This is a genomic window from Streptomyces sp. NPDC008125 (genome assembly GCF_042957125.1).
GTDB lineage: Bacteria > Actinomycetota > Actinomycetes > Streptomycetales > Streptomycetaceae > Streptomyces.
In genome coordinates this window covers 1-56,682 of sequence record NZ_JBIBHR010000003.1, presented here as the reverse complement: position 1 = coordinate 56,682, position 56,682 = coordinate 1, and the positions used below count along the sequence as shown (strand labels likewise).

The 56,682-nt window shown below is 70.7% G+C and carries 55 protein-coding genes and 1 pseudogene (1 of these 56 only partly in view); 28 read left to right on the top strand and 28 right to left on the bottom strand.

What is annotated here, in order from left to right:
• Positions 1-38: the start of a MoaD/ThiS family protein gene (locus ACFZAX_RS05480; RefSeq protein WP_390959368.1), read on the bottom strand. Its footprint begins 217 nt before the window's first position; only the first 38 of its 255 coding nucleotides appear in the window; the start codon lies at positions 36-38; the stop codon falls past the left edge of the window.
• A 121-nt stretch (positions 39-159) separates the two neighbouring features.
• Positions 160-1,044, bottom strand: a complete 885-nt coding sequence (locus ACFZAX_RS05475) for an alpha/beta fold hydrolase (RefSeq protein ID WP_390959367.1) — start codon at positions 1,042-1,044, stop codon at positions 160-162.
• Positions 1,045-1,344: 300 nt separating this feature from the next.
• Here ACFZAX_RS05475 and ACFZAX_RS05470 point away from each other — a divergent pair, with 300 nt between their 5' ends.
• The 5 genes from ACFZAX_RS05470 (at position 1,345) to ACFZAX_RS05450 (ending at position 6,918) form a co-directional block, all read left to right on the top strand.
• Entirely contained in the window at positions 1,345-2,205 is an 861-nt protein-coding gene (locus ACFZAX_RS05470) for a winged helix-turn-helix domain-containing protein (protein WP_390959365.1), read from the top strand.
• Between the two features lie 70 nt (positions 2,206-2,275).
• Positions 2,276-3,319 (top strand): substrate-binding domain-containing protein, encoded by a 1,044-nt coding sequence (locus ACFZAX_RS05465; protein WP_390959363.1) that lies wholly within the window; start codon positions 2,276-2,278, stop codon positions 3,317-3,319.
• Between the two features lie 97 nt (positions 3,320-3,416).
• A complete protein-coding gene (locus ACFZAX_RS05460) occupies positions 3,417-4,640 on the top strand; it encodes a trypsin-like peptidase domain-containing protein (RefSeq protein WP_390959361.1) in 1,224 nt (407 codons plus the stop codon).
• Between the two features lie 140 nt (positions 4,641-4,780).
• Positions 4,781-5,509, top strand: coding sequence for a response regulator (locus ACFZAX_RS05455; RefSeq protein WP_390959360.1), 729 nt, complete (start codon positions 4,781-4,783; stop codon positions 5,507-5,509).
• Positions 5,506-6,918 (top strand): ATP-binding protein, encoded by a 1,413-nt coding sequence (locus ACFZAX_RS05450; protein WP_390959358.1) that lies wholly within the window; start codon positions 5,506-5,508, stop codon positions 6,916-6,918. Before ACFZAX_RS05455 ends, ACFZAX_RS05450 begins: the two co-directional genes overlap by 4 nt.
• A gap of 31 nt (positions 6,919-6,949) precedes the next feature.
• On the opposite strand, the gene ACFZAX_RS05445 is transcribed toward ACFZAX_RS05450, so the two are convergent.
• From ACFZAX_RS05445 to ACFZAX_RS05430, 4 genes are all read right to left on the bottom strand, one after another.
• Positions 6,950-9,190 carry a tetratricopeptide repeat protein gene (locus ACFZAX_RS05445; RefSeq protein WP_390959356.1) on the bottom strand — a complete coding sequence of 747 codons (2,241 nt, stop codon included), beginning with the start codon at positions 9,188-9,190 and terminating at the stop codon, positions 6,950-6,952.
• 196 nt (positions 9,191-9,386) lie between these two features.
• Positions 9,387-10,010: a DUF6879 family protein gene (locus tag ACFZAX_RS05440; protein WP_390959354.1), complete on the bottom strand. Its 624-nt coding sequence runs from the start codon at positions 10,008-10,010 to the stop codon at positions 9,387-9,389.
• The gene (locus ACFZAX_RS05435) at positions 10,003-10,272 is read right to left on the bottom strand and encodes a hypothetical protein (protein WP_390959352.1); all 270 of its coding nucleotides are present in this window, start codon (positions 10,270-10,272) and stop codon (positions 10,003-10,005) included. Before ACFZAX_RS05435 ends, ACFZAX_RS05440 begins: the two co-directional genes overlap by 8 nt.
• A gap of 975 nt (positions 10,273-11,247) precedes the next feature.
• Entirely contained in the window at positions 11,248-11,832 is a 585-nt protein-coding gene (locus tag ACFZAX_RS05430; protein WP_390960059.1) for a methyltransferase domain-containing protein, read from the bottom strand.
• Positions 11,833-12,095: 263 nt separating this feature from the next.
• Between ACFZAX_RS05430 and ACFZAX_RS05425 the strand changes: the two genes are divergently transcribed.
• Together ACFZAX_RS05425 and ACFZAX_RS05420 are read left to right on the top strand one after the other, a co-directional pair.
• The gene (locus tag ACFZAX_RS05425; RefSeq protein ID WP_390959351.1) at positions 12,096-12,983 is read left to right on the top strand and encodes an SAM-dependent methyltransferase; all 888 of its coding nucleotides are present in this window, start codon (positions 12,096-12,098) and stop codon (positions 12,981-12,983) included.
• 156 nt (positions 12,984-13,139) lie between these two features.
• Positions 13,140-13,511 carry an FKBP-type peptidyl-prolyl cis-trans isomerase gene (locus ACFZAX_RS05420; protein ID WP_390959350.1) on the top strand — a complete coding sequence of 124 codons (372 nt, stop codon included), beginning with the start codon at positions 13,140-13,142 and terminating at the stop codon, positions 13,509-13,511.
• 127 nt (positions 13,512-13,638) lie between these two features.
• Here ACFZAX_RS05420 and ACFZAX_RS05415 read toward each other — a convergent pair whose 3' ends face one another.
• The 9 genes and pseudogenes from ACFZAX_RS05415 to ACFZAX_RS05375 form a co-directional block, all read right to left on the bottom strand.
• A complete protein-coding gene (locus tag ACFZAX_RS05415; protein ID WP_390959348.1) occupies positions 13,639-13,860 on the bottom strand; it encodes a hypothetical protein in 222 nt (73 codons plus the stop codon).
• Between the two features lie 124 nt (positions 13,861-13,984).
• The gene (locus ACFZAX_RS05410; RefSeq protein WP_390959346.1) at positions 13,985-14,155 is read right to left on the bottom strand and encodes a hypothetical protein; all 171 of its coding nucleotides are present in this window, start codon (positions 14,153-14,155) and stop codon (positions 13,985-13,987) included.
• A gap of 50 nt (positions 14,156-14,205) precedes the next feature.
• Positions 14,206-14,613, bottom strand: a complete 408-nt coding sequence (locus tag ACFZAX_RS05405; RefSeq protein WP_390959344.1) for a Rid family hydrolase — start codon at positions 14,611-14,613, stop codon at positions 14,206-14,208.
• A complete protein-coding gene (locus tag ACFZAX_RS05400) occupies positions 14,592-15,080 on the bottom strand; it encodes a hypothetical protein (protein WP_390959342.1) in 489 nt (162 codons plus the stop codon). Before ACFZAX_RS05400 ends, ACFZAX_RS05405 begins: the two co-directional genes overlap by 22 nt.
• Positions 15,081-15,143: 63 nt before the next feature.
• Positions 15,144-15,251: pseudogene (locus ACFZAX_RS05395) on the bottom strand (GntR family transcriptional regulator); the annotation flags it as partial.
• Positions 15,252-15,344: 93 nt separating this feature from the next.
• The gene (locus ACFZAX_RS05390; protein ID WP_390959340.1) at positions 15,345-15,635 is read right to left on the bottom strand and encodes an SHOCT domain-containing protein; all 291 of its coding nucleotides are present in this window, start codon (positions 15,633-15,635) and stop codon (positions 15,345-15,347) included.
• 22 nt (positions 15,636-15,657) lie between these two features.
• Positions 15,658-16,095: a DUF6325 family protein gene (locus ACFZAX_RS05385; protein ID WP_390959339.1), complete on the bottom strand. Its 438-nt coding sequence runs from the start codon at positions 16,093-16,095 to the stop codon at positions 15,658-15,660.
• A gap of 485 nt (positions 16,096-16,580) precedes the next feature.
• Positions 16,581-16,928, bottom strand: a complete 348-nt coding sequence (locus ACFZAX_RS05380) for a hypothetical protein (protein WP_390959337.1) — start codon at positions 16,926-16,928, stop codon at positions 16,581-16,583.
• Between the two features lie 309 nt (positions 16,929-17,237).
• Positions 17,238-19,067 (bottom strand): 5'-nucleotidase C-terminal domain-containing protein, encoded by a 1,830-nt coding sequence (locus tag ACFZAX_RS05375; RefSeq protein ID WP_390959335.1) that lies wholly within the window; start codon positions 19,065-19,067, stop codon positions 17,238-17,240.
• Positions 19,068-19,328: 261 nt separating this feature from the next.
• Between ACFZAX_RS05375 and mshD the strand changes: the two genes are divergently transcribed.
• The 11 genes from mshD (at position 19,329) to pstB (ending at position 31,429) form a co-directional block, all read left to right on the top strand.
• Positions 19,329-20,252, top strand: coding sequence for a mycothiol synthase (gene mshD / locus ACFZAX_RS05370; RefSeq protein WP_390959333.1), 924 nt, complete (start codon positions 19,329-19,331; stop codon positions 20,250-20,252).
• Between the two features lie 154 nt (positions 20,253-20,406).
• Positions 20,407-20,856: a GntR family transcriptional regulator gene (locus ACFZAX_RS05365; RefSeq protein ID WP_390959331.1), complete on the top strand. Its 450-nt coding sequence runs from the start codon at positions 20,407-20,409 to the stop codon at positions 20,854-20,856.
• Positions 20,853-21,770, top strand: coding sequence for an ATP-binding cassette domain-containing protein (locus ACFZAX_RS05360; protein ID WP_390959329.1), 918 nt, complete (start codon positions 20,853-20,855; stop codon positions 21,768-21,770). Before ACFZAX_RS05365 ends, ACFZAX_RS05360 begins: the two co-directional genes overlap by 4 nt.
• Entirely contained in the window at positions 21,767-22,783 is a 1,017-nt protein-coding gene (locus ACFZAX_RS05355) for a hypothetical protein (RefSeq protein WP_390959327.1), read from the top strand. The genes ACFZAX_RS05360 and ACFZAX_RS05355 overlap by 4 nt, the downstream gene beginning before the upstream one ends.
• A gap of 358 nt (positions 22,784-23,141) precedes the next feature.
• Positions 23,142-25,403: an RNA degradosome polyphosphate kinase gene (locus tag ACFZAX_RS05350; RefSeq protein ID WP_390959325.1), complete on the top strand. Its 2,262-nt coding sequence runs from the start codon at positions 23,142-23,144 to the stop codon at positions 25,401-25,403.
• Positions 25,390-26,421 (top strand): CHAD domain-containing protein, encoded by a 1,032-nt coding sequence (locus tag ACFZAX_RS05345; protein WP_390959323.1) that lies wholly within the window; start codon positions 25,390-25,392, stop codon positions 26,419-26,421. The genes ACFZAX_RS05350 and ACFZAX_RS05345 overlap by 14 nt, the downstream gene beginning before the upstream one ends.
• Entirely contained in the window at positions 26,418-26,834 is a 417-nt protein-coding gene (locus ACFZAX_RS05340) for an NUDIX domain-containing protein (RefSeq protein WP_390959321.1), read from the top strand. The genes ACFZAX_RS05345 and ACFZAX_RS05340 overlap by 4 nt, the downstream gene beginning before the upstream one ends.
• 374 nt (positions 26,835-27,208) lie before the next feature.
• The gene (gene pstS, locus ACFZAX_RS05335; protein ID WP_390959319.1) at positions 27,209-28,351 is read left to right on the top strand and encodes a phosphate ABC transporter substrate-binding protein PstS; all 1,143 of its coding nucleotides are present in this window, start codon (positions 27,209-27,211) and stop codon (positions 28,349-28,351) included.
• A gap of 209 nt (positions 28,352-28,560) precedes the next feature.
• Positions 28,561-29,556 carry a phosphate ABC transporter permease subunit PstC gene (pstC, locus tag ACFZAX_RS05330; protein ID WP_390959316.1) on the top strand — a complete coding sequence of 332 codons (996 nt, stop codon included), beginning with the start codon at positions 28,561-28,563 and terminating at the stop codon, positions 29,554-29,556.
• Entirely contained in the window at positions 29,553-30,623 is a 1,071-nt protein-coding gene (gene pstA, locus ACFZAX_RS05325) for a phosphate ABC transporter permease PstA (protein ID WP_390959314.1), read from the top strand. Before pstC ends, pstA begins: the two co-directional genes overlap by 4 nt.
• Positions 30,624-30,652: 29 nt before the next feature.
• Positions 30,653-31,429 (top strand): phosphate ABC transporter ATP-binding protein PstB, encoded by a 777-nt coding sequence (gene pstB / locus ACFZAX_RS05320; RefSeq protein WP_390959311.1) that lies wholly within the window; start codon positions 30,653-30,655, stop codon positions 31,427-31,429.
• Positions 31,430-31,594: 165 nt separating this feature from the next.
• On the opposite strand, the gene ACFZAX_RS05315 is transcribed toward pstB, so the two are convergent.
• Positions 31,595-32,593: an inorganic phosphate transporter gene (locus ACFZAX_RS05315; protein WP_390959309.1), complete on the bottom strand. Its 999-nt coding sequence runs from the start codon at positions 32,591-32,593 to the stop codon at positions 31,595-31,597.
• Between the two features lie 5 nt (positions 32,594-32,598).
• Complete coding sequence (locus ACFZAX_RS05310) at positions 32,599-33,219, bottom strand: DUF47 domain-containing protein (RefSeq protein WP_266706158.1); 621 nt, start codon at positions 33,217-33,219, stop codon at positions 32,599-32,601.
• 276 nt (positions 33,220-33,495) lie between these two features.
• On the opposite strand from ACFZAX_RS05310, the gene ACFZAX_RS05305 reads away from it, so the two are divergent.
• A complete protein-coding gene (locus ACFZAX_RS05305; protein WP_390959306.1) occupies positions 33,496-33,882 on the top strand; it encodes a metal-sensing transcriptional repressor in 387 nt (128 codons plus the stop codon).
• A 74-nt stretch (positions 33,883-33,956) separates the two neighbouring features.
• On the opposite strand, the gene ACFZAX_RS05300 is transcribed toward ACFZAX_RS05305, so the two are convergent.
• Positions 33,957-34,163: a hypothetical protein gene (locus ACFZAX_RS05300; protein ID WP_390959304.1), complete on the bottom strand. Its 207-nt coding sequence runs from the start codon at positions 34,161-34,163 to the stop codon at positions 33,957-33,959.
• 483 nt (positions 34,164-34,646) lie between these two features.
• Entirely contained in the window at positions 34,647-35,489 is an 843-nt protein-coding gene (locus ACFZAX_RS05295) for a hypothetical protein (RefSeq protein WP_390959302.1), read from the bottom strand.
• A gap of 195 nt (positions 35,490-35,684) precedes the next feature.
• Between ACFZAX_RS05295 and ACFZAX_RS05290 the strand changes: the two genes are divergently transcribed.
• Together ACFZAX_RS05290 and ACFZAX_RS05285 are read left to right on the top strand one after the other, a co-directional pair.
• Complete coding sequence (locus tag ACFZAX_RS05290) at positions 35,685-35,876, top strand: hypothetical protein (protein ID WP_390960058.1); 192 nt, start codon at positions 35,685-35,687, stop codon at positions 35,874-35,876.
• A 71-nt stretch (positions 35,877-35,947) separates the two neighbouring features.
• Positions 35,948-37,675 (top strand): FAD-binding protein, encoded by a 1,728-nt coding sequence (locus ACFZAX_RS05285; protein ID WP_390959300.1) that lies wholly within the window; start codon positions 35,948-35,950, stop codon positions 37,673-37,675.
• Between the two features lie 126 nt (positions 37,676-37,801).
• Here ACFZAX_RS05285 and ACFZAX_RS05280 read toward each other — a convergent pair whose 3' ends face one another.
• The 8 genes from ACFZAX_RS05280 to ACFZAX_RS05245 all read right to left on the bottom strand — a co-directional run bounded on the left by ACFZAX_RS05280 (position 37,802) and on the right by ACFZAX_RS05245 (position 47,130).
• On the bottom strand, positions 37,802-38,524 hold the full coding sequence (locus ACFZAX_RS05280; protein ID WP_390959298.1) for a phosphatase PAP2 family protein: 723 nt from the start codon (positions 38,522-38,524) through the stop codon (positions 37,802-37,804).
• 582 nt (positions 38,525-39,106) lie between these two features.
• A complete protein-coding gene (locus ACFZAX_RS05275; protein ID WP_390959296.1) occupies positions 39,107-40,111 on the bottom strand; it encodes an NlpC/P60 family protein in 1,005 nt (334 codons plus the stop codon).
• Positions 40,112-40,201: 90 nt separating this feature from the next.
• Entirely contained in the window at positions 40,202-40,825 is a 624-nt protein-coding gene (locus ACFZAX_RS05270) for a hypothetical protein (protein ID WP_390959293.1), read from the bottom strand.
• Positions 40,822-43,194, bottom strand: coding sequence for an alpha/beta hydrolase (locus ACFZAX_RS05265; protein WP_390959291.1), 2,373 nt, complete (start codon positions 43,192-43,194; stop codon positions 40,822-40,824). The genes ACFZAX_RS05270 and ACFZAX_RS05265 overlap by 4 nt, the downstream gene beginning before the upstream one ends.
• A 280-nt stretch (positions 43,195-43,474) precedes the next feature.
• Positions 43,475-43,945 (bottom strand): hypothetical protein, encoded by a 471-nt coding sequence (locus ACFZAX_RS05260; protein WP_390959289.1) that lies wholly within the window; start codon positions 43,943-43,945, stop codon positions 43,475-43,477.
• Positions 43,946-44,046: 101 nt separating this feature from the next.
• The gene (locus ACFZAX_RS05255; protein WP_390959287.1) at positions 44,047-45,855 is read right to left on the bottom strand and encodes an alpha/beta hydrolase; all 1,809 of its coding nucleotides are present in this window, start codon (positions 45,853-45,855) and stop codon (positions 44,047-44,049) included.
• A complete protein-coding gene (locus ACFZAX_RS05250; protein ID WP_390959285.1) occupies positions 45,852-46,196 on the bottom strand; it encodes a hypothetical protein in 345 nt (114 codons plus the stop codon). The genes ACFZAX_RS05255 and ACFZAX_RS05250 overlap by 4 nt, the downstream gene beginning before the upstream one ends.
• Before the next feature lie 457 nt (positions 46,197-46,653).
• A complete protein-coding gene (locus tag ACFZAX_RS05245) occupies positions 46,654-47,130 on the bottom strand; it encodes an ATP-binding protein (RefSeq protein ID WP_390959283.1) in 477 nt (158 codons plus the stop codon).
• Between the two features lie 190 nt (positions 47,131-47,320).
• On the opposite strand from ACFZAX_RS05245, the gene ACFZAX_RS05240 reads away from it, so the two are divergent.
• From ACFZAX_RS05240 to ACFZAX_RS05210, 7 genes are all read left to right on the top strand, one after another.
• Positions 47,321-48,175, top strand: a complete 855-nt coding sequence (locus ACFZAX_RS05240; protein ID WP_390959281.1) for a Scr1 family TA system antitoxin-like transcriptional regulator — start codon at positions 47,321-47,323, stop codon at positions 48,173-48,175.
• Positions 48,176-48,526: 351 nt separating this feature from the next.
• Positions 48,527-48,835, top strand: coding sequence for a hypothetical protein (locus ACFZAX_RS05235; protein ID WP_266706183.1), 309 nt, complete (start codon positions 48,527-48,529; stop codon positions 48,833-48,835).
• A 184-nt stretch (positions 48,836-49,019) separates the two neighbouring features.
• Positions 49,020-49,916: a hypothetical protein gene (locus ACFZAX_RS05230; RefSeq protein WP_390959279.1), complete on the top strand. Its 897-nt coding sequence runs from the start codon at positions 49,020-49,022 to the stop codon at positions 49,914-49,916.
• Positions 49,906-51,234 carry a hypothetical protein gene (locus ACFZAX_RS05225; protein WP_390959277.1) on the top strand — a complete coding sequence of 443 codons (1,329 nt, stop codon included), beginning with the start codon at positions 49,906-49,908 and terminating at the stop codon, positions 51,232-51,234. Before ACFZAX_RS05230 ends, ACFZAX_RS05225 begins: the two co-directional genes overlap by 11 nt.
• Complete coding sequence (locus ACFZAX_RS05220; RefSeq protein ID WP_390959275.1) at positions 51,231-52,781, top strand: SCO6880 family protein; 1,551 nt, start codon at positions 51,231-51,233, stop codon at positions 52,779-52,781. The genes ACFZAX_RS05225 and ACFZAX_RS05220 overlap by 4 nt, the downstream gene beginning before the upstream one ends.
• Positions 52,782-52,902: 121 nt before the next feature.
• Positions 52,903-54,339: an ATP-binding protein gene (locus tag ACFZAX_RS05215; RefSeq protein ID WP_390959273.1), complete on the top strand. Its 1,437-nt coding sequence runs from the start codon at positions 52,903-52,905 to the stop codon at positions 54,337-54,339.
• Between the two features lie 10 nt (positions 54,340-54,349).
• The gene (locus ACFZAX_RS05210) at positions 54,350-55,885 is read left to right on the top strand and encodes a type VI secretion protein (protein WP_390960057.1); all 1,536 of its coding nucleotides are present in this window, start codon (positions 54,350-54,352) and stop codon (positions 55,883-55,885) included.
• A 50-nt stretch (positions 55,886-55,935) separates the two neighbouring features.
• Here ACFZAX_RS05210 and ACFZAX_RS05205 read toward each other — a convergent pair whose 3' ends face one another.
• Positions 55,936-56,493, bottom strand: coding sequence for a GNAT family N-acetyltransferase (locus ACFZAX_RS05205; RefSeq protein ID WP_390959271.1), 558 nt, complete (start codon positions 56,491-56,493; stop codon positions 55,936-55,938).
• Between the last annotated feature and the right edge of the window lie 189 nt (positions 56,494-56,682).

The window sequence follows — 56,682 nt, the reverse complement described above, 5'->3', positions numbered from 1 at the left end:
TTGGCCGCGGCCCAGTAGCGGATCGTGCCCGCCGCCATGGCGGCACCCCTTTCGTCGTCCGTCCGTCGTTCCGTCACACGCGCCACACACATCGCACGAGCCACATGCGTCACGCGGAACCACACGCCCGGCCGTTCCGCGCGCGCTGTCCATGATGGGTCACGCGCCGACGGCCCAGTCGGCCATCCGGCCCAGCAGCGACTCGTCCGCCGCGTTCTCGGCGTGTCCCATGCCCCGCTCCAGCCAGAGTTCGGCGGCTCCCCCGGCCGCCGCACCGGCCAGCATCCGGGGGTGGTCCAGCGGGAAGTACGGGTCGCGGTCGCCGTGCACCACCAGCAGCGGGGCGGGCGCGATCAACGGCACCGCCGCCACCGGGGAGAGCGGCACCGGGTCCCAGTCCCGGTCGTGGATGCGGGTGCCGAGCCCGTACCGGCCGACCAGCCGTCCGCTGGGGCGGGTGACCATCCAGTGCAGCCGGCGCATCGACGCGGTGCCCCGGTAGTACCAGCGGGCCGGGGAGCTGACGGAGATCACCGCGTCCACGTGCGCGGGGCCGGCGGATTTTGCCACCCCCCGAACGGCCCCCTCATCGCCTACGGATTCCTTCGTATACAAGGCGGCCTGCCGGAGCACCACGGAGCCGCCCATGGAGAACCCGACCGTAACGATTCTGCGGTGTCCCAGAGACCTCGCCCAGGCCACCGCGGCGGCCAGATCGAGGACCTCGCGATCCCCCACGGTGGACTTTCCACCGGACTTTCCGTGGCCCCTAAAGGAGAAGGTCACCACCGCCGCACGCTGCAGGAACACCCCGGCGGCACGCCGGATGGCGGGCCTGTCGAGCGAGCCGGTGAACCCGTGCGCGACCACGATCGCCGACTGCTCCGCGACCCCTCCCGCCCCCTGTCCCGAACCTGCCGTACACGGCTCGTACACCGCCTCCACCGGGACCCCGTCATCGGTGAGCAATGTGGCGTACTGCGGGGTTCGCGTGATCAAGGGAACAGAAGAACTCACGAATCGACCCTCGGAGAGTGAACTCATGTGGGCTATTCTGCTGCGAAGAGGATCCGGGCAGTGAAGCCCCCGGATCCTTTTGTGCTTTCCGCGCGTTGTTACGGAGACGTTTCAACAAGCTCAGCGGTCCCAGGGCGCGGGACCGCACCGTAAAACCTGTATGACGAATGCCGCAGGGCCTGGCCATACAGCAGTACGAAGAAGTGCCGCATACTCCCCCGGGTCCGACCCGGGAGTGCCCCTCTCGCAGGGAACGAGGAGGACCGACGTAATGGGCGAGCGAAACGTGCACCACGATCGACCGACGACCGAGGCAGGTGAGCGGCGATGAGCTCACTGCTGCTCCTGACGAATGCCCTTCAACCGTCGACGGAGGTGCTTCCCGCCCTCGGTCTTCTCCTCCACAGCGTGCGGGTGGCCCCCGCCGAGGGACCCGCTCTCGTCGACACCCCCGGTGCCGACGTCATCCTGGTCGACGGACGGCGGGACCTCCCGCAGGTCCGCTCCCTCTGCCAGCTACTCCGCTCCACCGGCCCCGGCTGTCCGCTGATCCTCGTCGTCACCGAGGGCGGTCTCGCGGCCGTCACCGCCGACTGGGGCATCGACGACGTCCTGCTGGACACGGCGGGACCGGCCGAGGTCGAGGCCCGGCTCCGGCTCGCGACCGGACGCCAGCAGATCACCGCCGACGACTCCCCCATGGAGATCCGCAACGGTGACCTCTCCGTGGACGAGGCGACGTACAGCGCGAAGCTCAAGGGCCGGGTCCTCGACCTGACCTTCAAGGAGTTCGAGCTGCTCAAGTACCTCGCGCAGCACCCGGGCCGGGTCTTCACCCGCGCCCAGCTGCTCCAAGAGGTCTGGGGCTACGACTACTTCGGCGGTACGCGCACGGTCGACGTCCACGTACGACGGCTGCGCGCCAAGCTCGGCCCCGAGCACGAGTCGCTCATCGGCACGGTCCGCAACGTCGGCTACCGCTTCGTCGCACCGGAGAAGGCCGACCGGTCCGGCGAGGGCCGGAAGCAGGCGTCCTCGAATCCGGCGTCCTCGAATCCGGCATCTTCGAACCCGGCGTCCGCGACCACGGCGTCCTCGGACACGGCGTCGGGGAACGGCACGTCTCCGGAGGGAACCGGGGCGGTCGAGGCGGCCGAAGAGCCCGTGGTGGAGCACGTCAAGGGGTGAGTGAGGTGTCCCGCGATCCCCGGTGGACGCGCGGGACACCCCCTGGTTCCATCCGCGTAGACTGCCGCGCGTGGCCAAGGTGACGCGGGACGATGTGGCAAGACTGGCGGGTACGTCGACCGCGGTCGTCAGCTACGTCATCAACAACGGACCCAGGCCGGTCGCCCCGGCCACACGCGAGCGGGTACTCGCCGCCATCAAGGAGCTGGGCTACCGGCCCGACCGGGTCGCCCAGGCGATGGCGTCGCGGCGGACCGACCTCATAGGGATGATCGTGCCGGACGCCCGGCAGGCGTTCTTCGCGGAGATGGCGCACGCCGTCGAACAGGCCGCCGCCGAGCGCGGAAAGATGGTCCTCGTCGGCAACTCCGACTACCGCGACGAGCGCGAGGTCCACTACCTCCGGGCGTTCCTCGGCATGCGGGTCTCCGGGCTGATCCTGGTCAGCCAGGGCCCCAGCGAGCGGGCCGCCGCCGAGATCGAGGCGTGGGACGCCCGGGTGGTGCTGCTGCACGAGCGCCCCGAGGCCATCGACGACGTCGCGGTCGTCACCGACGACGTCGGCGGCGCCCAGCTCGCGACGCGCCACCTGCTGGAACACGGTTACGCGTACGTCGCCTGCCTCGGTGGCATGGAGTCCACCCCGTCCGTCGGCGACCCGGTCGCCGACCACGTCGAGGGCTGGCGCAGGGCGATGCACGAGTCCGGCCGCTCCACCGAGGGCCGCCTCTTCCAGGCCCCGTACAACCGTTACGACGCCTACCAGGTGGCCCTCGGGCTGCTCGCCGGCCCCGACCGGCCGCCGGCCATCTTCTGCTCCACGGACGACCAGGCCATCGGCGTACTGCGGGCCGCCCGCGAGCTGCGCATCGACGTGCCCGGCGAGCTGGCGGTCGCCGGCTTCGACGACGTCAAGGAAGCCGGGCTCACCGACCCGCCGCTGACCACGGTCTTCTCGGACCGCCCGGCGATGGCGCGCGCCGCCGTCGATCTGGTCCTCGACGACTCGCTCCGCGTCTCGGGCTCCCGGCGGGAGCGGCTGAAGCAGTTCCCGTCCGCGCTCGTGGTCCGCAGGTCCTGCGGCTGCGGGGAGCCCTCGGTACTGCGGCCGTAACCGCCGGGCCAGGGGCTTATCCGGCCCCTACGAGGTTCTGCCCGCCTTCTCAGCGGGGGCTCAGGCTCTTCTCATGTTCCGCGGACACGCTTTCCTCATGACTGAGAGCCCCCGCCCGAGCGGCGAGTACCCGACGTATCCCACGTACGGCAGCGACTCGTACGGCACCGAGTCGTACCCCGCGCAGGAGCCGGCCGCCGACGGCGCGTACCCGCCGCCCCCGGCGTACGAGCCGGCCCGGCCGATCGCCTTGGACCCGGGAACCACCGTGTGGCCGGGCGGTGCGGCGGGCGGCGGCAGCGGCGCCGGGTTCCCGGACTTCCCCGAGTACGCCGGTTACCCGGCTCCCGCCCCGCTCCCCGAGAAGCCCGCGCGGAAGGTGAAGCGGCCCTACGCCCTGCTCGCGGCGGTCGCCATCGCGGCAGCGGCGATCGGCGGCGGCACCGCCACCCTGGTCGGCGAGCTCTCGGACAACGGCTCCGGCAGCACCAGCGCGAGCAGCGTCGTCAGCGGCACCACCGTCTCGGCCGGCAGTGCGGGCACCGTCGCCGGGGTCGCGGCGGCCGTCTCCCCCGCGATCGTCGAGATCGGCGCCACCTCCACCGCGGGCGACTCCACCGGCTCCGGCGTGGTCGTCACCTCGGACGGCGAGATCGTCACCAACAACCACGTGATCACCGGTGCCTCCCAGATCAAGGTGACCCTCTCCACCGGCAAGACCTACACCGCGGACGTCGTCGGCACCGACCCGGACAAGGACCTCGCCCTCATCAAGCTGGAGAACGCGAGCGGCCTGAAGACGGCCACCCTCGGCGACTCCGGAGACGTCGCGGTCGGCGACCAGGTCGTGGCGATCGGCTCCCCCGAGGGCCTGACCGGCACCGTCACCAGCGGCATCATCTCCGCGCTCGACCGGGACGTCACGGTCGCGAAGGAAGAGAGCGACTCCGGCTCCTCCGACTCCAGCGGCTCCAGCGGCTCGGACGGTTTCGGCGGCTTCGGGAGCCAGGGCCAGGGCGGCAGCGGCGAGCAGCAGTGGCCGTTCGAGTTCGGCGGCCAGCAGTTCAACGGCGACACCGGCTCCACCACCACCACCTACAAGGCGCTCCAGACCGACGCCTCGCTCAACCCGGGCAACTCCGGCGGCGCGCTGATCAACATGAACGGCCAGATCATCGGCATCAACTCCGCCATGTACTCCCCCAGTTCGTCCAGCAGCACCAGCAGCTCCAGCGCCGGCAGCGTCGGCCTCGGCTTCGCCATCCCCGTCAACACGGTCAAGGCCGACCTGGAGACCCTGCGCTCCGGCGACGGCTCCTGACGGGAACCCGGACGGACGGACCTGGCGATCACTCCGACGTACCCCTGATCGCCCCGCCCGGCGTGCGAGGCTGAGACCACCCGTAGCCGCGACGAGCAGCCGCGGCGCCGTAGCCGAACCGAGAAAGAGGACGCCGAGCGATGAGCCCCGCCGAAGACGATCCCCAGCGCATCCTGATCGTCGACGACGAACCCGCCGTACGCGAGGCGCTGCAGCGCAGTCTCGCGTTCGAGGGGTACGCCACCGAGGTCGCGGTCGACGGCTACGACGCCCTCACCAAGGCCGAGGCGTACCACCCCGACCTCATCGTGCTGGACATCCAGATGCCCCGGATGGACGGCCTCACCGCCGCACGCCGCATCCGGGCCACCGGGACCACCACGCCCATCCTCATGCTCACCGCCCGCGACACCGTGGGCGACAGGGTCACCGGCCTCGACGCGGGCGCCGACGACTACCTGGTCAAGCCCTTCGAGCTCGACGAGCTCTTCGCCCGCATCCGCGCCCTGTTGCGCCGTAGCTCCTACGCGGCGGCGGCGAGCACGGACATCGCCGACGACGACGTGCTCTCCTTCGCCGACCTGCGCATGGACCTCGCCACCCGCGAGGTCACCCGGGGCAACCGCCCCGTCGAGCTGACCCGTACCGAGTTCACCCTGCTGGAGATGTTCCTCGCGCACCCGCGCCAGGTCCTCACCCGCGAACAGATCCTCAAGGCCGTCTGGGGCTTCGACTTCGAGCCCAGCTCCAACTCCCTGGACGTGTACGTGATGTACCTGCGCCGCAAGACCGAGGCCGCCGGCGAGCCCCGCCTCGTGCACACCGTGCGCGGGGTGGGGTACGCGCTGCGTTCCGGCGGTGAGGGGTGAAGCGCCTGCTCAACCGGCTCCGCACCCTGCCACTCCGGTCCCGCCTCGCCCTGCTGGTCGCCCTCGCGGTGGCCGTCGCGGTCGCGGCGGTCGCGGTGGCCTGCTGGTTCGTGACCAAGCAGCAGCTGGAACACCGCATGGACGACTCGCTGCGCAGCTCCCGGCTGGGTGACGACTCGGTCGGCGGCCTGCTCGCCTCCTGCAACAACGACAACCAGCAGCAGACGCCGCCCTTCGTGGGAGGCGTCTCCGTCCAGCTCATCGATTCGAACGGCACCGTCTGCGCCGTCGACGACTCCGCCAAACTCCCCGTCACCAGCGCCGACACGGCGGTCGCCGAAGGCCGGGAACGGTACGCCCTGCACACCGAGACCGCCGAGAACGGCGTACGGATGCGGGTCTACACCTACCACTTGCTCACCCGGCCCCCCACCGACACCGCGGTCACCATCGGCCGCCCCATGAGCGAGGTCGACGACCCGCTCTCCGCGCTCGCCTGGCTGCTGCTCCTCGTCTCCGGCATCGGCGTCGTCGCCGCCGGGGCGGCCGGCATGTGGGTGGCGCGCTCGGGTCTGCGCCCGGTGGACGAACTGACCCTGGCCGTCGAGCACGTCGCCCGTACCGAGGACCTGACCGTCCGCATCCCGGTGGAGGGCGAGGACGAGATCGCCCGGCTGTCGCGCTCCTTCAACTCGATGACCGCCTCCCTCGCGACCTCCCGCGACCGCCAGTCGCAGTTGATCGCCGACGCCGGCCACGAGCTGCGCACCCCGCTGACCTCGCTCCGTACCAACATCGAACTGCTGGCCCGCAGCGAGGAGACCGGCCGGGCCATCCCGCCCGACGACCGCAAGGCCCTGTTGGCCTCGGTCACCGCCCAGATGACGGAGCTGGCCGCGCTCATCGGCGACCTCCAGGAACTCGCCCGCCCGGACGCCGCCCAGCCCGGCCCGCTGGAGGTGGTGGGCCTGCACGACATCACCCGTACCGCCCTGCAGCGCGCCCGGCTCCGCGGCCCCGAGCTGACCATCACCGCCGAGCTGGCCCCCTGGTACGTACGCGGCGAACCGGCCGCCCTCCAGCGGGCGATCGTCAACGTCCTGGACAACGCGGTGAAGTTCAGCCCGCCCCGGGGGACCATCGACGTCACCCTGGACCGGGGCGAGTTGACGGTGCGCGACCACGGCCCCGGCATCCCCGCCGACGACCTCCCGCACGTCTTCGAACGCTTCTGGCGTTCCCCCTCCGCCCGCCAGCTCCCCGGCTCCGGCCTCGGGTTGTCGATCGTCGCCCGCTCCGTCCAGCAGTCCGGCGGCGAGGTCGCACTGCACCCGGCCGAGGGCGGCAACGGCACGGAGGCGGTCATCCGGCTGCCGGGGGCACCCACGCCGCCGCCGGAGATCGTGTGAGGGCGGGCGCCGCGTCCGCTCCGGGCCGCCTTCAACCAGCGGCCCGGTTCACCAGCGTCTCCATGCGTGAGCGGACGGACATTGCCCTGGGGTCGGTATGAGCGCTCAGGCAGGTCAGGGCCTCGGACCAGTGGGAGCGGGCGGCATCCGGGTCGTCCGCCTGGACGACGGTGGCCAGGTGGTCGAGTTCCAGAGCAAGTTGCCAGGTGTCCCCGAGAGAACGGTGGACGGCGGCAGCACGGCGGTGGAAGGCGACGGCCTCACCGTGGCGGCCCGTCACGGCGTACGTCCGGCCCGTGCCGCGCCAGGCGAGGGCTTCGCGACTGCGGTCGCCGAGGCGCCGGTGGAGCAGGGCGGAGCGCTGGTAGGAGGTCAGGGCGTCGTCGTACCGGGCGGTGCTGCGTTGGATGTCGCCGCGGGTGAGGAGCCAGAAGCCTTCGCGGGTGTCGTCGCGGAGGGCGAGGGCGATGTCGAGCGCCTCGTCGATGGACTGCCGTGCGGCCTCCATGTCTCCCTCTTCGAGTCGCAGCTCGGCTTCGACCCTCAGGATGTTGCCTTCACCTCCCCGGTTGCCCAGGGCCCGGTGCGCGGCCAGTGCCTCGTGGACGGCTGAAGCGGCTTCGGGCAGGCGGCCGGCACTCAGGCGCACGCCGGCGATGTTGGACAGTACGGTGGCGGCCCGCCGACCGTCGCCGAGGTCGCGGAACACGGACATGGCCTGTACGAAGTGAGCCTCTGCCAGGTCGAGTTCGCGCCGCCGCAGATGGATCAGCCCGACGAGGTTGAGGGCCCGGGCCTCGTCTCCCCGGCTCTGTGCGCTGCGGGCCAGGGCGACCGCTTGCCCGAGCGCCTCCAAGCCTTCGGAGAAGTTGTTCAGGGCCCTGTGCGCGATGCCGGTGTTGATGAGCAGTCGGCACTGCGCTCCCCAGTCTCCCTGCCTCGCGGCCGCCTCCCCTCCGATGCGACCCATTTCCAGCCACTCGCGCTCCGACGAGGAGGGTGGCCGTGCGAACCACAGGAGAGTCGCCAGCTGCCAGGCGGTCCGGTCCAGCCCGTGCCGGGCGGCGTCACGGACGGCAGGAAGGAAGGTGAGGTGTTCCCGTTCCGACCAGTCGACGGCCGCGTCGTAGTCGGCGAAGACGAGCGGCGTGACCCCTGGCGGGGCCTCCGGCAGCGGCAGGTGCCCCTCGGCCGGATAGAGCCAGGTCCGGGCGGCGTCCGCGGTGTGGAGATACCAGCTCAGGGCGCGGCCTCTCGCCGCCTGTCGCTGGTCGGGGGATTCCTCCGCCCGAACCAGGTCGGTGGCGTAAGCGCGGAGCAGGTCGTGGAAACGGAACCGGTCCGGGGCGGTCTGCTCCAGGAGGTGAGCGCCGACGAGATCGTCGAGCAGCCGACGCGTCCGGCCGGCCGGGAGATCGCCGAGGGCTGCGGCGACCGCGACGCCGAACTCCCCCGTGGGGTGCAGTCCGAGGAGCCGGAAGAGGCGGGCCGAGTGCGCGGGCAACGCACGGTAGGACCAGGTGAAGACCGAACGGATGGCTTCAGCCTCCTCATCGATGCCGGTACTGAGGGCTTCCCAGAGCACGGACTCGTCACGCAGATCGCCGATGAGATCGTCGAGTCGCATGTAGGGCTGGCTGGCGGCCCGCTCGGCGGCGATCCGTAGCGCGAGGGGGAGATGAGCGCAGAGACGGGCCAGTTCCGCGAGTTCGCCCGCGTCGTCCTCGGGCCGGTAGCCCTCGGTGACTGCCCGCAGCAGCATGACCGACTCCGGTCCCGGAAGTGTGCCCAGGGTGATCCTGTGGGCGCCGTCCCGTACCGAGAGGGACGCCAGGCGGCTGCGGCTGGTGACCACGGCGAGGCTGCCCCCACCACCGGGAAGCAGCGGCCGGACCTGGCTGACCGTTGCCGCGTTGTCCAGAAGGACCAGGACCCGGCGGTCGGCGAGAAGTGAACGGTACATCGCTGACGCATCGTCGACGTCCTGGGGAAGCTCGGCCCCAGGTACACCCAGAGCCCGCAGGAATCTCCGCAGCGCCTGCGAGGCGGTGACCGGATCTCCGGGGTCGTACCCGCGAAGGTCGACGAAGAGTTGGCCGTCCGGGAACTGGTCCTTGACCCGGTGCGCCCAGTGCAGGACCAGCGAGGTCTTGCCCGCCCCCGCCGTGCCGGCCACCGTATGAACGGAGCCGACGGAGTGCCCGCCGCATCGGTCGGCGAGCACGGCGTTCAGTTGTCCCAGCTCGGCGGAGCGGTTGACGAACGTGCGCACGCCACCTGGAAGTTGGCGCGGGACGGGCCGCGACGGTTCCGTGACGGCTCCCCGGTGGAAGTGGATGTCACCGGTGACACTCCCGGCCTGTACGACATCGTGGGACGACCCCGAGAGGTCGTTCCGCGCACCTGCGGCCCGTCCGTTCCCTCGGTCGGTCCGCTTCTCCCGGTCGGCATGTCGATCGATGGCCTGGTCAGGCAGCGGGTGGCGGGGGCAGGGCGGCCACGACCCGGTCGAAGTACTCCTGGACGTCCTCGGCAGCCCCGTACAGCTCTCGCAGGTACTCCGTCCAGTTCCGCACCGTGCTGGAGTCGACGAAACGGACCGCGCCGTCCGGTCGGCCGTCATCGCTGTAGAGCACCCGGTAGAGAGTGCTCTCGTCCAGCAGGACCAGCTCCGGCAGCGGCGAGCCCGCCTCGGCCGCCGTGACCGCGGAAGCGGGCAGCACGCGCACGCTGTGCCCGCATTCCGCGGTCAGCCGGAGCCAGTGCAACTCCCACTGCACGTATGGCGTCAAAGGCACCTCGACCACACGGATACGGTGGAAGACCACCCCCCGCGCCGCATCGTTCCGGGCCCTGCGGACCAAGGCGTCACGCTCGGCCTCGAACAGCCTCAGCGCAGACGGCCAGTCCCCCTGCCGGAGCGCCTCCCGGCTGTCGTCGTTCGTCTCCTCGAAATGCTGCAACCGCTCGAGTTTCCAGGCCGCGCCATCACGGAGAGCGGCCCGCCGCTCCCGGAAGCCCCGCTTGTACTCCTCTTGGGCAAGCCGCTCGCCCCGCCCGTCAGGGAGCTCCGGAGCGAGGAGATCAAGCATCGGGGATGTCCTCCTTCGCCGCACTCAGCAGGTTGCCCGGGATGACGACCAATCGCTCGTCCGGCCCCACGGTCACCCCGCTCGGCAGGTGCGACCGGTAGTGGTCGGTGAGGTCGCGACCAATCACGACCACATCGCCACTGCTCAACTGCCAGATGTCCGGGCAGTCATCCTCATCCTTGGAATTTCCCAACTCCGCCGCCGACTTGCCGAGGCGCTTGACGAACAGCGCGGACGGATCGGCTTCCCATCTGCGTGCCACGAACGCTCCAGTATTCAGTGCATCACCGACGGTGCCCCGAACGTACCAGCCGGGCCCCGGACACGTGCACCGGAAAACCAGCCAGCCCGCGACGCACTCCATGGCAGGCCTTGAGGCACCGCGGGCGCATCACGCGCATCCTGAGTGCCGCCCCGACGCGTCGCCTTCCCTGTGGTGGGGGGCTGGAGGGCTCCCGAAGGTGATGTCGGAGCAGAAGTCCCGGCCTTGGACCACGGAACCGTATTGAGTGCCGCCACTGACCGTGTTGGTCACCGACCCCTCGGACAACAGCGGCGTCCGGCGGAGCCACGAGGCCAGTGCGGCGGCGAACTCCGGATCCTCGACGGCTCGCGCCAGGAGGACGCCGCGCAGTACCTCCGCGCGCGCCGGTTCGCCCGGCGCCTCGCCCAGTGCCCGGAGCTCCGCCACGCCGGGGGCCGCGGAGCCCGTTGGGCGGCTGAACGGCCTCCGCACCAGATCACTCAGCGCGGCCCATGTCTGGCGCTCCGACTCGCCTCCGGCCCCGCCGGCCAACGCCGCCAGCTTCCCTGCGGACACAGGATCCACCCCGCCCCCCCGTCTGCCCACTCCCCGGTCCCCTCGCTTCGGCCTACCCACCGCGGGGGAGGGTCCACTCCCACGCGCCGGCATTCGGCCGTCGTTGTCCGGGAGGAGAGGCGACAGGCCCGCACCGGCACCGGCCGGTCCGTGTGGACGAGCAGGGCGGGCAGGGTGACCGCGCGGTACGACGTGACGTGGGTTCACGCACCACACCGTCCCGTGTGGGGTGCCACGCCGAAGCCGTCGCCGGTTCCGCACCGCCGGTCCGCTCCCGGATCCTCACCGGGCCGACAAGAGGAAGATCCAACTCCGGTGGTGTGTGCCCTTGATGCACCTCTGACGGGTTGCGCCCCAACGTTGACGTGTCTCCGACTCTTCGGGCGGTGCGTCTGCCCCACGGCCCACGACGCCGCCCTACCGGAGGGGGAGTCGGGCCAGCAGGTGGGCGTCGAGGAAGCCCCGTTCGGAGGCCGGGTCGTGGAGCAGCCGGGCGACCGTGACGAACCCGGCTCCGGTCACCAGCTCCGCGAGCCGGTCCACCGGCCAGCTGTAGGCAGGCGTGACCTTGTGATCGAAGCGGACCGGCTCCGTTCCCTCGGTCCCGAAGAACGAGACCAGGAGCAGGCCCCCTGGACCCAGTACGCGCGCCTGTTCGGCGAGGAGCGCGGGCAACACCCCGGGCGGGGTGTGGATCATCGAGTAGTGGGCCAGCACGCCCCCGAGCGCACCGTCCTCGACCGGCAGCGCCTCCATGCGCGCTTCGTCGAACCGCAGTCCCGGACGGTCTCTCCGGGCGCGGTCGACCATGCCCGGGGAGAGGTCGAACCCGATCGCGTCCAGGCCGAGTTCGGCCAGCATGGCCGTGATGTGCCCTGGCCCGCATCCGACGTCGGCGACCCGCACGTTCCCCGTAGCGCGCACCAGTTCGGCGAAGGTGCCGATCATGTTCCGCGCGAACGGCCGCGTCTCCAGCCGGTCGGCGAACTGCGAGGCGTACAGCTCGGCGAATCCGTCGTAGGCCGCCCTGGTCTCGTCCTGGTGCTTCGGGTGCTCTGCGTGCTCTGCGTGCTCCGGGTGCTCAGGGCGCTTCGAGCGTTCCGGGTGTTCCTGGTGATCCGCCACGGCAGAGGAAGCTACACCCGCCCGCCTTCGAACGCTTCCGGGTACCGCCGGGTGCGCCTGCGCCGCCGTCGGTGATCGCCCCACACGCCCGGTGGACCCGTCCGGCGATCACCGTACGAACGTGGTATTCACTACCCCTCATGAGTGGCATCGAGCGTACGGCAAGCCGCACCGCGGTCCTGGTGTGCCAGGCCCGGGCGGCGGCGGACGGCAGGCTCGCGGTGGGCCGGTTCGCCGACCCGGTGGCGGCACGGATGCTGCGCCCCGCGGAGCGGGTCCCCGTGGACGAGGTGCGCGCGGGCGCTCCCGCCGAGGCGGAGAGCTGGAAGGACCGTGCGGCGTACGAGAGCGTGCGGGCCTGCGCGGAGATCATGGTGCCGCGTACGGTCGCCATCGACGACGCCTTGCGCGCCCACCCGAGCCCCCAGCTGGTGGTGCTCGGTGCCGGTCTGGACACGCGCGCGTGGCGGCTGGCGGAGCTCGCGGATACGGACGTGTGGGAGGTCGATCACCCCGCGTCCCAGCAGGACAAGCAGGACCGCCTTGCCGACCCGGGCCCCCTGCTCGCCACGGCTCGTTCGGTGCGCTTCACCCCCGTCGACTTCACCGCCGACGACCTGGGCAGCGCGCTCCGGGCCGCCGGTCACGACGCGTCCGTGCCGACGACCTGGCTGTGGGAGGGGGTCGTCCCGTACCTGACACGCGCCGATGTACGCACCACCGTGCGCGCGGTCGTCGGCAGTTCGGCGCCGGGGAGCACACTGGTCCTCAACTACCAGGGCCCGTCGCTGAAGGCTTCCGTGGGCCGGCTGGTGGCGCGCGTACTGAGCAGCTCCGTCACGGCGAAGGAGCCGTGGCGCTCGCTGTGGAAGCCGCAGCAGATGGCCGCCCTCCTCACCGGGAACGGCCTACGGGTCGTCTCCGACGAAGACCTGCTGGCCATCTCGGAGCGCCTGGAATCCGGCGCGCGGGGCCGTGCGTCGCTGCGCTCGGGTCGCGTTGCCGTGGCCCTCACCGGACACCGGTGATCCCTCTCCGGCCCCACACGGCGGTCCGCCCGGCCCCAGGGGCGGAAGTCTCACCCGCCGATCGGGTTCGGTAGCGTGATCACCATGCCGCACGGAGTGACCGTACGGCGCTTGATCGCCCGGCCGGAGACTTCCGGCGGGCAGGAATGAGTGGCAATGAGCCTGGAGAAGCCCGAGATCGACTTCCCGATCGGCGACGCTCCCACCGAGCTGCAGATCGAAGACATCACCGTGGGGGACGGCCCCGAGGCGAAGGCCGGCGCCGTGGTCGAGGTCCACTACGTGGGCGTCACCTTCGAGACCGGAGAGGAGTTCGACGCCTCCTGGAACCGCGGGCAGACGTTCCGGTTCCCCCTGGGCGGCGGCCGGGTCATCAAGGGCTGGGACCAGGGCGTCGAGGGGATGAAGGTCGGCGGCCGTCGCAAGCTCACCATCCCCGCGCACCTCGCGTACGGCAACCAGTCGCCCTCCCCGCTGATCCCGGCGGGCTCGACGCTCATCTTCGTCGTGGACCTGATCGGCGTCTGAGACGGACTGGCTGCCCGGCCTCGCCGACCGGATCGGGTCTGTACGGAGCCAGTCGGAACCGATCGGGGCGGTTCGGGGCCGGGCAGTACCTTCGATGACCGGCCCCTGCCCCACACCGTGTGACCTGTTACGGCTCCTCCGGGCCAGGGGCCCCCGGCAGCGGCGCCCCGATGGTGAGCGGCGCGCGGATGGTCAGCGGCGCCCCGATGGTGAGCGGCGCGCGGATGGTCAGGCCCTCGTCGAGTCTGGCCACCAGCTCCCCGGCGAGAGCCGGAACATGGCGCGCGGCCCACCGCCCGGTGAGCGCGAGGAAGCCCCGCAGCTCCAGTCCTCCAGGCCGCAGCAGCATCCCGGCCCGGCGGTGACATCGGTCCGGGTGTCGTGGATGCGCAGTCCTCCCGGTGCGATGACCGTGCCCGTCTCCAGCAGGCCCCGAATCGCCCGACCGGCGTCGGGCGGGGGGGACGTCGTCGTCATCCGCCCCGCGCGTTGTGGTCGGTCAGCACGGTCAACGCGCTCCCGACTTCGAGCGAGGACATACGACCCGACAGAGCCATGAACCGGTAGGGCGGCAGGTCGGCCACCGGCCAGAGAGAGAAGTCGGCGGTGTCCGAGGTTTCCAGGACGGCTTGCGCGATGAGCACCGGGTCATTCTCTTCGCATACGGTTCGGTCTGCCGAGAGTCTTCCGCGCCTCAGGAGTCCAGCACGGCCGCAACGCCCTCGATCTCGACGAGTTGGTCCTTGTATCCGAGCACGGTGACACCCAGCAAGGTACTGGGAACGTCGTGGTCGGCGAACGTGTCCCGGACCACCTGCCAGGCAGCCACCAGGTCCTCCTGCCTGGTCGACGCGACGAGGACCCGGGTGCTGATGACGTCCTGGAGTGCCGCGCCTGCGGCCGAGAGCGCGGCCTGCATGTTCTCCATGGCCTTCGCCGCCTGGCCCGCGTAGTCCCCGACCGCTGCTGTGGAACCGTCGTCGTTCAGCGGACACGCCCCGGCGAGGAAGATCAGGCGCGCCTCGGCGGGCGCCGTGGCCGCGTAGGCGTATTCGACGTCGGACAAGGAGGCGGAGCGGATCAGAGTGACGGCACGAGCCATGGGGGTCGGGTCCTTTCCCATCGGATGCTGAGCGCGGACATCCTGCCAACGACCAGCCGGCTCCGCCTTCCCTTTTCCTTCGCCGCACCTGGCAGGACGACGAGGGGGGCGGAAGCCTCGGAGACCCAGCGGCGGTCACGCCGGCCGACGTCATCGGGCAGCACCGGCACCACGTCCGGCCCCTCGCAGCGGACACCGGGGCCCACCTCCTCACGGACGAGCCTGTCGGCCGCGCCTCGGGGGGCGTAACGTCCACTCGCTCCAGGTGCCCCGTGCCGCAGGGCGAACCCGCACGCCTCGCCCCGGTGGAGCGCGCCGAGCGCCCCGATACAGCCGCCGCCCTCGTCCCAGCGCCGGGCCTCCACCTCTTCGTCGACCGGGAGTTGGGCGGCGATGGCACGCACCTCGTCCCGGACCCGGCGGATCGCCTCCAGCGCGGTCCCGGTGGTGCAGTGCGCGGCGTCCACGATCTGGTCGGCTTCGACCGTGCGGTAGGTGACCCGTTCGCAGCAGAAGGAACTCGGCGGGGATCAGGCCGGAGCTGGATCGTCGGCCAGCGCCGCAGCTGTCAGGGTGAGGTGCTGAGCCAGGACCGCGGCTGCGGTGTCGGCGTCGCGGGCCAGCGCCGCCTCCTCCAGCGCACCCGGGTCCCGCCGAGCGGCGGCACACCGCACCCACCTGCCATCGGCGAAGGACCCGGCCCCTTGAACCATCCGCGCGAGGCGGCGGGCTCAGGAGTTCAGCACCTTGGCCTTCTCGGTGGCGAACTCCTCGTCCGTCAGCAGCCCCTGCGACTTGAGGTCCGCCAGCGCGGTGAGCTGTGACACCCGATCCGGTGCCGCAGGGGTCGCCGGTGCCGCGGGGGCCGCCGGAGCGGCGTACGCCTGGGGCGGGGCCTGTTGTGCGTACCGTTCGTCGGCGCGTGGCTGCATGTGGTTGGAGACCGACCTCGCGGTACCGGTGATCACAGCCGTGCGGGCCATCGTGCCGAGGAGGCCCGGTCGTCCCATGCGTCGAGGCATGATCATTCCTTCTTCCGTGTCGTCACTCGTCGAGGGCGGCGATGGCGCGTTCGACGTTCTCGCGGGGAATGCGTTCCAGGAAGACCATCTCTCCGTGCGAGCCGCGCAGAGCGGCCGCGAGACGGGAGGCCCAGGTGTTCTCCCACGCCACGACGAGAGCCGAGGAACCGGGCCCGAGATCCCCGGCCACGCCCTGCAGGTCTTCGTCGCTCAGGAGGTCGAACCGACCGTCGATGGTCCGTCCGAAGGCCCCGGCGACCTCGGCGTCCTCGAGTTCGACGATGTCGACCGTCCCTTCCGGGCTCCTCCGGACGAAGGCCAGGTCCAGCAGACGGACGGTGCCGGAGTCGTGGAGATCGCGGAGCGCGGGGGCGATGTCACCGTTGAACCGGTCGCCTTCGAAGACGACGACAGCCACGTCCACAGGACCGACGCTGTCGGCTTTCAGACTGGTGGGCATGTGCATCAACCTCTCAGAGGGTGCGATGAGCCGCGTTTGCGAGTCTAAGGAGTGCCGGCGGAACCGCATCCCGGCACGGGAGCCCGCCGCCCTCCGGGCGGGGCGGCGCGGCACGTCGGGCCGCCGCGACCGCTGACGCGCGCCTCAGGATGCGGGCCGTTCCAGGCCGGCGAGGCCGAGGACGAAACGGTGGCGGACATCGCCACGGGCAAGGCGGTCCAGGCCCTCGGGCTTCCTGGACGCGGGCCGAGGGCGGTACCTCCCTGTCGGCGGTGATGCCGTGCCCGGCGCAGAAGGCCGTCATCCCGGCGCTGTGCCGCCGGCCGCCCGTACCCGAGGAGGCCAGCTTCTTACGGCCCTGGACCAGGTCCATCAGCGCAACCGTGGTCGGCGACGGGTACCGGACGTTCTCCCGGCCCGCCTCGCCCATCGGGCAGGCCCCGCAGGAATCCACGAGGGTGCCGGCCGCAGTGCGCCAGGAGCTTCTACGGGTCGCCCCAGACGTCCCCGCGCGGCGTCCACCACTCCAGGAGTCCCCAGCTCCCGAGGGCGAAGGCGGCCACGGCCACCAGGACGGGCACCCAGGGCCGGTACGTCCGGCGCCGGTACGTCAGACGCCGCGTCAATGCCCAGACCAGCAGCGGGACGACCGCACCGCCGAGCACGACGAGGGGAAGGTCGATCCAGAGCACGCTCAGGTCCCGGGCATGGCCCTCAAGGCCGCCTTCGACATTGATGGCGGCCCGTGGCGCCCAGAGAAGCGGCGCGGCCATCGCACCGAATCCGGCGAGGAGACAGCCGGGAGCGCCACTGGGACGGTCCGAGGCACTCATCCGCGTACCAACGGGTCCCGGCTCGGTACTCCGCCCGGTCTCTCGTTCATGCCGACGACGCTCATGCTCACGACGCTCATGCCCACCACGCACCTGCCCACCACGCACATGTGCACCACGCTCCTGCCCACCACGCTCATGCCCACGACAGACGAGGGAAGCTCGGCGTCCGGTTCCGGACGGCGGACTGGTCCCGGGCGGAAGGCCGGCCCCGGCCGGACGGCAGCAGCAGCAGCAGCGGCGGCGGCGGCGCAAGCGGAAGGGGCGGTGAGCCGTCCTCGGCCCACCGCCCCCTGCACTACGGAACCACTACTGCACGATCGTGATCCGGTCCGTCACCGGCGGGGCCAGCGGGGCGGAGGCCGTGGAGTGGGCCGCCAGGTAGGCGTTGAAGACGTCCAGGTCGGAAGGGCCGACCAGCTTGTTCGTACCGAGGGCGAGGGCCGGGAAGCCGTCACCGCCGCCCGCGAGGAACTCGTTCATCGCGACACGGTAGGTCTTCGCCGGGTCGATCGCCTCACCGTTCAGCTCGATGCTGCTCGCCGGGACGCGGGCGGCGCCGGTCTTCGTCAGGTCGAGCGTGTAGGTGAGCCCCTCGGAGACCTGGAGGATCTTCGGGCTGGCCTCGTTGAGGCCGCTGACCTGCTGCTGGAGCGTGGCGATCAGGTTGGCGCCGGACAGGTCGACGACGTTCATCATGTTGGTGAACGGCTGCACGGTGAAGGACTCGCCGTACGTCACCACTCCGTCGCCCTCACCCGAGGCGCCCGCGTAGACGAGGTCGGCACGGATGCCGCCCGGGTTCATGAACGCGACCTGCGCACCGCCCTGGCCGGCGGGGGACAGGCCCTCCAGCTGCGCGTCGGCGATCAGGTCGCCGAGCGGCTTCTCCAGGGCGGTGGAGCCGCGCCCGTTGATGTCGGCGCTGATGAAGCCCTGCGGGCGGCCCGCGATCGGGGCCGCCAGCGCGTTCCAGCGGGCGATGAGCGCGGTCATGTCCGAGGCCTTGGCCTGGTCACGGGTGACGACGTGGTTCGCCGACTTCACCGACGTCCGCACGATGTCGTCGGTGCGGCGGTCGTAGGTGAGGGTGGTGTCCGTGTAGAGCTTGCCGAAGGACGCGGCCGAGGTGACCATGCGCGGCTTGCCCGCCGGGTCCGGGATGGTGCAGACGTACGCGGTGTGGGTGTGGCCGGTCACCAGCGCGTCGACCTTCGGGGAGATGCCCTTGGCGATGTCCACGATCGGGCCGGAGACACCCGCGCCGGCACCCGGGCTGTCGCAGTCGTAGTTGTACGCGCCGGAGGCCGGGGCCCCGCCCTCGTGGATCAGCGCGACGATCGACTTGACGCCCTGGCGGTCCAGCTCCTTGGCGTACTTGTTGACCGTCTCGATCTCGTCGTGGAACTTCAGGCCCTTGACGCCGTTGGCCGTGACGATGTTCGGCGTGCCCTCCAGGGTCACCCCGATGAAGCCGATCTTGACGCCGTTCTTCTTCCAGACCCAGTACGGCTTGAGGGCCGGCTTGCCGGTCTTCTCGCTGGTGACGTTGGCCGAGAGGTAGGGGAAGTCCGCGCCCTGGAACTTCTTGCCCTTCTCGTAGCAGCCGTCGACCGGGTGGCAGCCGCCGTTCTGGAGGCGGGTCAGCTCGTCGATGCCCTCGTCGAACTCGTGGTTGCCGACGGTCGTGACGTCCAGGTCCAGGCCGTTGAGCGCCTCGATGGTGGGCTCGTCGTGGAAGAGGCCGGAGAGCAGCGGGCTCGCGCCCACCATGTCGCCGCCCGCCGCCGTGACGGAGTACGGGTGCCCCTTGCGCGCGGTGCGCAGCGAGGAGGCGAGGTACTCGACGCCACCGGCGGTCACCGACTTCACGGTGCCGTCGGCCTGCGTTTCGGAGACGGTGCCGGACGATCCGGTCGGCGGCTCCAGGTTGCCGTGCAGGTCGTTGAAGGAGAGCAGCTGCACGTCGACCGTCTTGTCGGCCGGCCGGCCGTGTCCGGAGCTCTTGCCGTGGGCGTGGTCGTCGCCACGGCCGTGGGCGCCGGCCGGCATCACGGCGATCGCGCTCACCGTGGCCACCCCGGCCGCCAGGGCGAGCAGCCGCCGGGCTGCGCGGTTCTTCTTCACAGTCGCTGACATCGGTCCCCTTGTGAGTGTTCAGCGTGAGGTACGTGGTGTTGACATGTCTGTGTCTTTCGTGCCGCAGCCTAAGGTCAACGCGCGTAGCGCGACAGGCTTTCGGAGTTACGAGCTGGTTGCTTTCCCGTCAGAACCCGCGTCGTTCGACCATTTCGCCCAACCCGGGAACCCCTCGCCCGCTGACGGGCCGCCACCTCCCGTGCGGGCCCGCCAAGCGGCCGTACCGCCGTCGCGCGGGCCGTCCGCCGTACGCTCGACAGCATGACGACTGACGTACCCCTCCCCGCCCCCGGCCGCGAGATCCAGACACTGGACGTGCTCGCACCCGTCCAGGCCGACGCCGTACTCGACCTGCTCGCCGAGGCCGCCCGGACCGACGGCCGGCAGGCGGTTTCCGAACAGGGACGGCTCTACCTCCGGGGCGGCCACCGCACCGGCGTACGCCACCTGCTGCTGACCAGTGGCGGCGTCCTGGCCGGGTACGCGCAACTGGAGGACACCGACCCGGTGGAGGCCCCCGCCGCCGAGCTCGTCGTCCTCCCCGAACAGCGCGGTCACGGCCACGGGCGGGCACTGGGCGCCGCTCTCCTCGCCGCCAGCGGCAAGCGGCTGCGGATGTGGGCGCACGGCGGCGGCCCGGCCGCCCGCCACCTCTCCCAGGTCCTCGGGCTCAGCCTCTTCCGCGAGCTGCGCCAGCTCCGCCGCCCGCTGGTCCCGCTCGACATCGCGGAACCGGTGCTGCCGGAGGGTGTCACCGTCCGCACCTTCGTCCCGGGCCAGGACGACGCCGCGTGGCTCGCCGTGAACAGCGCCGCCTTCGCCCACCACCCGGAACAGGGTGGACTCACCCAGCGGGACCTCGACGACCGCAAGGCCGAGCCCTGGTTCGACCCGAAGGGCTTCTTCCTCGCCGAGCGCGACGGCGAGCTCGTCGGCTTCCACTGGACGAAGGTGCACGCCGAGGAGCACCTCGGCGAGGTGTACGTGGTCGGCATCCGGCCCGACGCGCAGGGCGGCGGCCTCGGTAAGGCGCTCACCGCGATCGGCCTGCGCCACCTCGCCGCCGAGGGACTGCCCGACGCGATGCTCTATGTGGACGCGGACAACGTGGCGGCCGTGACGGTGTACGAGCGGATGGGCTTCACCACCCACGAGGTCGACCTGATGTACCGCACGGAGTCGTAAGCCCTTTTTCCCGGCCGACGATTCGTCACCTTTGCTGGTCCACAGCCACATTGGTCCATCCGTAACTCAACTTCTGCAGGGGCGGCGTCACTTGACGCCGCCCCTTCCTTGTTCCACCCTTTCACTACTCAACTAGTGAAAGGGTGTTGACCGCATGCCAGAATCCGCAGCGGTCGAGTTCCGCATCGACCGGCGCAGCGGCGTCTCCACCTATCTGCAGATCGTCCAGCAGACCAAGCAGGCGCTGCGCCTGGGAGTCCTGCGGCCGGGCGACCGACTGCCCACCGCCCGCGAGGTCGTCGAAGCCACCGCGATCAACCCGAACACGGTGCTCAAGGCCTACCGCGAGCTGGAACGCGAAGGACTGGTCGAGGGCCGGCGCGGCCTCGGCACCTTCGTACGCCGCACCCTGGGCGGCGCGGCCCACGATGACGCCCACACACCACTCCGCGCCGAACTCGCCGACTGGATCGGCCGGGCGCGCACCGCCGGACTGGAACGGGACGACATGACCGCGCTCTTCGGCACTCTCCTGGACAGCACGCCAGGGCTGACCGGCGCATTCGAGCCGACCGGCTCATTCGAGGGGGAAACGAACACATGACCACCGCCGCGATCGAGGCCGACGGCCTCGGCACGACGTACCGGCGCGGGAAGGACACCTGGCCCCTGCGCCACTGCTCCTTCCGGCTGCCCACCGGGCGGATATCCGCCCTCGTCGGCCCCAACGGTGCCGGCAAGTCCACCCTGCTCGCCCTCGCCGCCGGGGTTCTCCGGTCCGCCGAGGGAACCCTGCGGGTGCTCGGCACCTCGCCCGCCGAGGCCCGCGCCCGCATCGGGTACGTGGCCCAGGAGAAGCCTCTCTACGGCCAGTTGACCGTGGCCGAGACGCTGCTGACGGGCGCGGAACTCAACCCCGGCAGCTGGGACACGGAGACCGCCGAGCGGTTCGCCGGGGACCTGCCGCGCACCGCCCGGGTCCGTACCCTCTCCGGCGGCTCGCGCACCCGGCTCGCCCTCGCGCTCGCCCTCGGCAAACGGCCCGAACTGCTGTTGCTGGACGAGCCGATGGCCGACCTCGACCCGCTCGTACGCCACCGGCTGATGGGCCTGCTGATGGCGGAGGCCGCCGACCACGGCACCACCATCGTCATGTCCTCGCACATCCTCAGCGAGCTGGAAGGCGCCTGCGACCACCTCCTGCTCGTCGACGGCGGCCGGGTCCGGCTCGCCGGGGACACCGAGGAGATCCTCGCCGCGCACGCCGTCCTCACCGGGCAGGCCGCCGACCTCGCCCCGCACACCGTCGTCGAGTCCCGCACCACGGGCCGCCAGCTCACCGCGCTGGTACGCCCCGAGGGCCCGGTGGACCGGGACGCCTGGCTGGTGACCGCCCCCTCCCTGGAGGACCTGCTGCTCGCCCACCTCCGGTCCCCCGACGCCCCGCCGCTGACCCTCACCGGCTCCGGCCACCACGGCACCCACCACGAAGACCCCCGGACGGTGACCACCTCATGAGCACCCTCGCCCCGCCCCGCCCGGCGGCCACCCGCGCCACCGCCACCGCCGGTCTGCGCGGACCCGCCCGCGCCGTCGTCCGCCAGCACCGGCGCACCTTCCAGCTGCTGATCCTCGTCGTCGTGCTGGCCGTCGTGGGGCTGGTGGCCGTCGCCCTGTGGGTGGGCCACGACGCCGGCCTCTTCGCCTCCACCGGCTGCCAGGTGGGCGACGACAGCCCGTCCCACGCCTGCGCGCAGTCCGTACGCGATTACATGGACAGCCAGTTGCGCCTCCGCGCCGGCCGGAGCTGGGCCGAGCTGCTGCTCGTCCTCCTGCCCGCCGCGTACGGTGTTTTCATGGCGGGCCCGGCCATCGGGCGCGAGCTGGAGAGCGGCACCCACCGCCTCGCGTGGACCCAGTCCGTATCGCCCGCCCGCTGGCTCACCGCGAAACTGGCCGTGCCCACAGTGGCGGCCGTCGCCGCCACCCTCGTACTGAAGGCCGTCACGGTCTGGGCCGCGGGACGGTCGGAGCAATACGAAGAGGGCTGGTACTTCGACGGGCTGCACTCCACGAGCGGTGTGCTGCCCCTCGCCTACGCGCTCTTCGCCCTGGCCGTCGGCACCCTCGCCGGCCTGCTGTTGAGGAGCACCCTCCGGTCCATGGCCGTGGCGGCGGTGATCCAGGGCATCGCGGTGTACGGCTTCAGCCGGGTGAGGATCCACCTGTGGCCGGCAGTGACGGCCACCTACGGGTCGTCCCGCATCGACGACTTCCACCCGGACCGGTGGGTGGTCGACTCCGGCTACCTCACCGGCACAGGCGAGCGTCTGCCCTTCGGCACCTGCGCCGGCGCCGGTGATTCCGGCGACACGTGCCTCGACGCGCTCGGCGTCACCGGCCGTTACGTGGACTACCACCCGGAGTCACACCGCTGGCCGCTCCAGCTCGTGGAGAGCGGCATCCTGCTCGCCGCAGCCGCCCTGGCCGTGTTCGTCGCCTACCGGCTGCTGCGCCGCCTGCACGCCTGATCCGGCGCCCGCCCCGCACACCACCGCGCCGTCCGGGCTCCACGAGGGGGGAGCCCGGACGGCGCGGTGGTACACGCTTCCGGTAACCGGACAACGCGGGCGATACCCGCCCCCCGTAGTCGCAGGGGGGCTCGTACGACCAGGTGAGCGCCCCCTCGGGGCACCACCCCGCGTCCACACCGCTTCCTGCATGTCATGTCGCCGTTACCGTCCATTCAGACTCGCTTGCGACGCTCACGGAATGCAGCCAGCTGTACCCGCCTCCCGCAACGGAAAGCCCCGACGCCCTCCCGGAGCCTCCGCGATCTTTCCCCGCTCCGACGCGCCCATGGGGCCATTCAGCGGGAAGAATGGGTCCATGAGCCAGCAGCCCAGCGCCGACGTCCCGGTCCAGCCCGCCTCGTCGACTCCTCCGGCCCAGCCGTCGGTGGGGTCCCTCGCCGCTCATCGCCCGCCCGCGGTCTCCAAGGGCACCCGCAGCTTCTCCACCGCCGCAGACCTGGACCCCGACCTCGACGCCGACGCCGACTCCTACGAGCCGCGCCGCGACGGCGGCAGTCTCCCCGGGGACCGCTTCCTCGACCGGGAACGCAGTTGGCTCGCATTCAACGAACGCGTCCTCGAACTGGCCGAGGACCCCGCGACCCCCCTCCTCGAACGGGCCAACTTCCTCGCCATCTTCGCGTCGAACCTGGACGAGTTCTTCATGGTCCGGGTCGCCGGACTCAAGCGCCGCATCGCGACCGGCGTCGCCACCCGCTCCGCGTCCGGACTCCAGCCCCGCGAGGTCCTGGAACAGATCTGGACCCGCTCCCGCGAGCTGATGGCCCGGCACGCCGCCTGCTACCAGCAGGACATCGCCCCCGCCCTCTCCGACGAGGGCATCCAGCTGATCCGCTGGCCCGACCTGACGGAGAAGGAGCAGGCCCGCCTCTTCACCTTCTTCCGCCAGCGCGTCTTCCCCGTCCTGACCCCGCTCGCGGTGGACCCGGCGCATCCCTTCCCGTACATCTCCGGCCTCTCGCTCAACCTCGCCGTCGTCGTACGCAACCCGGTCAGCGGCCACCGCCACTTCGCCCGTGTCAAGGTGCCGCCGCTGCTCACCCGGTTCCTGGAGGCGTCCCCGCAGCGCCACGTCCCCATCGAGGACGTCATCGCCGCCCACCTCGAAGAGCTCTTCCCCGGCATGGAGGTGCTCGCCCACCACATGTTCCGGGTCACCCGCAACGAGGACCTCGAAGTCGAGGAGGACGACGCCGAGAACCTCCTCCAGGCCCTGGAGAAGGAGCTCATGCGGCGCCGCTTCGGCCCGCCGGTCCGCCTGGAGGTCGAGGAGTCCATCGACCCGTACGTCCTCGACCTGCTCGTCCGCGAGCTGAAGGTCACCGACGCCGAGGTCTACCCGCTGCCCGGCCCGCTCGACCTCACCGGGCTCTTCGGCATAGCGTCGCTGGACCGCCAGGAGCTGAAGTACCCCAAGTTCATCGCCGGCACCCACCGCGACCTCGCCGAGGTCGAGTCCGCGTCCGCGCCCGACGTCTTCGCCGCCCTCCGCGAACGCGACGTGCTGCTCCACCACCCGTACGACTCCTTCTCCACCTCCGTCCAGGCGTTCCTGGAACAGGCGGCGGGCGACCCGGACGTGCTGGCGATCAAGCAGACGCTCTACCGCACCTCCGGCGACTCCCCGATAGTGGACGCCCTGATCGACGCCGCCGAATCCGGCAAGCAGGTCCTCGTCCTCGTCGAGATCAAGGCCCGCTTCGACGAACAGGCCAACATCAAATGGGCCCGCAAGCTGGAAGAGGCCGGCTGCCACGTCGTCTACGGTCTCGTCGGGCTGAAGACCCACTGCAAACTGTCGCTCGTCGTCCGCCAGGAGGGCGACACCCTGCGCCGCTACTCCCACGTCGGCACCGGCAACTACCACCCCAAGACGGCCCGGCTCTACGAGGACATCGGCCTGCTCACCGCCGACCCCCAGGTCGGCGCGGACCTCTCCGACCTCTTCAACCGGCTCTCCGGCTACTCCCGCCGCGAGACCTACCGCCGGCTGCTGGTCGCCCCCAAGTCGCTCCGCGACGGGCTCGTCGCCCGCGTCAACAAGGAGATCGCCCACCACCGCGCCGGGCGCCCCGCCTACGTCCGCTTCAAGGTCAACTCCATGGTCGACGAAGCGATCATCGACGCCTGCTACCGGGCCTCGCAGGCCGGCGTCCCCGTGGACATCTGGGTACGCGGCATCTGCGCGATCCGCCCCGGCGTCCCCGGGCTCTCCGAGAACATCCGGGTCCGCTCGATACTCGGCCGCTTCCTCGAACACTCCCGGCTCTTCTCCTTCGGCAACGGAGGCGAACCCGAGGTCTGGTTCGGCAGCGCCGACATGATGCACCGCAACCTCGACCGCCGGATCGAAGCCCTGGTCCGGGTCACCGACCCCGCCCACCGCGCCGCACTCAGCCGGCTCCTGGAGACCGGCATGGCCGACACCACCTCCTCGTGGCACCTGGGTCCCGACGGCGAATGGACCCGCCACGCCACGGACGCGGACGGCCAGCCCCTGCGGCACGTCCAGGAAATGCTCATCGACGCACGGAGGCGCAGGCGTGCGACGCCCTGACCAGCAGACGCCCGGTACCGCCACGGCACTCTCCGCCGAGGCGGTCCTCGCGCCCTACCTCCGCGCCCAGGCCGCCGACTTCCTCCGGAGTCTGCGCCTGCACCGCGAACAGAGCGCCCCCACCGACTCCGGCAGCCGGGGCGCGGAGGAGGCCGCCCGCGCCCTGCGCCGCTCGGCCCGCCGCATCAGCGGAACCCTGCACACCTTCAAGGGGCTCCTCGACCCCGGCTGGGCCGACCAGCTCCGTACCGAACTGGCCTGGCTCTCCGGCACCCTCGCCCGCGAGCACGACTGCTCCACCCGGCTCCTGCGCCTCCTCGAAGCGCTCCACCGGCTCTCCGGCGCCCACCTCCCGGCCGCCCGCACCGGCACCGGCAAGGCGGCGGGCAGCGGCACAGGCCCAGGCCCAGGCAGCGCTACGACCACGGACCGGGCGGCCCTGGACGTCGGCGCCGCCCGCGCCGGAGCCCTGCTGGAACGCCAGCTCACCCTGGCGCGCACCCGCGCCCACTCCGCCGCGCTCCAGGCGCTCGGCTCCTCCCGGTTCCACGCCGTCGCCGACTCCGTCGCCCTGCTCGCCTCCGAGGTCCCGCTGACCGGCGCGGCCGGCGCCCCCGCCGCCGAAACCCTCCTCGGCCCCTCCGAGCACGCCCGCGGCAGACTGCTCGGCGCCGTCGCCGCCCTGCCGCCCGGAGAAGCCGCCGACGTCTACAACGAGGCGCACGACGCGCACTGGCACCAGATCCGGCTGCTGCTGCGCCTCCACCGGTACGCCCACGAAGTCGTGGCCGGCGCACCCGACCCGGTCCTGACGGGCCCGGAACGCGCCCTCGACCTGCACCGGGAGGCCTCCGAGGCCGCCTCCGCCGCGTCGGCGGCGGCCCTCACCCCGCGCATCGCCCCCGCCACCGCGTACGCCCTCGGCGTGCTCCACGCCGACCAGCGCCACGAGGTCGACGCCGCCCGCTGCGTGTTCCGCGAGACCTGGCCGTACGCGGCGGCCGTGCCGGCGCCATGAGCTCCCCCGGCCCGGTGCTCGCCGCCGGCTGCGTGCTCTGGCGCCGCTCCCCGTACGACGGCGCCCTGGAGGTCTGCCTCGTGCACCGGCCGCGCTACGACGACTGGTCGCACCCCAAGGGAAAGCTGAAGCGCGGCGAGAGCGCACGGGACGCGGCGGTGCGCGAGGTGCTGGAGGAGACCGGCCACCACTGCGAGCCCGGCACCGCGCTGCCGACGCTGCGGTACGAGGCGAACGGGCACCTCAAGGAGGTCTTCTACTGGGAGGCCCCCGCCACCGGCGGAGCCTTCGTACCCAACGACGAGGTGGACCGCGTCGCCTGGCTCACCCCCGCCGCCGCCCGCGACCGGCTGACCCGCCCCGCCGACCGGGTGCCGCTCGACGCGACGGTCGCCGCGCTGACGGACGCCTGACGCGCGTCCGGCGGGCCGAACCCGCAGGCCGGAGGCCCGCCGGGCCGGAAACCTGTGACCAAAGGCCCGCCGGGACGCCTCCCGCGCGTCAACACGGCACACGCCTCCCCGCCCGGGGCCGCTCCCGCGCGCGTCACCACGGAACTCCCTCGCTCACCCCGGGCCGCACCGCGACCGGGGCGCCGGGCGTGCCCGCGACCCCGCACCGTCCGACACGGTTCACCTTCCGTTCACTCCCCCCCGTAGGGCGCTTCACCTGTTCTGCCTAATTTCGGACTTACACGGTGCGAGGCGCTCGGCCAACCCACCATTCCTCATCGCACGCCGTCGTAGAACGTATCGACCACGGCGGCTCCTGGAAGGAACACCCGAAAGTGAAGCTTCAGCGCAAGAACCGGCTTCGTGCCACCGCGCTCGGTGCCCTCGCCGTCTCCGGCGCCCTGGTCCTCACGGCGTGCGGTTCGGACGACAACACCGGCAGCGACACGACCGGCGGTACCAGCCAGTCCGCCTCCGCCGCCGCCTCGGACATCTCCTGCGACGGTGCCACCGGCCAGCTCCTGGCCTCCGGTTCCAGCGCGCAGAAGAACGCCGTGGACCTCTGGGTGAAGAACTACATGGCCGCCTGTTCGGGCGTCGAGGTCAACTACAAGTCCTCCTCCTCCGGCGAAGGCATCATCGCCTTCAACCAGGGCACCGTCGGCTTCGCCGGCTCCGACTCCGCGCTGAAGCCGGAAGAGGTCGCCGACTCCAAGAAGATCTGCAAGACCGGCCAGGGCATCAACCTCCCGATGGTCGGCGGCCCGATCGCGATCGGCTTCCACCTCGAAGGTGTCGACAGCCTGACGCTGGACGCCCCCACCCTCGCGAAGATCTTCGACACGAAGATCAAGAAGTGGAACGACGAGGCCATCGCCAAGCTCAACCCGGGCGTCAAGCTGCCCGACAAGGCGATCCAGCCCTTCCACCGCTCCGAGGACTCCGGCACCACGCAGAACCTCGGCAAGTACCTCGCCGCCACCGCCGCGGACAACTGGAAGTACGAGCCCGAGAAGAAGTGGCCGGCCCCCGGTGGCCAGGCCGCGACCGGCTCCGCCGGTGTCGCCGCGCAGGTGAAGCAGGTCGACGGCTCGATCGGCTACTTCGAGCTCTCCTACGCCACCTCGCAGTCGATCTCCACCGTCGACATCAACACCGGTGCCTCCGCCCCGGTCAAGGCCTCCCCGGAGACCGCCTCCGCCGCCATCGCCGCCGCCAAGATCAAGGGCACCGGCAAGGACCTGGCGCTCGACCTCGACTACACCACCAAGGCCGAGGGCGCCTACCCGATCGTCCTCGTCACGTACGAGGTCGTCTGCGACACCGGCAACAAGGCCGAGACCCTCCCGACGGTCAAGTCCTTCCTGACCTACACCGCCTCCGACGCGGGCCAGAAGGTCCTCACCGAGGCCGGCTACGCGCCGATCCCGACCGAGATCAACTCGAAGGTCCGCGAGACCATCGCCGCCCTCTCGTAGTCACCGCTCCACCCGCTCCACCCGCCGCCTCAGGGCGGAACCCCGTACGGCCCGGCCCCACCCGGACCGGGCCGTACGGACACGAACCACCGGCGGCCGGTACGGCAGCAGACCCGCGAGGGCCTCGGCCACCGACCGGCCGCCGCGCAATCCGATCCGGTGCACCGCCGCCAGGGGAGCCCCGCTCCCCCACACAGACCGGAAAGACCATGGCCTCCACCACACCGATAGACATCCCACCGGCACCGCCGGCCCGTCAGACCCGCCCGGCGAAGTCCACCGGGCGCGCGGGCGACAAGATCTTCCTGGGCCTCTCCCGGGGCTCGGGCATCCTGCTCCTGGTGATCATGGCGTCCATCGCCGTGTTCCTCACCTACCGCGCCGTACTCGCCCTCTCGAAGGACGAGGGCAACTTCCTCACCACCTTCGACTGGAACCCGGCGGGCGACCCGCCGGTCTTCGGCATCGCGGTCCTTCTCTTCGGCACCGTCGTCAGCTCGATCGTCGCGATGGTCATCGCGGTCCCGGTCGCCGTCGGCATCGCCCTCTTCATCTCGCACTACGCGCCGCGCAAGCTGGCAGCCCCCCTCTCGTACGTGGTCGACCTGCTCGCCGCGGTCCCCTCGATCGTCTACGGCATCTGGGGCGCCCTCGTCCTGGTCCCGCACCTGGAGGGCCTCAACCTCTGGCTCGACCAGTTCTTCGGCTGGACGTACCTCTTCGAGAAGACCGAGGTCGGCGTCGCCCGCTCGCTCTTCACCGTCGGCATCCTGCTCGCGATCATGATCCTGCCCATCGTGACCAGCGTCAGCCGTGAGGTCTTCCTCCAGGTCCCGCGGATGAACGAGGAAGCCGCCCTGGCCCTCGGCGCCACCCGCTGGGAGGTCATCCGTCTCTCGGTGCTGCCCTTCGGCCGCTCCGGCGTCATCTCCGCCTCGATGCTCGGCCTGGGGCGCGCGCTCGGCGAGACGATGGCCGTCGCCACCGTCCTCTCGCCCAGCTTCCTCATCTCGTTCCACCTGCTCAACCCCGGCGGCGGCACCTTCGCCCAGAACATCGCCGCGAAGTTCGACGAGGCCACCCAGCTCGGGCGTGACGCCCTGATCGCCTCCGGTCTCGTGCTCTTCGTGCTCACCCTGCTGGTCAACGGCGCGGCCCGGCTCATCATCGCCCGCCGCAAGGAGTACTCGGGGGCCAACGCATGAGCCACGCACCGACCGGCGTCCAGGACCGCCGGACCACGTCCGAAGGCGCCCTCAGCAGCCGCGCCCTCCCCCGCTGGGCCCCCCTCGGGTTCGCCGTCGCCGCGATCGCCCTCGGAGTCGGCATCGGCGCCGCGGCCGGCCTGGACAGCAGGATCCAGTGGGGCCTGATCGCCGCACTGCTCTTCCTGGCGATCTCCTACGTGACCACCACCGCGGTCGAGAACCAGCGCCAGGCGAAGGACCGCCTCGCGACCAGCGTCGTCTGGGTCTGCTTCATCCTCGCGATCATCCCGCTCGCCTCCCTGGTCTGGACGACGGTGAGCCGGGGCGCGAAGGTCCTCGACGGCTACTTCCTCACCCACTCGATGGCCGGTGTGCTCTCCACCGAGCCCGGCGGCGGCGTCTACCACGCGCTGATCGGCACCCTGGAGCAGGTCGGCATCGCCACCGTCATCTCCGCGCCGGTCGGCCTGCTGACCGCCGTCTACCTGGTCGAGTACGGCAAGGGCGCCCTCGCCAAGGCCGTCACCTTCTTCGTCGACGTGATGACCGGCATCCCCTCCATCGTCGCCGGCCTCTTCATCCTCTCGATCATGCTCATGGCCGACCTGGGGCCCTCCGGCCTCATGGGCTCGCTCGCCCTGTCGATCCTGATGATCCCGGTCGTGGTCCGGTCCACCGAGGAGATGCTCAAGCTCGTCCCGAACGAGCTGCGCGAGGCGTCGTTCGCTCTCGGCATCCCGAAGTGGCGCACCATCCTGAAGGTGGTCCTGCCGACCGCGATCGGCGGCATCGCCACGGGTGTCATGCTCGCCATCGCCCGCGTCGCCGGTGAGACCGCGCCGATCATCCTGCTCGTCTTCGGCAGCCAGCTGATCAACACCAACCCCTTCAGCGACCCGCAGTCCTCGCTCCCCTACTACATCTGGGAGCAGTACAAGGTCGGTTCCGAGGCCTCGTACGACCGCGCCTGGGGTGCGGCACTGGTGCTGATCGCCTTCGTCATGATCCTCAACCTGGTGGCCCGCGGCATCGCCCGCTGGAAGGCCCCGAAGACCAGCCGCTGACCGCGGCCACGAAAGAAGCAGTGATTCAGATGGCGAAGCGCATCGACGTCAGCGGCCTCACCGCCTACTACGGCACCCACAAGGCCATCGAGGACATCTCGATGACCGTGGAACCCCGCTCGGTGACGGCCTTCATCGGCCCCTCCGGCTGCGGCAAGTCCACCTTCCTGCGCACCCTGAACCGGATGCACGAGGTCACCCCCGGCGGCCGCGTCGAGGGCAAGGTGCTGCTCGACGACGAGAACCTGTACGGGTCGAACGTCGACCCGGTCTCCGTACGCCGCACGGTCGGCATGGTCTTCCAGCGCCCCAACCCCTTCCCGACCATGTCGATCTTCGACAACGTGGCGGCAGGCCTGAAGCTGAACGGCAAGTACCGCAAGGGCGAGCTGAGCGACGTCGTCGAGAAGTCGCTCCAGGGCGCCAACCTCTGGAATGAGGTCAAGGACCGCCTGAACAAGCCGGGCTCCGGCCTCTCCGGCGGCCAGCAGCAGCGGCTCTGCATCGCCCGCGCCATCGCGGTCGAGCCCGAGGTCCTCCTGATGGACGAGCCCTGCTCCGCGCTCGACCCGATCTCGACCCTCGCGGTCGAGGACCTGATCAGCGAGCTGAAGGAACGCTTCACGATCGTCATCGTGACGCACAACATGCAGCAGGCGGCGCGCGTCTCCGACCGCACGGCCTTCTTCAACCTCGCCGCGGTCGGCAAGCCGGGCCGTCTCATCGAGATAGACGAGACGGAGCGGATCTTCGCCAACCCGTCGGTCCAGGCCACCGAGGACTACATCTCGGGCCGCTTCGGATAAACCGGTCCGCCCCGCCGCCGCCCCGGACACCTCGGGCGGCGCCCCCGAACAGCCTCGCGGTGCTGCATGGCGGTGCCACCGCAAGGCCGGAAAGGGGCCGCCCCCGTTCTCCGCGAAGAGAACGGGGGCGGCCCCACATCCACACTCTGTCAGGCGGTCCGTGCCTCAGCCGAAGAGCAGATACACGATGCCGTAGCTCCCCGCGGCGACGAGCCCCGCCGCCGGCATGGTGATGAACCAGCCAAGGATGATGTTCTTGGCGACGCCCCACCGGACCGCGTTGACCCGCTTGGTCGCGCCGACACCCATGATCGCGGAGGTGATGACGTGCGTGGTGGAGATCGGGGCGTGGAAGAGGAACGACGAACCGAACATGATGGACGCGCCGGTCATCTCCGCCGCGAAACCCTGCGGCGGGTCCAGCTCGATGATCTTCCGGCCGAGCGTCCGCATGATGCGCCAACCACCCGCGTACGTACCGAGCGAGAGCATCAGCGCACAGACGATCTTGACCCAGACCGGGATCTCGTCGTTCGGGCCCTCGACATCGGCGATGACCAGGGCCATCACGACGATACCCATCGTCTTCTGGGCGTCCTGGAGACCGTGGCCCAGCGCCATGGCTGCCGCCGAGACCGTCTGCGCGATCCGGAAACCACGCTTGGCCTTGTGCGGGTTGGACTTCCGGAACATCCACATGATCGCGACCATGAAGAGATAGCCGACGACCAGGCCGATGACCGGGGAGAGGAACATCGGAATGACGATCTTCTCCAGCACCCCGTCCCAGTGCACCAGCGTCCCGCCGGCCAGCGCCGCCCCGACCATGCCGCCGAACAGGGCGTGCGAGGAAGAGGACGGCAGGCCGAAGTACCAGGTCACGAGGTTCCAGACGACCGCGCCGACCAGCGCCGCGAAGAGGATGCCCATCCCCTTCGACCCCTCGGGCGTCGCGATGAGCCCCTCACTGACCGTCTTGGCGACGCCCTGTCCGAGGAACGCACCGGCCAGGTTCATCACCGCGGCCATCGCCAGAGCCGCCCGCGGGGTCAGCGCCCGGGTGGAGACCGAGGTGGCGATGGCGTTCGCGGAGTCGTGGAAGCCGTTCGTATACGTGAAGCCGAGCGCGACACCGACGGTCACGATCAGCGCAAAGGTGTCCACTGAAGTCAGGACTCCTTGACCGCGATGGTCTCCACGGTGTTGGCGACGTGCTCGAACGCGTCGGCCGCCTCTTCCAGCACGTCCACGATCTGCTTCAGCTTGAGCACCTCGATGGCGTCGTACTTGCCGTTGAAGAGGTGGGCGAGCAGCTTGCGGTGGATCTGGTCCGCCTGGTTCTCCAGGCGGTTGACCTCGATCCAGTACTCGGTGAGGTTGTCCATGGTCCGCAGCCCCGGCATGGCCTCGGCGGTCAGCTCCGCCGCCCTGGCCAGCACCTCGATCTGCTGCTCGACACCCTTCGGGAGCTCCTCCACCTGGTACAGAACGACCAGGTCGACGGCCTCCTCCATGAAGTCCATGATGTCGTCGAGCGACGACGCGAGGTTGTAGATGTCCTCGCGGTCGAACGGCGTGATGAAGGAGGAGTTCAGCTGGTGGAAGATCGCGTGGGTGGCGTCGTCCCCCGCGTGCTCGGCCGCCCGCATGCGCTCCGCGATCTCGGCCCGGGAGGAAGAATCCGCTCCGAGCAGTTCCATCAGGAGTTTCGAGCCCGTGACGATGTTGTCCGCTGATGCGGAAAACATGTCGTAGAAGCTCGTCTCCCTGGGGGTCAGACGAAAGCGCACGTGGGGTCCTCGGGATGCTTTGGGTTCGGTCAGGCTGATGCTAGGCGCATCATCCGGCCACGGCTAACCGGCATTCTTCAGTGTCGCCCATCCACCAGCGTGATCAGCACGGCCCCCCGGTCACGTTTCGGCTCGATTCGTTACCATATACCCTCCCGGGGTATACAGCCCCGGGAAGAGACCCCGGGGCTGTATACCGGCGACCCGGCCCTCGGAGTGGGTACGGCCGCCGACCCGGCCGCGGACATGTCCGGGTACGACACAACGGGAGGACCCATGACCACCACCGAGGCCGCCGACCAGACCGGACCCACGCCCCCGGAATCCGCCGGGACCTCGCCCGCGCGTCCGGCCGGCGCCGTCACCGACCACGACCGGGGCATCCACGGCTACCACCACCAGAAGGACGAGCACCTCAAGCGCCTGCGCCGGATCGAGGGCCAGATCCGCGGCCTCCAGCGGATGGTGGACGAGGACACCTACTGCATCGACATACTCACCCAGGTCTCGGCGTCCACCAAGGCGCTGCAGTCCTTCGCGCTCCAGCTGCTGGAGGAACACCTCCGCCACTGCGTCGCCGACGCCGCCGTCAAGGGCGGGGACGAGATCGACGCGAAGGTCGACGAGGCCACCAAGGCCATCGCCCGCCTGCTCCGTACCTGACGGCCATGCGCCAGGACCCGACCTCCGCGGCACCTCGCCGCACACGTGACACGTGCCACACGGTCCCGGTCGGGTCAGGACCTTCGTTCGGACTGGAGGGGGATGGCGCCGGCCGGACCGGCGGCCTCGCCCGCGTTGAGCACCTCGTCGATACGGTCCGGACTGAGCCGGTCCTCCGGGCTGGAGGATGCGGCGATCATCAGCTCGCCGCAGAGCTCGATCTCGGCGAGGGCCACGTACTCCTGTGCGCCCGGAGCGCTGAGCGTCACCACCTGCGTCACCTCTTCTCTCTACCGTCGCCGGCCCTCGGGGCTGTCCCGTGATCCCTGGATCGAGCGCGGCCACGGCGCCCAGGGTCCTTTGCACGGACCGGTCCCGGCCGCGTTGCCGGAACGTCCGCATACATCCCGGATGCGAACGCCCCTCCGCCTCGCGATGCACCCTGTCCGACGCCGCACTCCGATCCACCACGGATCACGGGAGAGTCCTCCGGCGCACGGACTCCAAGCGTAGGGAACGGCAAGCGCCGCGCGCATGACACGGACGGGCCATTTCGGCCCCTCCCAAGAGGACTGCTCTCCCCCGCCGAACGCCCGTACGCCCGGCCAACCGCACGGTCGGCCGTCCCGCACGCGGCCGTACGAACGTCGAAATCCAGCCACCCCTCTCGACCGCAGCGCCGACCCGGACGCCGGCCCGTCGGCACGGCCGCGGCTGCCGCGACCCCTGCCGCCGACCCTGCCGCCGTCACCACCGCCACCGCCTCAGCTCTGCCGGATCTCGCCCGTGTAGAGGTCCGCCCCGTCCGGCAACTCCACGGTCACCGGCGTTCCGAACCCGTACAGCAGCATCGTCGAGACCACCGTCACCGCCGGGCCCTCGGCGGCGAAGGTGAAGCGGTGGCGGACCTTCCGCAGCCGGCCCTCGTCGTCCAGGTAGGCGTCGAAGGGCACCGCGTGCGTGCGGAACCCGACCGCCGCGGCGCTCAGCGCCGCCCGCGACAGGGGCGAGGCGGCCCCCGCCGCGCTGCCGATGTCCGCCGTTCCCCGGTAGTGGCGGACCCCGATGCCCGCCAGTTCGGTCCGCCCGACGTACGTCACGCCCCGGGCCTCGCGCAGCAGCTCGGCGGCGGCCATCGGGTCGGTGACCCCGCCGGTGACGAGGTTGCCGTCCGCCAGCACCGTGGTGTCGATCCGCACCCACTTGCCCTCCGGGACCCCTGCGCCCCGGTTCTTCATGTAAAGCGCGCCGGGCGTCAGCAGCTCGGTGATCGGCCGGTGCTCGACCGACCCGGCGGCGTCCTTCGGCAGCACCACCCTGATACGGCCGAGCTGCCTGCGGAAGTCGTACGCCCCCTGACCGCGGATGGTCACCCGGGTGCCACCGGCCGAGGTCTCCATCGAGGTGTTGGTCTCCGCCCCTCCGGACGCGGCGAGCACGTCCGCCGCCCGGTCGAGCACCTGCGCGGGCGGTTCGTCCGCCGGAGCGCCCGCTACCGCCCCGCTCCCCCCGGCGGAACAGCCGGCCAGCACCGCGAGCACCGCCGCCGCGGCCAGCGCGCGGACAGCCAGTGCCGCGCCTTCGCACCTGTGCTGCCGCACCACCATCGCCTGCCAACCCCCAACGACGTCACGCCGGAACCGGGCCCTCGCCCGTCCCGCCTAACGACGGCCGCCGTCCCCCGTCACGCCGGGTCACCCCGATCGGCGGCGGGCCCGCGGTGACCCCTCCCGCCCGGACCGCCCCGCCAGTACCGTGGACGCGTGCATCAGGAAGCTTTTCTCCCCGCCCGGCGCACCCCGGTGCGCGCGGCCCCGCCGTCCGGCACCGTCACCCCTGCCGAGCCCGTCGCCGCAGCTCAGGACCATGCGACGACCACCACCGAACGCGGCTCGTTCTGCTTCGCCCGCTGCACCTGTGGCTGGTCGGGACCGGCCCGCCGCTCGCGCGACCTGGCCCGTACCGACGCCGAACGCCACCGGACAGAATCCTGACCGAACGGGTGCGGTGCCGACCGGCGCCCCGTGTCCGGCCCTTCCCCACCGCAACGGCCCCGGAGGCCCCCATGAAACAGCCGCACCTCCCCGGCCGGGTGGCCTTCGCGCTCCGGCGCCCGAGCCCCCTACCCGTTCCGGCCACGCCCCCGCCGCCCGCCCGCCGCACCGTGCCGGCCGCCGTGCCGGCCGCCCGCCGCACCGTGCTGGCCGCCGGGGCGCTCGCCGCGCTCACCTCCGTGGCCGCGTCCTGCTCCGCCCCGGGCGCCGGCGCACCGGGCGCGGACGCGACGGAGACCGGCCGCTCCGGTGTCCCCCGCCCCACCACCGGCTCGCCCGCTCCGACGAGGACCCCCACCGCGGCGGCCGGCGGAGCCCCGGCGGACTGGCCCGCGCTCGGCCGCGGGCTCGACGGCACCCTCGTACGGCCCGAGGACTCCGCGTACGACACCGCACGCCGGCTCTACAACACCCGCTTCGACACCCAACGGCCCGCGGCCGTCGCCTACGTCCGGCACGAGGACGACATACGCGCGTGCCTCGCCTTCGCCCGTACGACCGGGACCCCCGTGGCGATCCGCAGCGGCGGCCACTCCTACGCGGGCCTCTCCGGCGGCACCGGGCGCCTGGTCGTCGACGTCTCGGCCCTCTCCGGCGTCGACCGGGACGGCACCATCGGCGCGGGCGCCCGGCTCGGCGACGTCTACCGGGGGCTCGGCGCCCACGGCCTGACCGTCCCGGGCGGCTCCTGCGCCACGGTCGGCATATCCGGCCTCACCCTCGGCGGCGGCCACGGCGTGGCCTCCCGTGCGTACGGCCTGACCTGCGACAACCTCACCTCCGCCACCCTGGTCACCGCCGACGGCCGGACCCTGACCGCCGACGCCGGCCGGAACCAGGACCTCTTCTGGGCGCTGCGCGGCGGGGGCAACGGCACCCTCGGCGTCGTCACCCGCCTCCGATTCCGTACCTCCCCCGCCCCGCAGACCGTCGTCTGCACCCTCGGCTGGCCCTGGTCCCGGGCCGGTGCGGTGCTCGCCGCCTGGCAGGAGTGGGGGCCCGACCAGCCGGACGAGATCTGGTCCTCCCTCCACTTCGAGGCGGGCGCGGACGGCGCCGACCCGACCGTGACGCTCGCGGCGTTCAGCCTCGGCACCTACGGCGACCTCCAGAACGCGGTGGACCGGCTCGCCGACCGCGCCGGATCCTCCGCCTCCACCGTCTCCCTGCGCCGACGCGGCTACGAGGAGGCGATGCTGGCCTACGCCGGCTGCGCGGGCCTCAGCGCCGACCAGTGCCACCTGCCCGGTACGACCCCGGGGCGCACCGCCCGGGGAGCCCTCGGGCGCGAGACGTACGCGGCGGCCTCCGACTTCTTCACCCGCTCGCTGCCGCCCGGGGGGCTGCGCGCCCTCACCGGGGGCGTCGAGGCGTTCGGCCGCCGGTCCGTCGGCGAGGGCGGCAAGGGGTCGGTCATCCTCACGGCCCTCGGCGGGGCGATCAACCGGGTCGCCCGGGACGCGACCGCCTTCGTGCACCGCGACTCCCGGATGCTCGCCCAGTACATCGCCGCCTGGAGCCCGGACTCCGGGGCCTCGGCGACCGGAGCGCAGGGGTGGCTGAAAGACATCCACGCCGCGATGGGCCCGCACGCGTCCGGGGAGGCGTACCAGAACTACACCGACCCCACACTCACCGACTGGCGCCGCGCCTACTTCGGCTCCTCGGCCGGCCGGCTCGAACAGATCCGTGACCGGTACGACCCCGAAGGGCTCTTCGCCGGACCGCGGACACCATGAACCCGCCGCTCCGTCAGCCCGGGTTTCCCGTACGGAACAGGGCGCCGTCCCCCACCGGGGAACCGACGCCCTGCCTCTGATGTGTGTCCTGCTTCTCCGCTGCGCCGCAACGCACCTGAGGGGTGCTCAGGCGGCGAGGTCCTTGTCGCCCGTACCGCCGCGGCCCGATCTCGGTTCGGGCAGCCCCAGCGTCCCGCCGAGGCCGCCGGCCGGACGGCCCGCCCGCCGCGACCGGACGAGGACTCCCGCCCGCGGCGACCGGGAGACGGCCGCCACCAGCGGGGTCAGCAGCGCCGTGGCCAGCGGGGCGAGGAGAAGGGTGACGGCCGTGCCCAGGGCGAGGCCGCCGACGACGTCGGTCGGGTAGTGCACACCCATCCAGACGCGGCAGAACCCCTCCGCGAAGGCGAGCCCCAACGCGACGAACCCGAACTTCCGGCCGGCCACGAAGATCCCGACCGCCATGGCCATCGCCATGGTGGCGTGGTCGCTGACGAAGGAGAAGTCGTTCTTCCCGTCGACGAGGACGTCGAGCCCCGCGTGGTCCTTGAACGGACGCGGGCGCTCCACGAATCCCCGGATGGGGATGTTGACGAGGAGGGCGATCCCCGCGGCGAGCGGGGCCCAGACGAGTGCGGCGACCGCCGTCACCGAGTCCTCGGCCGTGCCGCGCCGGCGGACGCTCCACCAGCACCACAGGACCACCAGGACCATGCCGAGCATGATCCCGTACTCACCGACGAACTCCATGACGCTGTCGAGCCAGGAGGGGGAGGCCTTCGCCAGCCCGTTGATGTCGTAGAGCAGGCTGACGTCGGGGTTCGACCCATCGAATGCGAGTCCAGCCATCTGCTGCGGCCCCTTGCCTTGTCTGCTGCCGCGACGCGCGTCCATGCGCGCCGCCCGTGGTCGTACCCCCGCAATCGGTGCGATCCGGTACCGCGTACCTCTCGACGCGTCCTGCGACGCGACGGTGGTCGGGCGATCGCGCATGGTCGGTGCGCGGGCCTTCCCCTTCCAGGGAACGGCCTTCCGGTAGCGACGGTTCCGCCCTCCACCGAATGATCACCATGACGTTATCGAAGAGTGACTCATCGTCGCATCTCGGGGCCCTGGCCTCACGGAGAGCACCTGACACCACTCCCGCCCCGGCGATCCCGCACGCCCCGCGCATCCCGTGTGCCCCGCAGGTCCCGTAAGCCCCACACGTCCTGTGGGGCCATGGTGCCCGTGCGGGTCCCGTGTGCCCCGTGTGCCCCGCGGGTCCTGCGGGTCCTGCGGGTCCTGCGGGTCCTGCGGGTCCTGCGGGTCCATGGTGCCCTTCGGGCCCCGTGTGCCCTGCGGGTCCTGTACGCCCCATGGGGCCCGTACGTCCCATGGGTCCCGTACGCCCCATGGGGCCTGTGCGCCTCCCGCGCCCTGCCACGTCTCTCACGCCTGGGGGAGGGCGGTGGGCAGTGCGGCGGCGCCGTCCTTGGTGACCCGCGTCGCACCGAAGTAGTCGGGGCTGTCGATCTTGTCGAATCGGATCACCGCCCCGGTGTACGGCGCGTTGATCATGTACCCGCCCCCGACGTAGATCCCCACGTGGTGGATGGCGCGCGAGTTGGTCAGATCGTCGGAGAAGAACACCAGGTCACCCGGGAGCAGCTCGTCCCGGGACGGATGCGCCCCCGCGTTGTACTGGTCGTTGGCGACCCGGGGGAGCTCGATGTCCACGCTCCGGTACGCGGCCTGCGTCAGCCCGGAGCAGTCGAACCGGCCGCCCTGGTCCGCCGTGCCGTTGCCGCCCCAGAGGTACGGGGTGCCCAGCTTCTGCTGCGCGTAATAGATCGCCCCGGCCGCCTGCTGGGAAGGCGCCACCCGGCCGACCGGCTTGGCGAAGCTCTTCTCCAGCGAACGGATGATCTTGACGTAGTTCTGCGTCTCGGCGATCGCCGGAACCCCGCCCGCCCGGATGACCCGGTAGGCACCCGCGTTGTAGGACGCGAGCATGTTGTCGGTCGGATCACCCGGCACGTCCTTCACGTACCCGGCGAGCTCACAGTCGTACGAAGCGGCCGACGGAATGGCGTCGGCCGGGTCCCACACGTCCCGGTCCCCGTCGCCGTCCCCGTCGACACCGTGCGTGGCCCAGGTGCCCGGGATGAACTGCGCGATCCCCTGGGCCGCCGCGGCGCTCTGCGCCCGTGGGTTCCAGCCGCTCTCCTGGTAGAGCTGGGCGGCGAGCAGCGCCGGGTTGATCGCGGCGCAGAGCGTGCCCCACTTCTCCACGAGGGGCTGATACCGCGCGGGCACCGCCCCCGCGGCCAGCCCGACCGACCCGTTCGCCCCCGCGATGCCCGCGGCGGCGGAGTACGTACCGACGACCAGCAGCCCCACGAAGCCGAGGCACAGCCCGATCCCACCGCCGACGAACACCCAGTATTTCCGCACCCCTCAACCATCCCCTACCGAGCCATGGTTCAAGGGTCGTTTCGAGGGTGTGTACGAATCGTTCGAAGCACTCGCGTCACTGACGTTCCCTCAGGACGCGCCCGTCGACCAGTACGGGGACTTCACGTCGGGCCTCGGCAGGGGGTAGACCCCTTCGTACGAAGGACCGTTCGGCTTCGACGCGGAATCGGCCACCTTCGACGCCCGCACGCACGGGCTGTCCGCCTCGAAGAACACCTGCCCCCCGCCCCGGACGCTCACGCTGATGCCGAACCCCTCGGCCTGCGCGTACACCGCGGGAAACTCCTCGTCCTTGTTCACGGCCTTGATGCGGTAGTCGCTGTCGCGCCAGAACTCCGCCACCCGGTCCAGAAACTCCTGACGCCGCTCCGGCGCGACGACCGTCATCACCGTGCGCCGGCGCGTCACGTCGCAACTGCCCGTCGTCGTCGGACCGTGCGCCCACTGGACGGAGGGCTCGATCGCCTTCAGCGTCAGGTCGAGCATCGAGTCGGCCCGCTCGGCGGCCCCCTGCATGTCCATCGCGTTCATCGGGCTCTCCGTGCTCCCGTCGGTTCCGGTGCTCGCGGTCGTGGGCGCGGTCGGGCCCGCCCCCGTGGCCAAGCCGTCCGATCCCGCCTGCTGCCGGCCGCATCCCGCCAGTGCGAGACCGAGTGCCAGAGTGACGACCGCCGTCCGGAGCCTTCGCCTCATCGCTGTTCCTCAATCTTCAGATTGCTCGAGTGTCCCGACACGATCAGGGCGATGGCGTCGGCCGACATGGCGTCCCGCACCGGGTCGAAGTACTGCGAGTGCGCTTCGGCGCTGATGCCGTGCCCGCTGATCACCGGCGGACCGGGATCCACCGGGAAACGTACGGCGCCGAACGCCTTGCTCGCCGGGTCCTTCCCGAACCAGAGGTCGTCGTCACCCGGATCCGCGAGATCACCCGCGAAGTAGGCCCCCGCCGGACCCAGCGCCAGCATTCCCAGCGAGCCCACGACCGCCTGTGTCTTCGACGGCAGCTTGGTCACCGGGTCGTTCGCGGCGGCCCCGACGAAGACGTGCCGGGCACCGACCCCGAGGTCCACCGCCCGGTCCACACCCACCCCCGGGCTGCCCACCAGGATGATGTCGTCCACCCCTGGAATCCCGCCCTCCCGTTGCGTGGCCGCCCCCACCGTCCGGGAGCCGTAGGAGTGCCCGATCGCGGTGAAGTGCGGGTCCTTGTTGGTGTTCGTCGCCGTCAGCCCGCTCCAGAAATCGCCGTAGGCCGTCCCGCCCTTCTCCGCCCGGCCGGTGCCCATGATGGCGAAGTACCCGGCGACCCCGTCGCTGTCCGGCAACTGCGGAGCGTCGTACCCGAGCCAGACGATCGAGGCGCTGGACGATTCGTACCCCTGCGCACCGATCGCGGTGTCCCGCGCCCGCTTCAGGTCGTTCTGCGCGAAATCCTTGTCGAGCGAGGTGTTCAACCCCGGAACGTACGCCGACACGTGCTGTGAGAGGTCCGGATTCCCGTACGAGACGATCGCCCGGCCATTGCCCTCGGACCCGATCCCCAGCAGGAACATCGGCGGCTGCGAACCCTCCTTCAACTGCCGGTCGATCTCCTTCATCCCTTCCAGGATCCTCTTCGACTTCTTGTCGCCCGCACTGCCTTCGAGCTCGGCGATCAGGGTCTGGAGGTTCCGCCGGTTGGCCTGGTCGCGGACGGCAGCCGGAATCCCGTCCAGGTTGCCGATCCGCTCCGGGGACAGCTCCAGGTACCGCCCGCGCTCGGCCGGGCTCAGCCCGTCCCACCACGCCTTCCGGTCGGCCGCCGAGGCACTCACCGGTATCCGGTCGTTCAGGTACTGCCGCTCGTCCTCACGGACCGCGGCGACCACCCGGGGCCCGGACCCCGGCAACCCCATGCCCCCGACGCCGACGCCCCCGGACGCCTCGACCCACGCCCCGACCGCCCCCGCGTGGTCCCCGGCCGCCCACTTCCCCTTGGCGGCTCCGGTCAGCTCGGACCACTGGTCCACGACCCCGGTGACGCTCCTCACCGGGTCGCCGATGACCTTGGCCACGCCCCGGAGGTCCCCGCCCAGGCCGTCGCCGACCAGGGACTCGAAGAAGCCGGGGGTGGCGGTGCGGTCGGTGGTGGAGGCGCTGCCAGTGGACGAGTTGGTCGACCGAGAACCGCCGGTGCCGGCAGCGCTCCCTGTGCCGTCGGTGCTCCCCGTGGTGGCAGTGCTCTCCGTGGCGGCGGTGCCCCCTGTGGTGGCGGTGCTCCCCGTGGCGGCGGTGCCCCCTGCGCCGTCGGTACTCCCGGATGTGTCCGAGCCGCCTTCGGACACCGCGCCGGTGCCGCCCTCGGTCCCGGTCTGCGTCCCCCCGGCGGCGGACGAACCGCCCGCCCCGGTTGACCCGGTTGCCCCTCCCGACCCGGTTGACCCGGTTGCCCCGGCTGCTCCTCCCGACCCTGACGACCCGACCGACCCGCCACCGGATCGGGCCTCGCCCTTTCCGCTCTCTCCTCCCGCGACCACATCGCCGCCGGCCGAAGAGCACGCACCGCCGGTCAACTGGCAGATCGCGTTGCGAATCTCTCCGGTGAGCTGGGTGCCGACGGTCGTCGCCATGATCGCCCCGACCAGTGCGGCGACGATCAGAACAAGTCCCAGGTACTCCATCGCGGTCTGCCCACCGTCCCGGCGAGCAGCGAGTATCCGGAGCCACCTGACGATCAACCAGGTCTCGACGTCCCGTTCGGCCCTGGGCAGCCGGAACCATCCCCGTGCCGCGGGCCGGAGCAACAACACGACGACGGCCACAGGCATCACCAGCTGGGGCAGCCCGGACACCCCGACGTCCCCCGCACCCAAGGTGGCCAACGACCCGAGCACGAGCCAGACATGCACGGCCAACAGCCCGAACCACACTCCACGCCCGTGGATACGCGCGTAGAACGACAACACGAAGCCGACGATCCCGGGCAGAGCCGCATACAGCAGCCCGCCGAGCAACTGCCCATCCACCGCGTCGACCGAGGACGCCAGCGTGAGCAGGTTGATCACACCTACGACCGTGCTCACGAAGGCCAGACGTACGAGAACCAGGGCGGCCTGTAACGCCCTTGGCGCACTCCGACCGCCGACTGCTATGCGGGCAGGGTTTGTTGCACCACCTCCCGGAACCGCAAGCTCTCGTATGCCAGACACGTGGGGACCCCCGGCTCGTAGGTGGATGGCAGGCGAGCCACCGCACGTAGAGGACCACACCCGCCGCACCCCCGGCATGGGCCCCAGGGCCCAACCAAGGGCTCAAACAGCTGTGCAGACACGGGGGTTGGAGGGCCCGCGCACGATCAGCCCCTCACGGGGACGGGGAGGCGGGAGTGGCGGCAGACCAGAAGTCGGAGTGGATGTTGGGACGCGGAATGTTCTCCATGCCCTCATAGCTGGGGGTATTGGGCTTGGTGGTGGGGTCGGCAACCTCGGACTCCTGCACGCAGGGGGTGTCTGCTTCGAAGAAGACTTGCCCTTCTCCGCCAACGATCAGCGCAACTTCAAAGCCATCTTCAGTCACTGCAAAAATGGCCGGGAAGTCGGCACTATTATTGGTCGACGTAATTCGATATCCGCTATTTTTCCAGAAACGTTCAACAACACCAAGGAAACTTCCTCTACGCTGCGCCGAAATGATCGTCATCAAGGTTCGACGGCGTGTCAGGCTACAACTACCCAGTGTCGTGGTGTCATGAGCCCAGCGAACTTCCGGCTCGATCGCCCTCAAAACATCATCGAGCATCCCATCCGCCCGCTCAGCCGCTTTCTTCATATCCATCTTTGAATCACTCCTACCACCTGAATCAAACGAAGGACCCCCGCATCCCAGCAAAAAGATAAGCGCAAGTAGCGGAAATGCCCTATGCCATGCACTCTGCATTACCTGTACACCTCGTTTTTAACCTCGCGCGCCCGACCCGCAGAGATGAGTGCAATATTGTTCGCAGAAGAGCGATCCTCCACAGGATCAAAATAGTTGGAGTGCGCCAATGCGATACCCTTTCGATCAATCGGCATCGGGCCCGCAGAAACATGAAAGCGATGCGCACCAAACTCGCGGCTGGCAGGATCCTTCCCAAACCACAAGTCATCGCTACCCGGGTCAACTAGATTCCCGGCAAGGACGGCACCATATGCTCCTCCGAAGTAAAGACCTGCAGCACCGGCAACCATCTGCACCTTAGTTGGTAGCATCGTTACGGGATCATTATCGGCAGCACCAACAAACACATGACTTTTACCGACATTCAAATCAGCAGCGTGATCGGCACCGACTCCCGGACTACCTACAAGAATGATGTCATCCACTCCCGGGATACCGTCACCTTGCTGGGCCGCAGCTCCCACGGTTCGCGATCCGTAAGAGTGACCAATCGCCGTAAAATGAGGATCCTCATTGGCATTCGTCACGCGAATGCCTTCCATAAACCCATTGAACAGATGGCCACCTTTTTCAGCCCGCCCAGAGCCTGCAACCGCAAAGCTCGACCAGGAATCCAAGAGCTGGGGCGCGTCATACCCGAGCCAAGCGATTGACGCGCCATCAGGATCCCAGCGGCGAATACCTTTGACCGTATCTCGGGCTCGCCTCAAATCATTCTTTGCAAACCTATCGTCCAGGGACGTATTGAGACCCGGCACATAAGCCGCAACATTCTTCGACGCATCCGGGTTCCCATAGGCAACAATCGCGCGCCCATTACCCTCGTCGCCGATCCCAAGGAGATACATGGGCGGGTCACCCGGCTTGAGTGGCGCATCAAGCTGTTCAGCGATCAGCCGCAGTGCTTCGAGTTTCCTCTCCGCCTCGTCGGCCTCACCGCCGTCGAGGCCCTCCAACTTGCCGATGAGCAGGAGGAGGTTGTCCCGGTTGGCAGCGTCACGCACCAGAGCGGGAATCCCGTCGAGGTTCCCGATGACGTCCGGATAGGTCGCGAGGTACTCGTCGCGCAGCTCCTGCGGGAGACTCGCCCACCATTCCTTACGCTCGCTCGCGGACGCCCGGTACGGAATGTGGTCGTTCAGGTAGGCCCGTGCGGCCTCGCGCACGGATGCCATGTCGGCCGCCGCGTCCGTCCAGGCGGAGTTCGGGACGTCGAGGCCATCCTCGGCCTGCAGGCTGCGGAGAATGCCCGCGTATCTCGTATCCGCCTCGATGGCCAGTGTCACCGCTCGGGCGATCCGGTCGGCGATGTCCTGGGCGGTGGCCGCGTGGGGGTTGGGGGCGGTCAGGGTGCCCGGTGGCGCCATCAGGTCGGGGAACCCGCTTCCGGCAGCGGCCCGCCCGCCCCGCAGGGGGTTGTCTGCGACCAGCCCTTCATTCTCCGGGTACGACACCGACCCGTCCGCGTGCACGGTGAACTTCAGCCTTTCGGCGTCCTCCAGTGCCTCGCGGACCGACCTCTGATGCGCGCGCACCTCGTGGGCGAGGCTGTTGAGCGCTGTACGTACCAGTCCGGTCTCCGTATGGACGTACTGGAAGTTTCTGGCCAACCCACGGAGACGGGTGAGGGCGGCGTCCGCCGCCTCGCCCTCCTGCGTCTCGCGCAGACCGATGAGGATCTGCCGATCGATCCGGTCGCGCGCCACATCGGCCCGGTTGCTGAGGCGGCCCCAGCCGTCCGCCGCGCCGTCCAGTTCGCCGCACCCCACCGCGAGCAGCGCGGACCAGGTCAAAGCGCCCTTCATCTGTCACTCCCACCGATGTGACCTCCGCCGAGGTTCCCCCGACCGGCGTCGCCCCCACCGACGTCGCCCCCACCGAGCAAGTACAGGGAGGACAGCTGAGTGGGGGGCGCCTGAGCAAGGAGCGGCGGAAGCGGAGGGGTCTGCGCCGGGAGGGCCACCAGCCGACCGAAACCGGCCCGCACCGCCTGGTCCGTCGCGCCCTGTTCCCTGGCGACCGCCCGCAGCTTGGCGGCGAGGCTGCCGCACTCCCCCTGCGCCGTCGACACCCGGCGCAGCCAGGACTCGCGGACCGCCGCGAGCTCCACCAGCACGGCGAAGTCGCCGGCCCCCTCGCCTGCCAACAGACCTTCGTGCGACTTTTCCAATTCGGACCGGACCGGACCGAGATGCGTGTGCAGCGCTTCCGCGCCACCCGCAGCCCGGATCCACGGCCCGTCGGCGTGCACCAGCCGTGCATGCCCGGAGTCCGGGTCCCCCGGCCTTCCCGGCTTTCTCCCGGGACTTCCCCCAGCGCCTCCCCCCGGTCCGTCGCCACCGGATCCCGACGCCTGCCACCCCTGCGGCTGTCCGGCCACGGACACACCACTCACCCCGTTCCTTGATCCTCGACCCTCGATCGTGGAGCGGCAGCACTGTGCCTGATCCGGGAAGGGCGACATGCCGCCCTTCCACGGCTCTTCGTGGCACGGGCCCGGTATCTCCGGGGCATTCAGGGGTGCGTCCGGCTACGGTTTCACTCGAATGATGGGTAGCGCGTCAGCCCGTGCCGACCACCCGGTCGGGGAGACCAGGACGCGCTCACTCCGGCTTCTCCCCGCACACCACCCACAGAAGTTTGCCGCCCTCGCCGGACGGACCGGTGGGAAGGGCGCGGCCACCCCAGCTCTCCGCACACATCTGCACGAGGGTCAGCCCACGCCCGCGCTCCGCGAGCAGCGCCTGCTGCGCCGGTACGTACACCCCGCCGCTCCCGCTGTCCCCGACCTCACCGGAGCCCCGGAAGGGAGGCGGGATCTCCGGATTGCTGTCCCAGACGCTGAGCCGGACACGTCGATGCCCGGCACCGCGCATCCGGAGCGAGTACGGGCCCCAGGAGTGCTGATAGGCGTTGGTGGTCAGCTCGCTCACCAGCAGTTCGGCGGTATCGCCCAGTTCCGTCATCCCGTGGGCGCGGAGCACGACGCGCAGAACCGAACGGGCAACGCCCGGGGAGCGCGGATCGTGCGGAAGTTGAAGGGTGTACGCCCAAGGCGGCGATACGGTGGGTGCATGCATGGAAGTCCCCGTTCGAACAGTGTGGTTGGCGGGCCCCTAGGGCACCCGACGCCCGAACCGGCCGATCGGCGGGCTCGTCGTGGGCACCTGTCCCACGATCACGGTAGAGGCGTCATGTAATACATTCCCCGCACTCGGGGTAATGCATGCCCCAAGACACCCGTACGAGTGACTGGGCGAAGGGAGGCCGATGGCGACCAACTCGACCCCGACTGCCCGTCGGCGACGACTCGGAGCAGAACTGCGCAAGCTCCGCGAACGGGCCGGGATCACCGCCACGCAGGCCGCAGTGCTACTCGGCGGCAACCAGGCACGTATCAGCAACATCGAGGCCGGGCGATACGGCGTGAGTGCCGACCGGGTCCGCGCCCTCTCCCGCCACTACGCGTGCACGGACCGCGGACTCGTGGAAGCGCTGGCCGCGATGACGGGTGAACGCCGCAGCGGATGGTGGGAGGAGTACCGCGACGAACTCCCGGGTTCCCTGCTGGACCTGGCCGAGCTCGAGCACCACGGCACCGCCCTCCGCACCGCTACCACCTGCACCCTCCCGGACCTCCTCCAGACTGCGGACCACGCCCGGGAGGCCCTCAACCAGAGCGCGCCCGAGCTGTCGCCGCCCGAGGCCGAACACAGACTCTCCTTCCGCATCAGGCGCCAGGACGTCGTCTTCCGCACGGAAGCCGCCCCGTACCGGGCAGTCGTCCACGAAGCCGCCCTGCACATGGGGATCGGCGGCTCCCGTGTCGCCGGCCCGCAGCTGCGCCATCTGCTGGAAATGAGCGAACGGGACACCGTCACCCTGCGCGTCATCCCCTTCGCGTCCGGCGGACACCCGGGAGCCGGCCAGCCCATCACGTACGTACAGGGCCCGGTCGCACAACTGGACACCGTGCACCTGGAGCAGACGCACGGCCTGACCCAGCTGGACGCCGAAACGCTCCTCCGGACCTACCGTCAGACGCTCGACCGACTCGAATCGCTCGCGCTGGACGTGCAGGCATCCCGCGATCTGCTGCACTCACTCGCGGCGACACACGCGTGAGGCACGTGTCGCTGACTGGACGTCAGTCCCGTGCACGACGGCGCACGCCCAGCTCTCGAACAGCGCGTACGAACACGAGAACCCCGGCGAACGCTGCGGTCGAGCCGGAAACCCAAGACCTCCCTCATTGCTGATCGTCACAGAGCGTGATACACAGAGTGACCGGCTGAAATCGCGGCCACCCCGGGCCACACCACAGGTCAGGGCGCCCATCCCGGTCATGTGTACGAGATTCGGGTAAAGAGACCCGAGAAGGCGTCGTACGAGCGCGGTTTCATCAGCGAAGATAGACGGCACGACCCGCACCGGCCGGCGCGGGCAGCGAACTACGCAACAGGGGCGGTGACTTACATGATCCTGGCAGCTGAGAAGGGCGACATCACCACCATCATCGGCGGAATCGCCCCGAACTGGGGCCCGTTCGGGACGCTGGGCAACGAGGCACGCATCATGGTCGAGGTAGTGATGGCGGTTGCCATCCTGCTCTGCCTCGGCATCGCGATCTGGGGCGCGGCCAAGCAGCGCATCGGCGCGACCGCCTTGCGCGACACCTTCAGCGCGGAACAGGGCAAGGGCCTGATCGTCGCTGGACTGACCGGCGTCTTCATCATCGGCTCCCTCGGCACCCTGTTCACCATCGTGTACGGCATGGCGGTCTGACGGGGCGTCGGCGACACGTCGCACTGTCGCTCCCTGTCTCTCCACCACCATCCGTCCGTCCGTCGCGCCCCCGGCTGAGGTCGAGTCATCCCATGTCGAGTCACCACACCGCACCCGCTGGGCGCTCAGCAGAGCTACCGTCATATGACGGCAGTCCGCACACGGCTGAGGGGGCGCTCGCGGCATGAGCTACGACGACGAGCAGGGTTACGGAAGCAGGGATTCCGGCGACAGGGGCGACGGCGCGTACAGCACGCTGGGCGGAACCCGCCAAACGCGTACCCGCCTCCCCGAGGGCAACCCCGGAACCCCCCACGGCCGCCGCCCCGCCCGCACCAGCCGCTCGCTGGTCATGGCCGTCGGCGTGGTGGTTCTGCTCGTAGCGGCCATCGCGTTCGCGAACCTGGGCGGCGACGACAGTGCCAGCGACAGCCCGAACGCGGATCCGGCCGCCCCCGGCATCAGCCGCTCGGACACCACCGGCGGCACCGCCCCGACCGCCCCCACCGGCACCGATCCCGTCACGGGCAAGAACGGCACCATCGCCTCGGGGTTCGCCCACGACGAGCAGGGGGCCCAGAGCGCGGCGGCAAACTACACGGTCGTTCTCGGATCCGATCAAATGTTCAATGCTGATGGCCGCCACAAGATCACTGAGGCTGTTTACGCTCCGGAAGTCGCCGCAACACGTCAGAGCAGCATCGATGAGGCTTACTCGAGCGCATCGTTCCTTTCTAGCATCGGGCTCAACCCCGATGGGACTTCCCCGGGATCCTTGACCTTCATCTCACGTTCCAACCCGGTGGGGGCCCGGGTCACGAAGTACACCGGCGACCAAGCGACCGTCGCCATCTGGTACTCAGCTCTGTTCGGCCTCGCGGGAGAGGGCTCCAAAAACCCTGTTTCCGAAGGCTGGTACACCACCACGTACAAGCTGGAGTGGGTCGGCGGCGATTGGAAGGTCGCTGATTTCTCGCAACAGGACGGCCCTGTACCCGTGGGACGCGACCAAGCGGCCTCACCAGCAGATCAGATGGCCGACGCGGTGAAGCAATTCGGAGGTTTCACCTATGCGCGGTAGTAGTTTCCGACGAATCTCGCTGGCAGCTGCCGTTGGATCTGTCCAGGCCGGAGCAATCGCGTTCGCCACCCGAGCTGCTGCTGCGCCGTCCCCGAGTCCTTCTCCCAATGCCAGCAACAACGCCTGCGACCTCATTCGAGGCCCCGCCAAGGACTACTGCGAAGGCGACGCCGGCGCGCGCACCACCCCACCCAACACCACCGACGACCCCCTCGACCCCCTGACCTCCCTCGCACACGGCTGCGCCGACGCCGCGTCCTACCTCATCGGCCAGCTCAGCAAAGCCGTCGAGGGCACCGCATCCGTCGACTTCACCAACGAGTCCTTCCGCAAGCAGTACGCGATCGTCTTCGCCGCCTCCACGATCCTGACCCTCGTCCTCTGGCTGTTCGCGGTGGCCAAGAGGGCGATCCGGGGTGTCCCGTTCACCACGGCGATCTCCGAGGCCGTCGGGTATCTCTGGCTCACCGTGCTGGCCTCCGCGTTCACGCCGCTCATCCTGTACGTGGTGGTCTCCGCCACCGACGGGGTCACCGAAGTCATCTCGTCGGCCACCGGCGGCCAGTCCGACGTCTTCTTCGGCTCGTTCGCCGAAGCGCTCACGAAGGGCGACGACATCGGCGGCGGTCCGATCATGCTCATCGTCGTCTCGCTGGTGTCCCTCCTCGCCGCGGGGATCCTCTGGCTGGAGCTGGTCATCCGGGCCGCTCTGCTGTACGTCGGCGCCCTGCTGGGCGTGGTGGTGTACGCCGGGCTCGTGGACAAGAACATGTGGGGCCACGTACGACGCTGGGCGGGGATCATGATCGCTGTGATCATGGTCAAGCCGGTGATCGTGATCGTCCTCGGCCTCGCGGGTGCCCTCTCCTCGGACGACGGCCCGGACGCGCTCTCCGCCGTCGTCTCCGGGCTCTCCATCATCCTGCTCGCCATTTTCGCCTCGGCCATGATCTACCGCTTCGTCCCCGGCTTCGGCGACGAGATCCAGGGCGCCCGTACCAACCGTAAGCAGGCCACCGACGGCTCCCAGGCGGCCGCGATGGTCAGCTCGCCGGCCGCCCTCGTCTCCCAGGGCATCAAGACGCACAGCGGCCGCAACGACCAGAACAGTGGCGGGGGCGGAGGGGGTGGGCGCTCCGCCAACCCGCTCAGCGGCGGGGTCGCGGCCCACGGCTCCCGGGGCGGCTCGGGCGGGGGAGCGGCCCCCGCGCCCCGCAGCGGTGCCGGTCCCACCTCAGGGACCCCCCACAGCAGCCGCTCCCCGCGGGGCGGTTCCGGCAGCACAGGTAATCCGAGCACAGGAGGTGGAGGGCGGTGACGATCCAGTCCCACCCGATCACGCCCCGCCGCACGTATCTCATCGGCCGCGCCCGGCCGAACGCGATCGTCGGCAAGAACCGCGAGACCGGCGAGATCGCCCTCATCATCGTCGGCGCGTTCCTCGGAATGATGAGCGGGCTCCTGGTCCCGGTCCTCCCGCTGCGCATCGTGCTGCTCACCGGCTTCCCGATGCTGGCCCTGGCCGTCGTGTACGTCCCGTACAAGCACCGGACGTTCTACAAATGGTTCGAGATCAACCGCAGCTTCAAGCGGACCCTGCGCCGCGGCACCACCTACCGCTCCGCGGCGATGGAGGCCGGCGTGCGGGGTGACGGCCGTGAGGTCGAGATCGGGCCCCCGCCCGGGATCGGCCGGATCAGCTGGCTTTCGGCCCCGTTCGGGCCGGACGAGATGGCGGTACTCCTGCACGCGGACCGCCGCACGGTGACCGCCGCCATCGAGATCGAGGGCCCCGGTGTCGGGCTGCGCGACAGCGAGGACCAGGAGGCGCTGGTCGACCGGTTCGGCACCCTGCTCAAGCACGTTGCCAACGGCGACGGTTTCGTCACCCGTATCCAGATGCTGGCCCGTACCCTCCCCGCCGACCCCGACGCGCACGCGAAGGACGTCGCCCAGCGGGGCGACAATCACGCGCCGCGCTGGCTCCAGGATTCGTACGACCAGCTGCAGTCGATGGTCTCGACCTCCAGCGAGCAGCACCGGGCGTACCTCGTCGCCTGCATGCACCACAGCCGCGAACTCGGGGCCGAGGCCGCCGCGATGGCCCGGGCGGCACGCTCACCCGGTGGCCGCAAGCTGGACCGTGACGCCGGGCTGGCCGTGGTGATGGCCCGTGAGCTCACCGACATCTGCGCCCGTCTCGCCGAGGCCGACATCCGGGTCCGTCAGCCGCTGGGGCAGAGCAGGCTCGCTTCGCTCGTGCACTCGATGTACGACCCCGACCACCCGATCGACCACATCCAGGCGATGACCAAGCGGAATGCCTGGCCGGCCGAGCTGGACGCGATGGAGCCGACGTACCTGCAGGCCAAAACCCGGGAGTCTACGACCCGCGCCCCCTGGTGCCACGCCACGGCCTGGGTGAAGGAGTGGCCGATGACGCCGGTGGGGGTCAACTTCCTGGCGCCGCTGCTCGTCCACACTCCCGACGTCATCCGTACGGTCGCCGTCACGATGGATCTCGAGCCCACCGAGGTGGCCATCGAGCGGATGCTGACGGAGAAGACCAACGACGACGCCGAGGCCAGCCGCCAGGCCAAGATGAACCGCACCGTCGACCCCCGCGACATCGCCGCCCACGGCCGTATGGACCAGCGGGGCGAGGACCTCGCGAGCGGTGCGGCGGGGGTGAACCTGGTGGGGTACATCACCGTCTCCTCGCGTTCCCCCGAGGCGCTCGCCCGCGACAAGCGGACGATCCGGGCCTCGGCCGGAAAGTCGTACCTGAAGCTGGAGTGGTGCGACCGCGAGCACCACCGTGCCTTCGTGAACACCCTGCCGTTCGCGACCGGAATCCGCCGCTGACACGGTTCGTCCACACCCCGGGAAGCACCCCGGGAGCACCACGGGCCACCCCGGGAAGCACCACCGCACCACCCCCACCTCCGGGCGACCGGAAGCAGTCGAGAGAGAGGGCAGCCACCTCATGCGCGACCCACTGTCCGCATTGTCGGAAGCCTTCACCGCGTTCCTCTTCGGCAAGGTGGAGACGACCCGCCTGCCCGTGCGTACGTCCACGGGCCAGGCCCAGGCCGTCTATCTGCCCACCGCGGCACCCGGTCTCGGCGACTCCGGTGTGATCATCGGGCGCGAGGTGTACTCCGGCAAGGGGTACATCTACGACCCCTTCCAGCTGTACGGGCAGCAGCTGCCCGCGCCGCACTGGCTGGTGCTCGGCGAGTCCGGCAACGGCAAGTCCGCGCTGGAGAAGACGTACGTGCTCCGCCAGCTCCGCTTCCGCGACCGCCAGGTCGTGGTGCTCGACGCCCAGGGCGAGGACGGGCACGGCGAGTGGAACCTCATCGCCGAGCAGCTGGGCATCACCCCGATCCGGCTCGACCCCACCGCCGCCCTGAACGGCGGTATCCGGCTCAACCCGCTCGACCCCGCGATCACGACGACCGGTCAGCTCGCCCTGCTCCGTACGATCATCGAGGTGGCGATGGGCCACGGCCTCGACGAGCGTTCCGGCTTCGCGCTGAAGGTCGCCCACGCCTACGTCAATCTGACCATCACCGACCGCCAGCCGGTCCTGATGGACATCGTCGAGCAGTTGCGCCACCCGGAGCCCGAGTCCGCCGAGGCGATGAACGTCGACATAGACGATGTACGGGCCTGGGGCCTCGACGTCGCCCTCGTTCTGGACCGCCTGGTCGACGGTGACCTGCGCGGCATGTTCGACGGCCCGACGACCGACGGGATCGATCTCGACTCCCCGCTGATCGTCTTCGACCTCTCGCACATCGACCGCAACTCGATCGCCATGCCGATCCTGATGGCGATCGTCGGCGTCTGGCTGGAGCACACCTGGATCAGGCCCGACCGGAAGAAACGCATCTTCCTCGTCGAGGAGGCCTGGCACATCATCAACTCGCCCTTCGTCGCCCAGCTCTTCCAGCGGCTGCTGAAGTTCGGGCGTCGACTGGGGCTCTCCTTCGTCGCCGTCGTGCACCACCTCAGCGACGTCGTGGACGGCGCGGCGGCGCGCGAGGCTGCGGCGATCCTCAAGATGGCCTCCACCCGGACGATCTACGCCCAGAAGGCCGACGAGGCCCGGGCGACGGGCCGGGTCATCGGGCTGCCGCGTTGGGCGGTCGAGATCATCCCGACGCTGACGCCGGGCATCGCGGTGTGGGACGTCAACGGCAACGTCCAGGTGGTGAAGCACCTGATCACCGAGGCGGAACGCCCGCTCGTCTTCACCGACCGCGCGATGACGGAGTCCTCCTCCGACGCTGCGGACGACCTGGACGACCTGCTCCCCGAGTACGCGCGTGAGGCCGAGCGGGAGACGGAGCAACGGGCCGCCCGCATCGAGCGTCAGCAGCGGCTCGACGAGTCGTCCGAGTCCACGGTGGCCTGAGGTGGCGCGCATCTCGACCGGTCCCGAGCCGGGCCCCGGGCAGCGGCCGGACCGGCGTGAACAACGGAGCGGTGGCGTCCCGGACGGCCTGTTGGTCGGGGGCCTGGCCTTCCTCCTCGGGGCGACGGTCCTGGCGTGGACGGCCACCGGACTCGCGGGACTGTTCGCCCACGGCTCCTGGCCCCGCGGCGTCTCCCTGCCCCGCACCCCCTCGGCGCTGCGCGAGCTCGCGGCCTCCCCGCAGGACCTCGCGGGCGCCTGGCCCGCCACTCCACCCGGCGAGCTCTCCGGGTACGGCCTCTTCTGGGGGCTGCTCATCAGCCAGCTGCTGGTCCTCGTCGTGCTCGGCGTGTTCGTCCTCGGTGTCGTGACCCGGGGCCGCGAGGTACGCCGCCGTGCCCGCGAGGAGCACGCCCGACGCCTGGCGGCGCATTCCACGGCCACGATCCCCGGACCGGTCCCGCCGGCACACCCGCCCGCTCCGATTCCAGCACCCGCCGCTTCGGTTCCGGCACCGGCTCCCCTTCCCGTACCGGCTCCGAGTCGCCTTCCGGCCCCGGCTCCCGCACCGGTGCAGGAATCCGGGCTGTCCGTCCCCGCCCCCGGGGCCCCGCGTACGCCCCTGCTCCTCTACGCGACCGCGGCCGAGCGGCGCCCCACCGCCGTCCAGGCCGTACTGGACGCCCCCGGAGCGGTGCTCGTCGTCACGTCGGACCCCACGGTCTGGGCGGAGACGAAGGACGCCCGCTCCAAGCTCGGTCCCGTCCTCGTCTACGACCCGGGCCATCTCTGCGACACCCCGGACCGCCTCCACTGGTCACCGACCTCGGGCTGCGAGCTGCCCGAACCGGCTGCGGCCCGTGCCGCCGCGTTCCTCGCGCCGGTACGGCCCCAAGCCCGGATCGAGGAGGCGACCGCCGACACCGCGCAGACCCTGCTGCAGTGCTGGCTGCACGCCGCCGCGGTCGACGGCCGCCCGTTCCGCCAGGTCCACCGCTGGGCGCTGGGCGGCGGTGCCCAGGACGGGGTACGGATCCTCCGCACCCACCCGAAGGCGGCCTCCGGGCTCGCCGGGCTGCTGGAGTCGGCCCTCACGGCCCACCCCGAACGCCGCCGGGCCGCCCAGGAACTGACGGTACGGGCGCTGGGCGCGCTGGCCACGGTCCACATCCGCGAGGCCTGCACACCGAATCGAACCGATACCGCCGCGCTGGGTTCCTTCGCCTCCGAAGGGGGAACCCTGTATGTGGTCGGCGAGTCCGTCGAGGATCCTCGCCACCACCCGGGCGCGATGCCACTGCTCACCGCGCTCGCCTCGCACGTGGTCGAGCACGGCCGCCGCATGGCCGCACGGTCAACCGACGGTCGGCTCGACCCACCACTCACGCTGGTCCTCGACGACGTCGCCGCCGTCGCTCCGCTGCCCTGTCTCCCGGAGCTGCTGACGACCGGCGAGAGCCACGGCCTCGTTACGCTGGCACTGCTGCGCTCCCCAGAGCAGGCCCGCGCCCGCTGGCGTACCCCGCTCGCACCGCCGGCCGTCTGACCTTCCGGCTTCCGCGACCGGACGGAACGCCCGGCCCTTCGGCCGCCGGATCAGCGACGCTCCCGCACCATCTCCACCTCGCGCTCCTCCGGACGGTCCGGGACCGGCACCGTGCTGCCCGAGGGTACGAAGCCGTACCGCCGGTAGAACGCGGCAGCCCGCGGGTTGTCCTCGTGGACGAAGAGCCGCAACCGCGTGAGGTACGGGTCGTCGAGGCCGAAAGCCCACTCCTCGGCGGCCCGGAACAGCGCCTCGGTCAGGCCGGTCCCCCGGACCTCAGGACGTACGAAGACGCCGACCAGGTGCCCCTGCACACCTTCGGCCTCTCCCCCGAAGACGCCCTCCCGATCAGGCCTCTCGACGAGGACGGTGACCGACCCCAGCCACCGGCCGTCGGCGGCCTCGGCGACGAACTGGGCCACGTCGGTGCCTTCGGCCCCTCCTGCGGCTCGCTGCTGCCAGAACGCGTCTGGTCGGCCGACGGCGCTCCGGTAAGTCTCAAGGAACGCCACCGGAGCCGCCGGGTCCTGAAGAGCGAAAAGCCGGAGCTCCTTGACCGAAGGCCACTCCTCGGCCCGTACCCGCCGCATCACATGATCAGGGTTCATTCGGTCATGCTGCCTACGAGCCCTCGGCCGGTCAATCGTTTTAGCGCATGACCACCGCAACAGAAGGGGTACTGCGTTCATGGAATTGTCCCGGAACGCAGAAAACCCCCGTGCCACAAGGCACGGGGGTCTCCCGGAAAAATTGTTCGGCGGCGTCCTACTCTCCCACAGGGTCCCCCCTGCAGTACC

Bases quoted from the DNA above. Each gene is read 5' to 3' on its own strand.
- ACFZAX_RS05475 (WP_390959367.1), bottom strand. From the start codon at position 1,044: ATGAGTTCACTCTCCGAGGGTCGATTCGTGAGTTCTTCTGTTCCCTTG.
- ACFZAX_RS05470 (WP_390959365.1), top strand. From the start codon at position 1,345: ATGAGCTCACTGCTGCTCCTGACGAATGCCCTTCAACCGTCGACGGAG.
- ACFZAX_RS05460 (WP_390959361.1), top strand. From the start codon at position 3,417: ATGACTGAGAGCCCCCGCCCGAGCGGCGAGTACCCGACGTATCCCACG.
- ACFZAX_RS05455 (WP_390959360.1), top strand. From the start codon at position 4,781: ATGAGCCCCGCCGAAGACGATCCCCAGCGCATCCTGATCGTCGACGAC.
- ACFZAX_RS05440 (WP_390959354.1), bottom strand. From the start codon at position 10,010: ATGCTTGATCTCCTCGCTCCGGAGCTCCCTGACGGGCGGGGCGAGCGG.
- ACFZAX_RS05425 (WP_390959351.1), top strand. From the start codon at position 12,096: ATGAGTGGCATCGAGCGTACGGCAAGCCGCACCGCGGTCCTGGTGTGC.
- ACFZAX_RS05420 (WP_390959350.1), top strand. From the start codon at position 13,140: ATGAGCCTGGAGAAGCCCGAGATCGACTTCCCGATCGGCGACGCTCCC.
- ACFZAX_RS05415 (WP_390959348.1), bottom strand. From the start codon at position 13,860: ATGCTGCTGCGGCCTGGAGGACTGGAGCTGCGGGGCTTCCTCGCGCTC.
- ACFZAX_RS05405 (WP_390959344.1), bottom strand. From the start codon at position 14,613: ATGGCTCGTGCCGTCACTCTGATCCGCTCCGCCTCCTTGTCCGACGTC.
- ACFZAX_RS05390 (WP_390959340.1), bottom strand. From the start codon at position 15,635: ATGCCTCGACGCATGGGACGACCGGGCCTCCTCGGCACGATGGCCCGC.
- ACFZAX_RS05385 (WP_390959339.1), bottom strand. From the start codon at position 16,095: ATGCCCACCAGTCTGAAAGCCGACAGCGTCGGTCCTGTGGACGTGGCT.
- ACFZAX_RS05380 (WP_390959337.1), bottom strand. From the start codon at position 16,928: ATGAGTGCCTCGGACCGTCCCAGTGGCGCTCCCGGCTGTCTCCTCGCC.
- ACFZAX_RS05375 (WP_390959335.1), bottom strand. From the start codon at position 19,067: ATGTCAGCGACTGTGAAGAAGAACCGCGCAGCCCGGCGGCTGCTCGCC.
- mshD (WP_390959333.1), top strand. From the start codon at position 19,329: ATGACGACTGACGTACCCCTCCCCGCCCCCGGCCGCGAGATCCAGACA.
- ACFZAX_RS05365 (WP_390959331.1), top strand. From the start codon at position 20,407: ATGCCAGAATCCGCAGCGGTCGAGTTCCGCATCGACCGGCGCAGCGGC.
- ACFZAX_RS05360 (WP_390959329.1), top strand. From the start codon at position 20,853: ATGACCACCGCCGCGATCGAGGCCGACGGCCTCGGCACGACGTACCGG.
- ACFZAX_RS05355 (WP_390959327.1), top strand. From the start codon at position 21,767: ATGAGCACCCTCGCCCCGCCCCGCCCGGCGGCCACCCGCGCCACCGCC.
- ACFZAX_RS05350 (WP_390959325.1), top strand. From the start codon at position 23,142: ATGAGCCAGCAGCCCAGCGCCGACGTCCCGGTCCAGCCCGCCTCGTCG.
- ACFZAX_RS05340 (WP_390959321.1), top strand. From the start codon at position 26,418: ATGAGCTCCCCCGGCCCGGTGCTCGCCGCCGGCTGCGTGCTCTGGCGC.
- pstC (WP_390959316.1), top strand. From the start codon at position 28,561: ATGGCCTCCACCACACCGATAGACATCCCACCGGCACCGCCGGCCCGT.
- pstA (WP_390959314.1), top strand. From the start codon at position 29,553: ATGAGCCACGCACCGACCGGCGTCCAGGACCGCCGGACCACGTCCGAA.
- pstB (WP_390959311.1), top strand. From the start codon at position 30,653: ATGGCGAAGCGCATCGACGTCAGCGGCCTCACCGCCTACTACGGCACC.
- ACFZAX_RS05305 (WP_390959306.1), top strand. From the start codon at position 33,496: ATGACCACCACCGAGGCCGCCGACCAGACCGGACCCACGCCCCCGGAA.
- ACFZAX_RS05295 (WP_390959302.1), bottom strand. From the start codon at position 35,489: ATGGTGGTGCGGCAGCACAGGTGCGAAGGCGCGGCACTGGCTGTCCGC.
- ACFZAX_RS05285 (WP_390959300.1), top strand. From the start codon at position 35,948: ATGAAACAGCCGCACCTCCCCGGCCGGGTGGCCTTCGCGCTCCGGCGC.
- ACFZAX_RS05280 (WP_390959298.1), bottom strand. From the start codon at position 38,524: ATGGCTGGACTCGCATTCGATGGGTCGAACCCCGACGTCAGCCTGCTC.
- ACFZAX_RS05270 (WP_390959293.1), bottom strand. From the start codon at position 40,825: ATGAGGCGAAGGCTCCGGACGGCGGTCGTCACTCTGGCACTCGGTCTC.
- ACFZAX_RS05260 (WP_390959289.1), bottom strand. From the start codon at position 43,945: ATGGATATGAAGAAAGCGGCTGAGCGGGCGGATGGGATGCTCGATGAT.
- ACFZAX_RS05255 (WP_390959287.1), bottom strand. From the start codon at position 45,855: ATGAAGGGCGCTTTGACCTGGTCCGCGCTGCTCGCGGTGGGGTGCGGC.
- ACFZAX_RS05245 (WP_390959283.1), bottom strand. From the start codon at position 47,130: ATGCATGCACCCACCGTATCGCCGCCTTGGGCGTACACCCTTCAACTT.
- ACFZAX_RS05240 (WP_390959281.1), top strand. From the start codon at position 47,321: ATGGCGACCAACTCGACCCCGACTGCCCGTCGGCGACGACTCGGAGCA.
- ACFZAX_RS05235 (WP_266706183.1), top strand. From the start codon at position 48,527: ATGATCCTGGCAGCTGAGAAGGGCGACATCACCACCATCATCGGCGGA.
- ACFZAX_RS05230 (WP_390959279.1), top strand. From the start codon at position 49,020: ATGAGCTACGACGACGAGCAGGGTTACGGAAGCAGGGATTCCGGCGAC.
- ACFZAX_RS05225 (WP_390959277.1), top strand. From the start codon at position 49,906: ATGCGCGGTAGTAGTTTCCGACGAATCTCGCTGGCAGCTGCCGTTGGA.
- ACFZAX_RS05215 (WP_390959273.1), top strand. From the start codon at position 52,903: ATGCGCGACCCACTGTCCGCATTGTCGGAAGCCTTCACCGCGTTCCTC.
- ACFZAX_RS05205 (WP_390959271.1), bottom strand. From the start codon at position 56,493: ATGAACCCTGATCATGTGATGCGGCGGGTACGGGCCGAGGAGTGGCCT.